The 57671-nt window shown below is 68.7% G+C and carries 49 protein-coding genes and 1 pseudogene (1 of these 50 running past the window's edge); 22 read left to right on the top strand and 28 right to left on the bottom strand.

Going from position 1 to position 57671, the window contains the following annotated elements:
* Positions 1-143: 143 nt before the first annotated feature.
* A complete protein-coding gene (locus HWX55_RS24315) occupies positions 144-611 on the bottom strand; it encodes a DUF1841 family protein (protein ID WP_244140636.1) in 468 nt (155 codons plus the stop codon).
* 210 nt (positions 612-821) lie between these two features.
* Between HWX55_RS24315 and HWX55_RS24320 the strand changes: the two genes are divergently transcribed.
* Entirely contained in the window at positions 822-1751 is a 930-nt protein-coding gene (locus tag HWX55_RS24320; RefSeq protein ID WP_175977599.1) for a DMT family transporter, read from the top strand.
* Between the two features lie 106 nt (positions 1752-1857).
* On the opposite strand, the gene nth is transcribed toward HWX55_RS24320, so the two are convergent.
* A complete protein-coding gene (nth, locus tag HWX55_RS24325) occupies positions 1858-2502 on the bottom strand; it encodes an endonuclease III (protein ID WP_006478196.1) in 645 nt (214 codons plus the stop codon).
* Positions 2499-3517: pseudogene (gene rsxB / locus HWX55_RS24330) on the bottom strand (electron transport complex subunit RsxB). Before rsxB ends, nth begins: the two are co-directional and overlap by 4 nt.
* 155 nt (positions 3518-3672) lie before the next feature.
* On the opposite strand from rsxB, the gene HWX55_RS24335 reads away from it, so the two are divergent.
* Positions 3673-4305, top strand: coding sequence for a TetR family transcriptional regulator (locus tag HWX55_RS24335; protein ID WP_006478198.1), 633 nt, complete (start codon positions 3673-3675; stop codon positions 4303-4305).
* Positions 4306-4414: 109 nt separating this feature from the next.
* Here HWX55_RS24335 and phaZ read toward each other — a convergent pair whose 3' ends face one another.
* Together phaZ and HWX55_RS24345 are read right to left on the bottom strand one after the other, a co-directional pair.
* Positions 4415-5905, bottom strand: a complete 1491-nt coding sequence (gene phaZ / locus HWX55_RS24340; protein WP_175977601.1) for a polyhydroxyalkanoate depolymerase — start codon at positions 5903-5905, stop codon at positions 4415-4417.
* A 212-nt stretch (positions 5906-6117) separates the two neighbouring features.
* Positions 6118-7947, bottom strand: a complete 1830-nt coding sequence (locus HWX55_RS24345) for a glycoside hydrolase family 15 protein (RefSeq protein ID WP_050016342.1) — start codon at positions 7945-7947, stop codon at positions 6118-6120.
* 166 nt (positions 7948-8113) lie between these two features.
* Here HWX55_RS24345 and HWX55_RS24350 point away from each other — a divergent pair, with 166 nt between their 5' ends.
* On the top strand, positions 8114-9361 hold the full coding sequence (locus HWX55_RS24350) for a lactonase family protein (protein ID WP_175977602.1): 1248 nt from the start codon (positions 8114-8116) through the stop codon (positions 9359-9361).
* Positions 9362-9482: 121 nt separating this feature from the next.
* Here the strand turns inward: HWX55_RS24350 and HWX55_RS24355 are convergent, their stop codons facing one another.
* Together HWX55_RS24355 and HWX55_RS24360 are read right to left on the bottom strand one after the other, a co-directional pair.
* Positions 9483-14018, bottom strand: a complete 4536-nt coding sequence (locus HWX55_RS24355) for a DNA translocase FtsK (protein ID WP_175977603.1) — start codon at positions 14016-14018, stop codon at positions 9483-9485.
* Positions 14019-14195: 177 nt separating this feature from the next.
* Positions 14196-14741 carry an META domain-containing protein gene (locus tag HWX55_RS24360; protein ID WP_175930602.1) on the bottom strand — a complete coding sequence of 182 codons (546 nt, stop codon included), beginning with the start codon at positions 14739-14741 and terminating at the stop codon, positions 14196-14198.
* A 216-nt stretch (positions 14742-14957) separates the two neighbouring features.
* Here HWX55_RS24360 and purT point away from each other — a divergent pair, with 216 nt between their 5' ends.
* From purT to HWX55_RS24380, 4 genes are all read left to right on the top strand, one after another.
* Positions 14958-16172, top strand: a complete 1215-nt coding sequence (gene purT / locus HWX55_RS24365; protein WP_175977604.1) for a formate-dependent phosphoribosylglycinamide formyltransferase — start codon at positions 14958-14960, stop codon at positions 16170-16172.
* 18 nt (positions 16173-16190) lie between these two features.
* Complete coding sequence (locus HWX55_RS24370) at positions 16191-16376, top strand: DUF6726 family protein (protein WP_006497052.1); 186 nt, start codon at positions 16191-16193, stop codon at positions 16374-16376.
* 94 nt (positions 16377-16470) lie between these two features.
* Complete coding sequence (locus HWX55_RS24375; RefSeq protein WP_175977605.1) at positions 16471-16851, top strand: MliC family protein; 381 nt, start codon at positions 16471-16473, stop codon at positions 16849-16851.
* A gap of 384 nt (positions 16852-17235) precedes the next feature.
* Positions 17236-18807, top strand: coding sequence for a DEAD/DEAH box helicase (locus HWX55_RS24380; protein WP_175977606.1), 1572 nt, complete (start codon positions 17236-17238; stop codon positions 18805-18807).
* Positions 18808-19072: 265 nt separating this feature from the next.
* Here HWX55_RS24380 and gluQRS read toward each other — a convergent pair whose 3' ends face one another.
* Both gluQRS and HWX55_RS24390 read right to left on the bottom strand, forming a co-directional pair.
* The gene (gluQRS, locus tag HWX55_RS24385) at positions 19073-19969 is read right to left on the bottom strand and encodes a tRNA glutamyl-Q(34) synthetase GluQRS (RefSeq protein WP_175977607.1); all 897 of its coding nucleotides are present in this window, start codon (positions 19967-19969) and stop codon (positions 19073-19075) included.
* Between the two features lie 25 nt (positions 19970-19994).
* On the bottom strand, positions 19995-20849 hold the full coding sequence (locus HWX55_RS24390; RefSeq protein ID WP_050016357.1) for a sulfurtransferase: 855 nt from the start codon (positions 20847-20849) through the stop codon (positions 19995-19997).
* 216 nt (positions 20850-21065) lie between these two features.
* Here HWX55_RS24390 and dnaE point away from each other — a divergent pair, with 216 nt between their 5' ends.
* The 3 genes from dnaE (at position 21066) to HWX55_RS24405 (ending at position 27326) form a co-directional block, all read left to right on the top strand.
* Positions 21066-24599, top strand: a complete 3534-nt coding sequence (gene dnaE, locus HWX55_RS24395) for a DNA polymerase III subunit alpha (RefSeq protein ID WP_175977608.1) — start codon at positions 21066-21068, stop codon at positions 24597-24599.
* Between the two features lie 310 nt (positions 24600-24909).
* A complete protein-coding gene (locus HWX55_RS24400) occupies positions 24910-25998 on the top strand; it encodes a glycosyltransferase family 9 protein (protein WP_175977609.1) in 1089 nt (362 codons plus the stop codon).
* 149 nt (positions 25999-26147) lie between these two features.
* A complete protein-coding gene (locus HWX55_RS24405) occupies positions 26148-27326 on the top strand; it encodes a glycosyltransferase family 9 protein (protein ID WP_175977610.1) in 1179 nt (392 codons plus the stop codon).
* A 145-nt stretch (positions 27327-27471) separates the two neighbouring features.
* Here the strand turns inward: HWX55_RS24405 and HWX55_RS24410 are convergent, their stop codons facing one another.
* The 3 genes from HWX55_RS24410 to HWX55_RS24420 form a co-directional block, all read right to left on the bottom strand.
* A complete protein-coding gene (locus HWX55_RS24410) occupies positions 27472-28752 on the bottom strand; it encodes an O-antigen ligase family protein (RefSeq protein WP_175977611.1) in 1281 nt (426 codons plus the stop codon).
* A gap of 132 nt (positions 28753-28884) precedes the next feature.
* A complete protein-coding gene (locus HWX55_RS24415; RefSeq protein WP_175977612.1) occupies positions 28885-29727 on the bottom strand; it encodes a glycosyltransferase in 843 nt (280 codons plus the stop codon).
* A 119-nt stretch (positions 29728-29846) separates the two neighbouring features.
* Entirely contained in the window at positions 29847-30599 is a 753-nt protein-coding gene (locus tag HWX55_RS24420; RefSeq protein ID WP_175977613.1) for a glycosyltransferase family 2 protein, read from the bottom strand.
* Between the two features lie 224 nt (positions 30600-30823).
* Here HWX55_RS24420 and msbA point away from each other — a divergent pair, with 224 nt between their 5' ends.
* A complete protein-coding gene (gene msbA, locus HWX55_RS24425; protein ID WP_244140639.1) occupies positions 30824-32575 on the top strand; it encodes a lipid A export permease/ATP-binding protein MsbA in 1752 nt (583 codons plus the stop codon).
* Positions 32576-32670: 95 nt separating this feature from the next.
* Positions 32671-33060: an RcnB family protein gene (locus tag HWX55_RS24430; protein WP_175977615.1), complete on the top strand. Its 390-nt coding sequence runs from the start codon at positions 32671-32673 to the stop codon at positions 33058-33060.
* A gap of 95 nt (positions 33061-33155) precedes the next feature.
* Here HWX55_RS24430 and HWX55_RS24435 read toward each other — a convergent pair whose 3' ends face one another.
* The 5 genes from HWX55_RS24435 to HWX55_RS24455 all read right to left on the bottom strand — a co-directional run bounded on the left by HWX55_RS24435 (position 33156) and on the right by HWX55_RS24455 (position 36729).
* A complete protein-coding gene (locus tag HWX55_RS24435; protein ID WP_050016377.1) occupies positions 33156-33722 on the bottom strand; it encodes an FUSC family protein in 567 nt (188 codons plus the stop codon).
* A 41-nt stretch (positions 33723-33763) separates the two neighbouring features.
* Entirely contained in the window at positions 33764-35023 is a 1260-nt protein-coding gene (locus tag HWX55_RS24440; RefSeq protein WP_050016379.1) for an MFS transporter, read from the bottom strand.
* Complete coding sequence (locus tag HWX55_RS24445) at positions 35020-35991, bottom strand: PRC-barrel domain-containing protein (protein WP_089488694.1); 972 nt, start codon at positions 35989-35991, stop codon at positions 35020-35022. The genes HWX55_RS24440 and HWX55_RS24445 overlap by 4 nt, the downstream gene beginning before the upstream one ends.
* A 91-nt stretch (positions 35992-36082) precedes the next feature.
* Positions 36083-36304, bottom strand: a complete 222-nt coding sequence (locus tag HWX55_RS24450; protein ID WP_175977616.1) for a hypothetical protein — start codon at positions 36302-36304, stop codon at positions 36083-36085.
* Between the two features lie 89 nt (positions 36305-36393).
* On the bottom strand, positions 36394-36729 hold the full coding sequence (locus HWX55_RS24455; RefSeq protein WP_069618124.1) for a 50S ribosome-binding protein YggL: 336 nt from the start codon (positions 36727-36729) through the stop codon (positions 36394-36396).
* Between the two features lie 270 nt (positions 36730-36999).
* On the opposite strand from HWX55_RS24455, the gene HWX55_RS24460 reads away from it, so the two are divergent.
* Both HWX55_RS24460 and HWX55_RS24465 read left to right on the top strand, forming a co-directional pair.
* Entirely contained in the window at positions 37000-37431 is a 432-nt protein-coding gene (locus HWX55_RS24460) for an STM2901 family protein (protein WP_175977653.1), read from the top strand.
* Between the two features lies 1 nt (position 37432).
* A complete protein-coding gene (locus HWX55_RS24465) occupies positions 37433-37813 on the top strand; it encodes a DUF1493 family protein (protein WP_175977617.1) in 381 nt (126 codons plus the stop codon).
* Positions 37814-37891: 78 nt separating this feature from the next.
* Here HWX55_RS24465 and rng read toward each other — a convergent pair whose 3' ends face one another.
* The 9 genes from rng to upp form a co-directional block, all read right to left on the bottom strand.
* Positions 37892-39361, bottom strand: a complete 1470-nt coding sequence (rng, locus tag HWX55_RS24470; protein WP_050016390.1) for a ribonuclease G — start codon at positions 39359-39361, stop codon at positions 37892-37894.
* An 8-nt stretch (positions 39362-39369) separates the two neighbouring features.
* Positions 39370-40002, bottom strand: coding sequence for a Maf family protein (locus tag HWX55_RS24475; RefSeq protein WP_175977618.1), 633 nt, complete (start codon positions 40000-40002; stop codon positions 39370-39372).
* A gap of 51 nt (positions 40003-40053) precedes the next feature.
* Entirely contained in the window at positions 40054-40524 is a 471-nt protein-coding gene (rlmH, locus tag HWX55_RS24480; RefSeq protein ID WP_006478222.1) for a 23S rRNA (pseudouridine(1915)-N(3))-methyltransferase RlmH, read from the bottom strand.
* 19 nt (positions 40525-40543) lie between these two features.
* Positions 40544-40990 carry a ribosome silencing factor gene (rsfS, locus tag HWX55_RS24485; RefSeq protein WP_050016394.1) on the bottom strand — a complete coding sequence of 149 codons (447 nt, stop codon included), beginning with the start codon at positions 40988-40990 and terminating at the stop codon, positions 40544-40546.
* Positions 40991-40994: 4 nt separating this feature from the next.
* Positions 40995-41720, bottom strand: coding sequence for a nicotinate-nucleotide adenylyltransferase (locus HWX55_RS24490; protein WP_347879639.1), 726 nt, complete (start codon positions 41718-41720; stop codon positions 40995-40997).
* A 14-nt stretch (positions 41721-41734) separates the two neighbouring features.
* Positions 41735-42658, bottom strand: coding sequence for an oxygen-dependent coproporphyrinogen oxidase (gene hemF, locus HWX55_RS24495; RefSeq protein WP_175977620.1), 924 nt, complete (start codon positions 42656-42658; stop codon positions 41735-41737).
* 118 nt (positions 42659-42776) lie between these two features.
* Positions 42777-44057 carry a phosphoribosylamine--glycine ligase gene (gene purD, locus HWX55_RS24500; RefSeq protein WP_175977621.1) on the bottom strand — a complete coding sequence of 427 codons (1281 nt, stop codon included), beginning with the start codon at positions 44055-44057 and terminating at the stop codon, positions 42777-42779.
* 105 nt (positions 44058-44162) lie between these two features.
* Positions 44163-44891 carry a YebC/PmpR family DNA-binding transcriptional regulator gene (locus HWX55_RS24505; RefSeq protein WP_006478227.1) on the bottom strand — a complete coding sequence of 243 codons (729 nt, stop codon included), beginning with the start codon at positions 44889-44891 and terminating at the stop codon, positions 44163-44165.
* Positions 44892-45119: 228 nt separating this feature from the next.
* The gene (gene upp / locus HWX55_RS24510; RefSeq protein ID WP_006478229.1) at positions 45120-45770 is read right to left on the bottom strand and encodes a uracil phosphoribosyltransferase; all 651 of its coding nucleotides are present in this window, start codon (positions 45768-45770) and stop codon (positions 45120-45122) included.
* A gap of 210 nt (positions 45771-45980) precedes the next feature.
* On the opposite strand from upp, the gene HWX55_RS24515 reads away from it, so the two are divergent.
* Positions 45981-46760, top strand: coding sequence for an SDR family oxidoreductase (locus HWX55_RS24515; protein ID WP_050016403.1), 780 nt, complete (start codon positions 45981-45983; stop codon positions 46758-46760).
* 53 nt (positions 46761-46813) lie between these two features.
* Positions 46814-47206 (top strand): methylglyoxal synthase, encoded by a 393-nt coding sequence (locus HWX55_RS24520; RefSeq protein WP_006478230.1) that lies wholly within the window; start codon positions 46814-46816, stop codon positions 47204-47206.
* 196 nt (positions 47207-47402) lie between these two features.
* On the opposite strand, the gene HWX55_RS24525 is transcribed toward HWX55_RS24520, so the two are convergent.
* Positions 47403-47834, bottom strand: coding sequence for a hypothetical protein (locus tag HWX55_RS24525; RefSeq protein ID WP_175977622.1), 432 nt, complete (start codon positions 47832-47834; stop codon positions 47403-47405).
* A gap of 151 nt (positions 47835-47985) precedes the next feature.
* A complete protein-coding gene (locus HWX55_RS24530) occupies positions 47986-48339 on the bottom strand; it encodes a Rap1a/Tai family immunity protein (RefSeq protein WP_175977623.1) in 354 nt (117 codons plus the stop codon).
* Between the two features lie 525 nt (positions 48340-48864).
* Here HWX55_RS24530 and HWX55_RS24535 point away from each other — a divergent pair.
* From HWX55_RS24535 to HWX55_RS24560, 6 genes are all read left to right on the top strand, one after another.
* A complete protein-coding gene (locus HWX55_RS24535; protein ID WP_175977624.1) occupies positions 48865-49839 on the top strand; it encodes a quinone oxidoreductase in 975 nt (324 codons plus the stop codon).
* 304 nt (positions 49840-50143) lie between these two features.
* Positions 50144-50236, top strand: a complete 93-nt coding sequence (gene kdpF, locus HWX55_RS24540) for a K(+)-transporting ATPase subunit F (protein ID WP_006752209.1) — start codon at positions 50144-50146, stop codon at positions 50234-50236.
* Complete coding sequence (gene kdpA / locus HWX55_RS24545) at positions 50233-52038, top strand: potassium-transporting ATPase subunit KdpA (protein ID WP_124554850.1); 1806 nt, start codon at positions 50233-50235, stop codon at positions 52036-52038. Before kdpF ends, kdpA begins: the two co-directional genes overlap by 4 nt.
* A gap of 54 nt (positions 52039-52092) precedes the next feature.
* Positions 52093-54177 carry a potassium-transporting ATPase subunit KdpB gene (gene kdpB / locus HWX55_RS24550; RefSeq protein WP_050016412.1) on the top strand — a complete coding sequence of 695 codons (2085 nt, stop codon included), beginning with the start codon at positions 52093-52095 and terminating at the stop codon, positions 54175-54177.
* A 25-nt stretch (positions 54178-54202) separates the two neighbouring features.
* Positions 54203-54784, top strand: coding sequence for a potassium-transporting ATPase subunit KdpC (gene kdpC, locus HWX55_RS24555; protein ID WP_175977625.1), 582 nt, complete (start codon positions 54203-54205; stop codon positions 54782-54784).
* A gap of 152 nt (positions 54785-54936) precedes the next feature.
* Positions 54937-57671, top strand: the 5' portion of a protein-coding gene (locus HWX55_RS24560) for a DUF4118 domain-containing protein (RefSeq protein ID WP_175977626.1). It continues 109 nt past the right edge of the window; the window shows 2735 of its 2844 coding nt (coding positions 1-2735); it begins with the start codon at positions 54937-54939; its stop codon lies beyond the right edge, outside the window.

A 57671-nucleotide genomic window follows, 5' to 3' on the forward strand; every position in this document is an offset into this window, starting at 1 on the left:
CGGGATCTTTCCCATCCGCGACCCCGGATAGATTCGAGCAAGTCCACTTTAGGTCAACACCACCTCGCTTGCAAAAATCGGGCTGACCATAGATTTTTTGTCCGCGGCCCGGCGCAGGTCGATGTGCCGGCCGCGGGCTCGGCTCAGTCGCGCGATGCGCGGCGCAGGATGCGCTGCAGGTAAGCGTCGGTATCGGGCGGCGTGTTCGTGCGCTGCGCTTCCCAGATCGTCTCGCCGAGGCATTCCATGATCGCGTGCTGCGCGTCGTGGGTCGAGTCGAGCTTCGCGGCCAGCTTGTCGTGTGCGGCGCGGATGCCGGGCGGCTGGTCGATCGACAGCTGCTCGCTGATCGCGAGGTGCATCGACAGGTGCAGGAACGGGTTGGTCCGGCCTTCCTCGGGCGTGTAGTTGCGCGCGGCCGCGCCGTCGGCGTCGGCCAGTTCGTCGTGGTATTCGGGATGCTCGACGATCCAGTCGGCCGCGATCGCTTCCAGCGGCGTCAGGATCTCGCCCGCGCGCTGCTTGCGCCAGGTCTCGGTGAAAAAGCGACGCACGTCGTCGCGACTTGGATTGAACATGATGGGGAAACGTCGTGATTCGGGCGGCGTCATGCCGCGTCGCGCATTGTACGCCGGAGCGGCTGACGGCGCTGGCGGCGGCCCCGGGCATGGCGGGCCCCGGGCGCGGCAGCGGCACGGCGCGGGTCGTTGCGGCCGCTCGTCGCGCAACGGGTAAGCGCGGGCTAGGCTCGCCGCCGCCGCGCCGCTACACTCCGACGATTCCCGTCACGGCGCGTTGCTCGCCCGCTTTCATCTTTCATCATGACCGCCACCGTCCGCTCCTCGTCCGCCGCCGTGCAGGGCGCGCTCTACGTCGCGTTGTCCGCCGCCGCGTTCGGCGCGATGGCGATTTTCGGCCGCTACGCGTATGCGGCCGGCGTCGACGTGCTCGGGCTGCTGATCGTGCGCTTCGCGATCGGCGGCGCGGTGCTCGCCGCGATCGCGCGGCGCCGCCGCGTCGCCTGGCCGCGCGGGCGCTCGCTCGCGCCGCTGGTGGCGATGGGCGCGCTCGGCTACGTCGGGCAGTCGTTCTGCTATTTCAGCGCGCTGCAGCACGCGCAGGCGAGCCTCGTCGCGCTGTTGCTGTACCTGTATCCGGCGTTCGTCACGCTGCTGGCCGCGTGGTGGCTCGGCGAGCGCCTCACGCGGGCCAAGGCCGTCGCGCTGGTGCTGTGCGTCGCGGGCTCGGCGCTGATGGTCGGCGGCGGGCACGGCGAGCCGCTCGGGATCGCGCTCGCGCTGGCCGCCGCGGTGATCTACTCGCTGTACATCGTCGGCGGCACGAAGGCGACGCGCGGCGTCGATCCGCTCGCGACCACCGCGATCATCTGCCTGTCGGCCACCGCGACGCTCGTCGCGATCGCCGTCGTGCGAACGGCGGCGTTCGGCGCGCCGCCGCGCTGGCCCGCGACGGCCGGCGGCTGGGCGTCGATGCTCGCGATCGCGCTCGTGTCGACGGTCGCGGCCATGCTCGCGTTCTTCTCCGGGCTGGAGCGGCTCGGGGCCGCGCGCACGTCGATGCTGTCGACGCTCGAACCGGTCGTGACGGTCGCGCTCGCGGCGCTGCTGTTCGGGGAAGCGTTGTCGCCGCTGCAGTGGGCGGGCGGCGTCGCGATCCTGGCGGCCGTGCTGGCGCTCGTGCGCGCGGGCGGCGCGGCCGCCGACGATGCGACGGCGACGTCGAATGCGTAGTCGGGTGGCGGCGAGCCGCCGGCGCCGCAGCGGGGCCGGCCGGTCGTTGCGCGCGGCCCGAGCAGCCGGCGCGGGGCGGGGATACGTCAGTCGCGACTGACGCGCGTCACTCGTTGGGCGGCGGCGTCTTCGGCCGGAACTCGCACAGCGGCTCGATCGCGCAGTGCCAGCATTCGGGCCGGCGGGCCTTGCATACGTAGCGTCCGTGCAGGATCAGCCAGTGATGCGCGTCCTGCAGGAATTCCTTCGGCGTGAACTTCTCGAGCGCCGCCTCGACGGCCCGCACGTCCTTGCCCGGCGCGAGCCCGGTGCGATTCGCGACGCGGAAGATATGCGTGTCGACCGCGATCGTCGGCTGGCCGAACGCGGTGTTCAGCACGACGTTCGCGGTTTTGCGGCCGACGCCCGGCAAGCCTTCGAGCGCTTCGCGATCGGCCGGCACCTCGCCGTCGTAGCGCTCGAGCAGAATTCGGCACGTCGCGACCACGTTCTTCGCCTTGGTGCGATAGAGCCCGATCGTCTTGATGTACTCGGTGACGCCTTCCTCGCCGAGCGCGACGATTTGTCGCGGGGTATTCGCGACCGGGAACATTTTCCGCATCGCCTTGTTGACCGACACGTCGGTCGCCTGCGCGGACAGCATCACGGCGATCAGCAGCTCGAACGGCGTCGAGTATTCGAGCTCGGTGGTCGGATGCGGATTGAGGCTCTGCAGCGTTTCGTAGATCGCGCGTCGTTTGCTGGCGTTCATGGAGCGTTCTGGTCGGGCGGCGCGGACGGGCCGTCCGGATCGTCGTTGCCTGCGTCGTTGTCGGGGGCGTTGCTGCCCGAGGCCGCGTCGGCGTCGCGCTGCGCCTGCTGTTCGGCGAGCCGCTTGCGGCGGGCCTCGGCCGCGTCGATCTGCGCCTGCACGGCCGCACTCACGCCTTCGGTATTCTTCGGCCCGGCGCCTTGCCCGGACAGCTCTTCCTTCTTCTTGCGCGCGCGTTCGAGCGCGGCGGCGATGATCGCGCGTTTCTTCGCTTCGGCGTCGTCGGCCGGTGCGGCGGCCGGCGTGCCCGGCGAGCCGGACTGCGCGGCCGATGGCTCCGCGGCCGGCTTCGCGGCGCTGGCCGCACGGCGGGCGGCGGCGCGCGCTTCGGCGGCCTCGCGCTCGCGGCGCTGGCGCGCGAGCCGCAGGTCGTGGCGTTCGCGCGCGGCGTCGGCCTGTTCCTGCGACCACGCGTCCCAGCCGGTGCGATCGCCGGTGACCGGCAGCATCGCGATGCAGTCGACCGGGCACGGCGGCACGCACAGGTCGCAGCCCGTGCACAGCGACGCGACGATCGTGTGCATCTGCTTCGGCGCGCCGACGATCGCGTCGACCGGGCACGCCTGCATGCACAGCGTGCAGCCGATGCACAGGTTTTCGTCGATGAACGCGAGCGCACGCGGATGCTCGGTGCCGTTGACGGGGTTCAGCGGAATCACCGGCTTGCCGAGCAGGCTCGCGAGGCGCGCGATGCCTTCGGCGCCGCCGGGCGGGCATTGGTTGTAGTTCGCGTTGCCGGCGGCGATTGCCTCGGCGTACGGACGGCAGCCGTTATAGCCGCACTTCGTGCATTGCGTCTGGGGAAGCAGATCTTCGATGCGATCCGCGAGTGTTTTGGAATCGGTCACGGTGACGACAGGCTGACAACAGGCGCAGCGGCGCCGAATGGCTCTCGACCGCGTCGGGCGCGGCCGGAAAGGTTTGCCAAAGCTCGATTATCGCCGATTTCCCGCATTGCGCCGGACGCCGTCTATGCGCATAATCGAACCGCTTTTTTGCAGGGGCTCAGCAGGAGGGCGGCCGCCCGCGGCGCGCCCGTTCCAGGGCGGCCGGCGCCGAGGCGGTGGGGTGTCGGTCCGAATCAAGCGGCTCACATAGCAAAGCGCCACCATGAATCAGCCAAAAATCAAAAGAGATCCTGAAGGCACGCGCCGCCGCATCCTGATGGCGGCAGCCGAAGAGTTCGCGAATGGCGGGCTGTTCGGCGCGCGCGTCGATCAGATCGCGCGCCGGGCCGAAACGAACGAGCGCATGCTCTATTACTACTTCGGCAGCAAGGAGCAGCTCTTCACGGCGGTGCTCGAACACGCGTTCTCCGCGCTGACGGAGGCCGAGCGCGTGCTGGATCTCGACGGCGTCGCGCCGGTCGAAGCCGTCACGCGGCTCGCGCATTTCGTGTGGGACTACTACCGCGACCATCCGGAGCTGCTCCGGCTCATCAATAACGAGAACCTGCACGAAGCGCGCTATCTGCACAAGTCGACGCGGATTCGCGAGATGATGTCGCCGATCGTCGCGAAGCTCGGCAACGTGCTGATGCGCGGCCAGAAGGCCGGGCTGTTCCGCGGCGACGTCGATCCGCTGCGCTTCTACGTGACGCTGTCGGGGCTCGGCTACTACATCGTGTCGAACCGCTTCACGCTCGCCGCGACGCTCGGCCGCGACTTCACCGACACCGACGAGCGCGCGGAGATGGTCCGGATGAACACCGAGGTGCTGCTCGCGTATCTGCTGCGGCGCTGACGCGACGAACGCAGGAGCCGACGAGCCGCCCCATCGCGGCCGCGGCCGAATAAAAAACGCCGCCGTTGCGCGAAGCAACGGCGGCGTTTTTGCGTCGGGATGCGGCGCGTCAGGCGGCCTTGCGGGCCCGCACGGTTTTGGCGCGCGGGCTGCCCGCCGCGCGTTTCGCCGCGGGCGCGGCCTTCGCGGCGGGCGTCCTGGCGGGCGCGACCGTCACGGCCGGCGCCTTCACGCGCGTGCGTTTCGCGGCGGTGGCGCGCACTGCCGTTTCCGGTTCCGGCTTGGCGGCCGGCACGAGGCCGATCGCGGTCGCATCCTGCGCATCGACGGGCAACTTCGCCGCGCCGTTCTTCGGCTCCGGCGCATGCTCGCGGATGAAGTCGCGCAGTTGCGGATAGATGATCGTGCGCCAGCGGCGGCCCGAGAAGATCCCGTAGTGGCCGCACTTCTCGGCGGTCAGGCTGCGGCGATCGTCCTGCGGGATGCCCGTGCACAGCTCGTGCGCGACGTGCGTCTGGCCGCTGCCCGAGATGTCGTCGAGTTCGCCCTCGATCGTCATCAGTGCGGTGTGCTTGATGTCCTGCGGCCGCACGCGCTCGCCCTCGACGTCCCACGTGCCTTCCGCGAGCCGGAATTCCTGGAACACGACGCGGATCGTCTCGAGGTAATACTCGGCGGCCATGTCGAGCACCGCGTTGTATTCGTCGTAGAAGCGGCGGTGCGCTTCGGCGTCGTCCTCGTCGCCGCGCAGCAGGCTCTGGTAGAAGTCCCAGTGCGATTGCGCGTGGCGCTCCGGGTTCATCGCGACGAAGCCCGTGTGCTGCAGGAAGCCCGGATACACCTGGCGGCCTTCGCCCGGATAGTTCGCGGGCACCGTGTGGATCACGTTGTTCTCGAACCACGCGGTCGAGTGTTGCGTGGCCAACGAGTTCACCGACGTCGGGCTGCGGCGCGCGTCGATCGGGCCGCCCATCATCGTCATCGTGAGCGGCGTGTCCTCGCCGCGGCTCGCCATCAGCGAAATCGCCGCGAGCACCGGCACCGTCGGCTGACATACCGAGATCACGTGCAGGTTGCGCGCGCCGATGTGACGGATGAATTCCTGGATGTACGCGATGTAGTCGTGCAGGTGGAACGGGCCGACTTCGACCGGCACCATCCGCGCATCGATCCAGTCGGTGATGTAGACCTTGTGATCCTGCAGCAGCGTGCGCACCGTGTCGCGCAGCAGCGTCGAGTGGTGGCCCGACAGCGGCGCGCAGACCAGCACGACCGGTTCGTCCTTCAGTTGCGTGACGGCGTCGGCATCGTCCGAATAGCGCTTGAAGCGCAGCAGCCGGCAGAACGGCTTCTCGATGATCGTCTGCTCGACGATCGGGATGTTGTGGCCGTCCTTGACGATCTGATGAAGGTTGAATTCCGGCTTTTCGTAATCCTTGCCGAGCCGATACATCAGCTCATAGGCGGCCGCCATCCGCGGCGCGCCGGGCATCAGCGAGAACGGGCTGGACGGATTCGCGAACGACTTCGACGCGGCCTGGGCCCAGGCCGTGAGCGGGCTCAGCATCGCCCGCTGGAATTCGTGCAGTTGGTAAAGCATGCAGGCTACTCCCGCGTGGGGGGACGGTGCGCAAGGGCGGCGTGAGGCGTCGCGGCGTGCCGTGTGGGTCAGCGGCCGGCCATGTTGCATCGCAGCCGGACAATCTCGTCGATCATATCGGACAACGATCGTTTGTGCAATGCAACATTTCCCGGTTTTTTCATCAAGTTTTTGCGATTTGACGATCTATGAACAAGGGCCCGCGCCGCCGCTCAGCGGCCGGTGGCCACGGCCGGCGCGGGCTGGCCGGCGGCGCGCGCCATCGCGTCTTCATGGTGCATCAGGTTCATCGCGGTATGCACGAGCGCCACGTGCGAGAACGCCTGCGGGAAATTGCCGACGAGCCGCCCGGCCACCGGGTCGTATTCCTCCGCGAGCAAGCCCAGGTCGTTGGACAGCGCGAGCAGCCGGCTGAAGAGCCGATGCGCGTCGTCGATCCGGCCGAGCAGCGCGTAGCTGTCGACCAGCCAGAAGCTGCACGCGAGAAACGTGCCTTCGCCCGGCGGCAGGCCGTCGTCGTATTCGGTCGTGCGGTAGCGCATCACGAGCCCGTCGTGCAGCAATTCCCGTTCGATCGCGTCGACCGTGCCGACAATGCGCGGGTCTTCCGGCGGCAGGAAGCCGAGCTGCGGCAGCAGCAGCACGCTCGCATCGAGCTCGTCGCTGCCGTAGCTCTGTGCGAACGCCTGCTTGCCTTCGTGCCACGCGTTCGCGCAGACGTCCGCATGAATCCGCTCGCGCAGCGCGCGCCAGCGGTCGAGCGAGCCGGGCAGCCGGAACATTTCCGCCGACTTGATCGCGCGGTCGAACGCGACCCACGCCATCACCTTCGAGAACGTGAAATGCCGACGGCCGCCGCGGGTTTCCCAGATCCCTTCGTCGGGTTCCTGCCAGATCTTCTCGAGGTGGTCGAGCAGCGCGCACTGCACCGACCAGACCGTGTCGTCGGCCTGCAGGCCGCCCACGCGCGCGAGGTGCAGCGCGGCCATCACCTCGCCGAACACGTCGAGCTGGAGCTGGTTCGCGGCGCCGTTGCCGACGCGCACCGGCAGCGAATCCTGGTAGCCGGGCAGCCAGTCGAGTTCCATTTCCGGCAGCCGGCGCTCGCCGGCGATCCCGTACATGATCTGGATCTGCTCGGGCGAGCCGGCCATCACGCGGCCGAGCCACGTGCGCCACGCGCGCGCCTCGTCGTAGTAGCCGCCGCGCATCAGCGCGAGCAGCGTGATCGTCGCGTCGCGCAGCCAGCAGTAGCGGTAGTCCCAGTTGCGGTTGCCGCCGATCTTCTCGGGCAGCGAGGTGGTCGGCGCGGCGACGATGCCGCCGGTCGGCTCGTACGCGAGCGCCTTCAGCGTGATCAGCGAGCGGCGCACGGCGGCCGCGTAGCGGCCCTGCACCTGGCAGCGGCCCGACCATTCGAGCCAGTAGTTCTCGGTGCGCGCGAGCATCGACAGCGGGTCGCGCGCCGGCGGCAGCCGCATGTGCGACGCCGCGTAGCCGAGCGAGAACGGCACGCGCTCGTCGGCGCTCACCGTGAATTCCGCGAGCGTATGGAGGTTCTTGCCGGTGAGCGGCACCGGCGTGCGCAGCACGACGGTATCGGGGCCCGCGATGGCCTTCATGCCGTCCTCGCGGGTCAGTTGCGTGACCCACGGAATCGAGAAGCCGTAGTCGAAGCGCAACACGAGCTCCATGCGCATCTTCATCGTGCCGTGGCGGCCGACGACGATCCGCACCAGTTCGGACCAGCCGTTGCCGGGCGGCATGAAGTCGATCACGGTGACGGCGCCGTCGGCGCTTTCGTAATCGGTTTCGAGAATCAGCGTGTCGCCGCGATAGCGGCGTGTCGTGTGCGTGATCGCGGCGTCGGCGGCCGGAGCAAGCAGCCAGCGGCCGTGCTCGGGCGTGCCGAGCAGCGCCGCGAAGCAGGCGCCCGAATCGAAGCGGGGCCAGCACAGCCAGTCGACGGAGCCGTCTTTTGCGATCAGCGCGGCCGTGTGGCCGTCGCCGACGAGGGCGTAGTCTTCGATCAGGGCGGGCATGGGCAGGCGATCCTTGGGTATTCGAGTTCACAATGCGGACGTCGGCGGCCCGGACTTCACGCCCGGGCGCCGCGCCCCGTATACTCGGCCGGGCGGCGGAGCGCATGAACGGCCGGCGTTTCGTCCTATCTCAACACTTGAAGCGACTCGATGCAAGGAGGATTCAATGCCCAACCGTTTACGGGAGCGTGACGCACGCGCTTCGACACGAGGGTTGCCGCTTAGGTTCGCTCACTGGATGAAAGGTTTCGCGATCGTGCTTTCCCTGTCCGCGACCCACGCATTCGCGCAGCAATCGTCCGCCCCGGCCGACGGCGTCTACAACCTGCTCGTCGGCACCTATACGGGTGGCGGCAGCGACGGCATTTACGTTTATCGCTTCGATACTAAAACCGGCAGCGTCGCGCCGGTGTCGTCGGCGAAGACGGAAAATCCGTCGTATCTGTTGCCGAGCCGCGACGGTCGCACCGTCTACGCGGTCAACGAACTCCCCGGCGACAATGGGCCCGCGACGCAGCGCGGCGGCGTCAGCGCGTTCCGCTTCGACGCGAAGACGGGCGCGCTGAGCTTCATCGAGCGCGTATCGTCGGAAGGGAACGACCCTTGCTATCTCGCGCTGTCGCCGGACGGCAAGTACCTGGTGACCGCCAACTACTCGGTCGCGGCCGACCCGGGCGGCAGCTTCGCGGTGTTCCCGCTGCGCGACGACGGCGCGGCCGGCCAGGCCGTGCTGACGGTCCACCACGAAGGCACCGGGCCCGTGAAGGGGCGCCAGGACGGCGCGCACGTGCATTCGACGGTGTTTTCGCCGGACGGCCGCTACCTGTTCGTGCAGGATCTCGGCGCGGACAAGATCTACGGCTACCGCTACACGGTGGACGGCAGCCGCGGGCTGATCGGCCCGACCGACACGCGCTACACGCCGGTGAAGGCCGGCTCGGGCCCGCGTCACATGGTGTTCGGCGCCGACGGTCGCTTCGCGTACGTGACGAGCGAGCTCAACGCGTCGGTCGAGGTGTTCGGCTATCGCGACGGCAAGCTGACGCCGGTCGAGACGGTGCCGATGACGGCGCCCGGCTTCAAGGGCAAGGTCGGCGGCGGCGCGATCCACCTGTCGCCGGACGGCCGCTTCCTGTACGCGAGCAACCGCGGCGACGCGAACGACCTGGTGATCTACGCGGTGAACCAGGCCGACGGCCGGTTGAAGCGCGTCGGCCGCCAGTCGAGCCTCGGCAAGACGCCGCGCGAATTCCTGATCGATCCGACCGGCAAGTGGCTGATCGTCGGCAACCAGGACAGCGACACGTTCTACGTGTTCAGCCGCGATGTCGAAACGGGCCAGCTCGGCGCGAATCCGCAGAAGGTCGCGGTCGGCAAGCCGGTCGACTTCAAGCTGGTGCCGGTCGCGCAGTAAATCGCGGTCGATTCCCGGTCGATGCAAGAAGGGCGCTGCCGATGCAGCGCCCTTCGTATTTGGGGCAGCCGCTTGCGCGGCGCGCCCGTATTGATGAATCGCGGCCAGCGGGCCGCCGGCCTCAGTCGGCCGCGGCCGGCACGAGCACCTCGCGGCTGCCGTTGATGCCCATCGCCGACACGAGGCCCGCGGCTTCCATCTGCTCGACGAGCCGCGCCGCGCGGTTGTAGCCGATGCGCAACTGCCGCTGCACCGACGAGATCGACGCGCGCCGCGTGCGCACGACGAACGCGACGGCTTCGTCGTACAGCGGATCGGCTTCCGCATCCGGCGCATCGCCGAACAGGTCCTGCGTCGCGCCGTCGGCGGCCGGGCCGTCGAGAATCCCTTCCTCGTACTGCGGTTCGCCGAACTGCTTCAGGTACTCGACGATCCGGTGCACTTCCTCGTCGGCGACGAACGCGCCGTGCACGCGCTGCGGATAACCGGTGCCCGGCGGCAGGAACAGCATGTCGCCCATCCCGAGCAGCGACTCGGCGCCCATCTGGTCGAGGATCGTGCGCGAGTCGATCTTCGACGACACCTGGAACGCGACACGCGTCGGGATGTTCGCCTTGATGAGGCCCGTGATCACGTCGACGGACGGCCGCTGCGTCGCGAGGATCAGGTGGATGCCGGCCGCGCGCGCCTTCTGCGCGAGGCGGGCGATCAGCTCCTCGATCTTCTTGCCGGCGACCATCATCAGGTCGGCCAGCTCGTCGATCACGACGACGATCAGCGGCAGCGTCGACAGCGGCTCCGGATCCTCGGGCGTCAGCGAGAACGGGTTGCCGATCTTCTTTTCCTTCGCTTCCGCATCGCGGATCTTCTGGTTGAAGCCCGCGAGGTTGCGCACGCCGACGGCCGACATCAGCCGGTAGCGCTTTTCCATTTCGCCGACGCACCAGTTCAGCGCGTTCGCCGCGAGCTTCATGTCGGTGACGACCGGCGCGAGCAGGTGCGGGATGCCTTCGTAGACCGACAGCTCCAGCATCTTCGGGTCGATCATGATGAGCCGCACGTCTTCCGGCGTCGCCTTGTACAGCAGCGACAGGATCATCGCGTTGATCGCGACCGACTTGCCCGACCCCGTCGTGCCGGCCACGAGCATGTGCGGCGCCTTCGCGAGATCGGTGACGACCGGGTGGCCGGTGATGTCCTTGCCCATCGCGATCGTCAGTTGCGACGGCGAATGCTGGTACTGCCGCGATTCGAGGATTTCCGACAGGCGGATCATCTGGCGCTTCGCGTTCGGCAGTTCGAGGCCCATGCAGGTCTTGCCGGGGATCGTCTCGACGACGCGGATCGACGTGAGGCCGAGGCCGCGCGACAGGTCCTTCATCAGCCCGACGATCTGGCTGCCGCGCACGCCGAGCGCGGGCTCGATCTCGAAGCGCGTGATCACGGGGCCGGCCGATGCGCCGACCACCGTCACCGGCACCTTGAATTCCTGCAGCCGCTGTTCGATCACTTGCGCGGTTTGCGCGAGGTGTTCCTCGGTGATCGTTTCGACGTCGTCGGACGCGGGCTCGAGCAGGTCGAGCGTCGGCAGTTCGACGTTGAACGACGCGGGCGCGTGGAATTCGAACGCGTTCGGGCGCGGCGGGCGGGCGGGGGGCGCGGCCGGGGCCGGTTCGGGCGCCTCGATTGCGTCGGTGGCCGGTGCGCCGATGGGCGGGATCGCGACGGGCGGCGGCGCGGAAATGGCGGTTGCCGGCGTGGGCGGGAGGTTCGCGCCGGGGACGGTTGCCGCGGGCGGTATTGCGGTCGGTGTTGCGGTCACGTCATGCGACACGGGCCAGCTCGCCGACGAGGCGGCAGGCGCGGGCTGTGTCGTGAAGGTCTGGGTTGCGACTGCGGCAGGGACAGTCGCGATCGACGGCGCCTGCGTCGCGGTGGCCGCACCGATGGACGTCGGCGATCCGCCTGCAGCGGCAGCGGCGCCTGCGACTTGGTAAGCCGGCGTCGCGGCGGCCGTGGTCGTCGGCGCGATCGCGCTGAAGGACGGTGACGCCGGTGCGGACGCGGCTGGCGACACGGGCAGGCCGATTGCCGGCTGCGGCGCGACTGCGCTCGATGAGCCGGATGGAGCGAAGGTCGTCGTACCGGTCAACGTGGTCGATGTGGTTGCCGTGTCGGTGGGAAGCGTCGATGCCGGCGCGGAAGACGGCGCAGCGATGGGTGCGGACGTGAAAATCGCCAGTGTCGCGGTGGCGGGCGCCGGCGTTGCGGGCGTCGGCGCAGTCGAACCGAACGTCGAATCCGACGCGCCGGTCGTCGACGGCGTCACGGCGGGCGCATCGGTCGATTCGGGCGTCGAAGCGGGGGGAAGCGAACCGTAAGTCATGCCCGTGACACCGGCAGGCGATGCCGACGCGGCGGAAGTAACGGGCGGTGCCGATGCGGCCGGTTGCGACGGCGAAGCGGACGCCGTGCCGGCCACGCCGACCGGCGAAACGGCGGCGGCGACGGGCGCGAGGCTCGATGCGGAGGCAGTCGAGTCAGGCGCCGTGCTGACCTGCGGCGATGCGGCGACAGCCGCAGCCGTCGATGCTGCGGCAAACGGCTGGACCGCCGGCGCTTTCGGCAATTCTGCCGCGACGGTTGTCTGCGTCGCGGCCGGCTGCATCGTCGGCGCAGTCCAATATGTAGCGGACGTCGCGCGTTGAGCGACGGCCGACAACGGTGCCGCGGGTTCCGCCTCGACCGGCTTGGCAGCTTCCGGTGCGGGCTGCGATAGGTCTGGTGCGGATGTTGCCGCAATCGACGTGGATTCCGAAAGTGCGCGCGCCGACGTTGCCGCGATCGACGAAGAGGGGAGGGCGGCGAACGGAACGATGCTGTCGGCCGGTTTCACGTCAGCATGCGCATCGGCAGCCCCTTGACGCAAGTAGGCCGGTGCAGCGCGATCGATTGCAGGCGCCGGTTGCGCGTCGTCGTAGTCGTCGATATCGACGGACCCGGTCGGCTTGCTGGTGCCGAGATCGCGAACGGCTGCATCGCCTGCTGGCGCGGAGACTGAATGGGTGGACTCCGATCCGGCGCTGTGCGCCAGCGACTCGGCGATCGGGCTTTCGGTCGACACGGCGAGAGCAGAAACCGGCGGGCTGACGACGTCTTCCCACGGCGCGAGGTCGATGGGCGCGTCGATCGACGGCGCGGTGGCCGCTTCGTCGACGTGACGGATCTCGTCGTCGGCACGATGCGAGAACGCGGCATCGTCGATGCCGGGATTCGGCCGTGCGTGCGGTTCGGCGTCGTCGAATGCACGGGTGGACAAATCGCCGTCCGGAGCCTGCGCGATGCCGGATTCCGCCGGCATGAAGGCGTCGAGCACGATCGGTGCGCCGTCGTCGTAAGCGGGTGAGGTAGCGGATTCGGCCGGAACATGGGCGTCCTGGGCTGCGACGCCGTGCGCCGCGGAGACGAACGCGTTCGACGCGGCTGCCGATGCCGGCGCGGCCATGCTGTCGGCTGCCGGGGCTACGCCGGCGACGGTGGCGGCTGCGGTCGCCGCGTGCGTCGCATCGCCCGACTGCGCGCCGCCCAGCGTCGCCCATTGCGCGGTGCTGGCCTCGATCGAGCGCAGCGTATCGTGAACGCTCGGCGCCGGCGTAATCGGCGCGGCCGGCTTCTCGTTCCACGCATAGAGCGGCGCGCGCGCCGGCGCGGGAGGCGCCGGGCGGCGTCGGGCCGCGTCCGGCGACAGGCCGGCTGCCGTCGTGCCCGCGACCGGGCGCGCCGGCGGACGCTGCGGCTGCGTAGCAGCCGGTCGTGGCGTGACCGCGGCGCGCGGCGCCGTCTGCGTCAGCGCGGCGGTGGCCGGCCGCGCGGCTGTCGGACGCGGCCGGACGGGTTCGAATCCGGCCGGCAGCGGCGCCGGCGCGGGGCGCGGCATTTGCGCGTTCGCCGCGGCGCGCGCGAGGCTGGCGGTGCTGCCGGTGGTCGGCGGCGGCATCGCGCTGGCCGGGATCGGCGCGGCCGGCGCAGGCGTGCGCTGCGGCGCGGTCGGCTTCAGCCAGCCCGACGGCGCGACGGGCTCCGCAAGCGGACGCGGCGGCGTCTTGCCGCGCGGCTTCGGTCGCGCCTGCGGATCGGGTTTCCACACCGTCGGGCGCGAATACCGGCCGTTCTGGCGCGGCGCCATCGAGTTGACGGTGTGGGCGGTGGTCGGCTGTACGACGTCGTCGTCGCGATGCAGCGCGCTGCGCGGCAGGTCGGCGATCCCGCGCGCGTCGTCGTCGCCGCCGTCGCGCGACAGCTTGACGCCGAACGACGTGTCGACCCACGCGGCGAACTGCCGCCAGCCGATGCCGGTCAGCCAGGGCAAGCCGGCGAAGAACAGCACGACCATCGCGACCGGCGTGCCGATCGGGCCGAGCACGTGGGCGAAGCCGGCCGAGCACGCATGGCCGAGCGCGTTCGTGTCGGGGCCCGACAGCGGGCTCGTCAGCGTGACGCTTGCGACGAATACCGCGGCGAAGCCGAGCCACAGGCGGATCGAGCCGCGGCCGGCGAGCCCGGCGCCGCCGGGCAGCATCGCCTGCACGAGACGCCAGAAGAGAAGGAGGAACCAGACGGCGGAGATGCCGAACCAGCCGAAGACAACCGTGTGCATGCTTTGAAACAGGAGTGGGGAGGGGCGCGCGGGGCGCGACCCGCCGAGTTTAACCGGCCGGCGAACAAGACTCTAACGCGGCGTGATTCCGATTCACGCCGCGCGACGCACGTGGATCGCACATGCGCGTCGCGCGCCACGCGAAGGCGGTCGGTCGGCCTTCGCGCGCGCCGTGCATCAGGGGCTCCGGTGCGTGAACGTCAGCGTTGCGCCGGCCTGCGTCACGATCTGCAATTGCTGGGGCGCGCGCATCTGTACGCCGGTCTTCTCGATGTGGGCGAGCGCGTCGAGGTACGCGGATTCGAGCTGGCCGCCGAGCGTGTTCGGGCAGGCCATCCGCGTGCCGGCGAGCGGGCCGAAGCTCAGCAGGCCGTTCTTGATCGCGTAGGTGCCCATGTAGCGGTTGCAGCCCGAGAACCCGCTCGCGCGCCGGATGCCCGAGTCGGTCGACAGCGCGAGCTTGATCGGCTCGCCGTTGTCGCCGTGCGGGATCGCGCGTGGCGTGCCGTCGGCGTTCACCCAGCTGGTGAGTTCCCAGCTCGTGTCGTCGAGCAGCTGGACGGCGGCCGGGTTGTACGGGTCGGGTGCGGGGGCGGCGGAATCGGGATGGGTCGGCATCGCGCAGGCGGCGAGAAGCGTGGCAAGCGTCAACGCGCAGAGCGGCGCGCGCAACGGGCGAAGCAGGCCGGTGCGTGCGCGTGCGGCGGCAGACAGGTGGGACATGAGCCTCGTTCCTCTTCGGATTCTGATCAAGGCGTAAGAGTAACGCACCCGCCCCGCGGCAGGCGAGCCGACACTTCGCGTGCGAAAACGTTCGCGGGGCGCCCACGGGCCTCGCGCGATCGCGCGCGGGTGCGGCCCAACCGCCCAAACCGGCTCCGATGCCCGTGTTAACATCGAAGCCGTTTTCGTCCTCCAACAGAACCAGCGGGAAATCACATGCAGATCGGTCAGCGGCTCGGTACGCCGCTTTCACCCTCGGCCACGCGCGTCATGCTGCTCGGCGCGGGCGAGCTCGGCAAGGAAGTCATCATCGCGTTGCAGCGTCTCGGCGTCGAAGTCATCGCGGTCGATCGCTATCCGGACGCACCGGGCCACCAGGTCGCGCATCGCGCGCACGTGATCGACATGACGGACGCGGCCGCGCTGCGGTCCATCGTCGAAGCCGAGCGTCCGCACCTGATCGTCCCCGAAATCGAGGCGATCGCCACCGACGCGCTCGCGGCGATCGAGGCGGCCGGTCTCGCCGAGGTGATCCCGACCGCGCGCGCGACGCAGCTCACGATGAATCGCGAAGGGATCCGCCGGCTCGCGGCCGAGGAACTCGGCCTGCCGACTTCCCCGTATGCGTTCGCGGATTCGTTCGAGGCCTTCAGCGGGGCCGTCGCGAAGATCGGCATGCCGTGCGTCGTGAAGCCCGTGATGTCGTCGTCGGGCAAGGGGCAGTCGGTCGTGAAGACCGACGCCGACGTGCAAGCCGCGTGGGACTACGCGATGGCGGGCGGCCGCGTGAACCACGGCCGCGTGATCGTCGAGGGCTTCGTCGATTTCGACTACGAGATCACGCAACTGACCGTGCGCGCGATCGACCCGGCGACGCTCGACACGCGCACCTATTTCTGCGAGCCGGTCGGCCACGTGCAAGTGGCGGGCGACTACGTCGAATCGTGGCAGCCGCAGCCGATGAGCGCGACGGCGCTCGAGAAGTCGCGCGAGATCGCGCACAAGGTGACCGAGGCGCTCGGCGGGCGCGGGCTGTTCGGCGTCGAGCTGTTCGTGCGCGGCGATGACGTCTGGTTCTCCGAGGTGAGCCCGCGGCCGCACGATACGGGCCTCGTCACACTCGCGTCGCAGCGCCAGTCGGAATTCGAGCTGCACGCGCGGGCGATTCTCGGGCTGCCGGTCGATCCGGCGCTCGGCACGCCGGCCGCGTCGGCGGTGATCTACGGCGGGCTGGACGAGCGCGGGATCGCGTTCGAAGGCGTGCGCGACGCGCTCGCGGTGCCGGGCGCGGACCTGCGCCTGTTCGGCAAGCCGGAGAGTTTTGCGAAGCGGCGCATGGGCGTCGCGCTGGCGACCGGCGCGACCGTCGACGAAGCCCGCGAACGCGCGAAGCGCGCGGCCGCGGCCGTGCGGCCCGTGTCGGCGCGTTGACGGAACGAGGAGACGACGATGGCGTCGAGGTGGTTGCGTATTGGAAAGCTGGGCGCCGCGCTGGCGCTCGTCGCGAGTCTCGCGGGCTGCGGCCTCGCGGCCGCGCCGTGCCGGGTGGCGTCGGCCGGGCTCAAGATCGTGCCGCTCGTCGGCCATGTCGCCGCGGCGCCGACCGATGCGTGCGCGGACGTGATCGATCCGTGATTCCGGCGGCCGGCGCAATTTCCCGCCAGCCTGATAAACAATAACCGCGCGCCCGCCGATGGCGCGCTTCCACCCGTCTCGTGAGAGGACCTGCATGATTCGCCCAACCCTCGCCGCGCTTGCGCTCGCCGGCAGTGCCGTTTCCGTCGCGCATGCCGCGCAACTGACCGTCGAAGAGATCGACGCCGACGCGCGCCAGCCCACCGTCTATCAGTGCGCGAACCACAAGACGCCGGTGCGCGTGTCGTACTGGCTCGCGGGCAACGGCCAGAGCTTCGCGCTCGTGCCGGTCGACGGCAAGCAGATGCTGTTCGTCGACACGGTGTCCGGGTCGGGCGCGCGCTACCAGGCCGGCCGCTATACGTGGTGGACGAAGGGCAAGGAAGCGACGCTGCGCGACGAAATCGCCGACCCGAAGTCGCCGCCGCTGCTGGGCGATTGCGTGCAGGTCGAGAAGAAAAAGAAGAAGGGTTGAGCAGCGGGCGCGGAGCCTGTTCGCCCGGGTTGACCGGTTGCGCCGGGCTGAAGGCCCCGTACGCGCGGCCGACGGCGGGCATCCCGATGCGAGATTGCGCGATTGAACCCCTGATATTGTTCATCCGCCGATACGGCTACGCCGATCGGCCAGCCGCTCGCCTCCGCAGGCTGGGGCAGACCCGCCGCGCGAACCGCCGTCGCGGCCGTTCGCGGCGTTGTCACGGACAGATTCCCGCACGGTGCTACAATACGGCCCTTTCCGCCGGCATTCGCGCCGAACGGAGTCCGCACGGCCTGGCGTCCAGCGTTCGCATTGAACCGGGCCCAAGCGCCAGAGCGGCGCCGCGCGGCGCGCCGCGGCTCCGTCTATTTCCGAATTGTGATGAGCGCAGGCCCGGCCGGCCTGACGCACGATGTCCCCGCCGCGCCTTTTGAGCGAAACGCCACCATGTCCGATTCTGTCGCCAAGCCCGTCGACGCAACCTTCGATCAATTCGGCCTTGCCCCCGATATCCTGAAAGCCATTGTCGAGCAGGGCTATACGACGCCGACGCCGATCCAGGCGCAGGCCATTCCGGTCGTGCTCGCCGGCCGCGACGTCATGGGCGCCGCGCAAACGGGCACCGGCAAGACTGCGAGCTTCTCGCTGCCGATCATCCAGCGCCTGCTGCCGCAAGCGAACACGAGCGCGTCCCCGGCGCGCCACCCGGTGCGGGCGCTGATCCTCACGCCGACCCGCGAACTCGCCGACCAGGTCGCCGCGAACGTGCACGCGTATGCGAAGCACACGCCGCTGCGCAGCGCGGTGGTGTTCGGCGGCGTCGACATGAACCCGCAATCGGCCGAACTGCGCCGCGGCGTCGAGATCCTGATCGCGACGCCGGGCCGCCTGCTCGACCACGTGCAGCAGAAGACGGCGAACCTCGGCCAGGTGCAGATCCTCGTGCTCGACGAAGCCGACCGGATGCTCGACATGGGCTTCCTGCCCGATCTGCAGCGCATCCTGAACCTGCTGCCGAAGGAGCGCCAGACGCTGTTGTTCTCGGCCACGTTCTCGGGCGAAATCAAGAAGCTGGCATCGACCTACCTGCGCAACCCGCAGACGATCGAGGTCGCGCGCAGCAACTCGACGAACGCGAACGTCACGCAGATCGTCTACGACGTCGCCGAAGGCGACAAGCAGGCGGCCGTCGTGCAGTTGCTGCGCGATCGCGGCCTCAAGCAGGTGATCGTGTTCTGCAACAGCAAGATCGGCGCGAGCCGGCTCGCGCGCAATCTCGAGCGCGACGGCGTGGTCGCGTCGGCGATTCACGGCGACAAGACGCAGATCGAGCGGATGCAGGCGCTCGACGCGTTCAAGCGCGGCGAGATCGAGGCGCTGGTCGCGACCGACGTGGCCGCGCGCGGCCTCGACATCGCCGAACTGCCGGCCGTGATCAACTTCGACCTGCCGTTCAGTGCGGAAGACTACGTGCACCGGATCGGCCGTACCGGCCGCGCGGGTGCGACGGGCGACGCGCTGTCGCTGTGCAGCCCGAACGAGCGCAAGCAGCTCGCCGATATCGAGAAGCTGATCAAGCGTCCGCTCGACGTGCAGACGCTCACGCTCGACAAGCCGGCGCGCCAGCGTCACGACGAACGTGGCGGCGAGCGCGGTGGCGACCGTAGCGGCGATCGCCACGGCGAACGCGGTGGCGAACGAGGCGGCCGTCGCGAGCGCGACGAGCATCGCGGTGCGTCGGGACACCGGTCGGCCGGTGCCGAGCGTGGCGGTCGTCCCCGTCGCCACGAAGCGCCGGTCGACGATTTCTTCCTGAAGCCGTACGAGCCGTCGGCATCGGCGAAGCAGCCCGACGACGCACAGCCCGCGCAGCAGCCCGAGAAGAAGGGGCCGAAGCGCCAGGTCGCCGCGCTGCTCGGCGGCTTCGGGATGCCGCGCAAGCCGTCGGCGTAAGCCGGGCGGAGCGCAGCGGCGGCGCGTCGGCGCTGCCGGACAAGCGGGTGCATGCGACGAGCATGTGCCCGTTTTTCATTGGGCGACGCGATCGGGGCGGGGCGTGCGCGCGGCCGCGAAAGCTTGCCGCGTGCGGGATTGGATATTTTGATGCGGTGTCGCAGCGGACGAGGTGCTCCGGCTTCCGTCACGCTTTCATGCGGCCGGATGCGCCGCCGACGGATGCCGGAACGCAGTCGCTACGGGCCGGTGTCGCGCACGCGGTTCAACCGGCGCGCGGCCCGAAGCGACGTGCCCACGCGTCGATCGCGGCCGCGTAGAACGCGTCGATCGTATGGCCCGGTAGATCGCCACCTTCCGCCAGACCGAGATGCGCGGCCGCCGCCCGTAGCGCCGGCAGCGGATCGTTGCGCTCGAGCGCCGTCGCGCCCGTCTGCTTGCTGAGCTTTTCGCCGTTCGCATCGACGACGACCGGCACGTGCAGGTATGCGGGCGTCGGCACGCCGACGCAGCGCTGCAGATAGATCTGGCGCGCGGTCGAATCGAGCAGGTCGGCGCCGCGCACGACGTGCGTGATACCGGCGTCGGCATCGTCGACGACGACCGCGAGCTGATACGCCCATTGGCCGTCCGCGCGTTTCAGCACGAAATCGCCGACTTCGGTCGCGAGGTTCTGCGATTGCGTGTGCTGCCAGCGATCGTCGAACGTGACGACCGCGTCGCTGCCGTCCGGCACGCGCAGCCGCCATGCGCGTGCAGGCTTGCCGTGCAGGCCGGTGCGGCAGGTGCCCGGATACGCGAGCGTCGTGTGGCGTTCATGCGCGGCGCGCAGCGAATCGGCGATTTCCTTGCGCGTGCAGCCGCACGGATACACGCGCCCGGCCGCGACGAGCCGCTCGAGCGCGGCCGCGTAGGCCGCGTCGCGCGTACTCTGCCAGACGGGCGGCTCGTCGGGCATCATCCTGAAATGCGCGAGCGTCGCGAGGATGTCGTCGGCCGCGCCGGGCACCGTGCGCGGGCCGTCGAGATCCTCGATGCGCACGAGCCAGGTGCCGTCGTGCGCGCGTGCGTCGAGCCAGCTCGCGAGCGCGCCGACCAGCGAGCCGAAGTGCAGCGGCCCGGTGGGCGAGGGCGCGAAGCGGCCGCGATAGCCGTGCTTCATCGGCGGGGCGCGGTGCGACGCGCGGTTACGCGGCGCTGGCTGCCTGCGCGCAGGCCGGGCACGACTGGCCGGGCACGTAGCTCGGCGATCGTTGCGCTTCCGGCGTGACGACCGCGCGGCACGCGAAGCACGTGACGTTCTCGGTGGGCTGGAGTTGCGGATTCAGCGCGGTGCGGTAATCGAACACGAAGCAGTCGCCGTGATAGTGGGCGCCGCCGACTTCCTCGAAGTACTTCAGGATCCCGCCTTCGAGCTGGTACACGTTGTCGATGCCGATTTCCTTCATGTGGATCGCGGCCTTCTCGCAGCGGATGCCGCCGGTGCAGAACGACACGACCGTCTTGCCTTCGAGATCGGCGCGGTTCGCGTCGATCACTTCCGGGAATTCGCTGAACTTGTCGATCCGGTAGTCGAGCGCGTTGTCGAACGTGCCGACGTCGACTTCGAACGCGTTGCGCGTGTCGAGCATCACGACCGGGCGGCCCGTGTCGTCGTGGCCGCGGTCGAGCCACGTCTTCAGCGTGCGCGCATCGACGAACGGCGCGCGGCCGAGTTCCGGCTTGATCGCGGGCTTCTTCATCGTGATGATCTCGCGCTTCAGGCGCACGAGCATGCGGCGGAACGGCTGCGAGTCGGACAGGCTTTCCTTGAACTGCAGCGTCGCGAACTTGCCTTCGAACAGCGGATCGTGGCGGATGTACGCGATGAACGCGTCGGTGGCTTCGCGCGTGCCGGCGATGAACAGGTTGATGCCTTCCGGCGCGAGCAGGATCGTGCCGCGCAGGCCGAGTTCGTTGCAGCGGGCGGTGACGAGCGGGCGCCATTGCTCGTTCGCGTCGAGCGACACGAAGTGGTAGGCGGCGAGGTTGACGATGGTCATGATGGTCCGACGGGAAAACGGCCGCACGGCGGCCCGCAAAAAAGGGTGCGAAGCCGGGGCGTTGATTCGAAAAACCGTATTATCCCGCAAACGGCGCGGGCATCGGTATCTGGCCGATCGGCCAGCCGCGCGACGCGTCGCCGCGTGCATCGGCCGAACGGCCAAAACGGGCATTTTTTGGGCAGCCTGCGCGGCGAGGCGGCTACAATAGCGCCCATGTCAGATCCTCGCTTCGTCCATCTTCGCGTTCACTCCGAGTTCTCGATCGCCGACGGCATCGTGCGCATTGACGACATCGTCAAGGCGGCCGCCGCGGACGGTCAGGGCGCGCTCGCGCTCACCGATCTCGGCAACGCATTCGGTCTCGTCCGTTTCTACCAGGAAGCCCGCGGCAAGGGCATCAAGCCGATCGCCGGCTGCGACGTCTGGATAGCCAATCCGGACGACCGCGACAAGCCGTCGCGGCTGCTGCTGCTGGTCAAGGACAAGGTCGGTTACCTGAATCTCTGCGAGCTGCTGTCGAAGGCGTGGCTCACGAACCAGTACCGCGGCCGCGCGGAACTCGACGCGAGCTGGCTCGACGGCGAGCTCGCGCAGGGGCTGCTCGCGCTGTCGGGCGCGCAGCAGGGCGATATCGGGCTCGCGCTGGCCGCGGGCAACGAAGAAGCCGCGCGCCGTCACGCCGAGCGCTGGGCGCGGGTGTTTCCGGGCGGCTTCTACATCGAGCTGCAGCGTTACGGCCAGCCGGGCGCCGAGGCATACATCCAGCAGGCCGCGACGCTCGCCGCGTCGCTGAAGCTGCCGGTCGTCGCGACGCACCCGACGCAGTTCATGACCGACGACGATTTCACAGCGCACGAGGCGCGCGTGTGCATCTCGGAAGGCGACATCCTCGCGAACCCGCGGCGCCAGAAGCGTTTCACGACCGACCAGTATTTCCGCACGCAGGCCGACATGGCCGCGCTGTTCGCCGACCTGCCGTCGGCGATCGCGAACACGGTCGAGATCGCGAAGCGCTGCAACCTGAAGCTCGAGCTCGGCAAGCCGAAACTGCCGCTGTTCCCGACGCCGGACGGCATGTCGCTCGACGACTACCTGGTCCAGCTGTCGAAGGAAGGGCTCGAGACCCGCCTCGCGCAGTTGTATCCGGTCGAAGCGGAGCGCGACGCGCAGCGCGACACGTACTACAAGCGCCTCGAATTCGAGTGCGGGACCATCACGAAGATGGGCTTTCCCGGCTACTTCCTGATCGTCGCGGACTTCATCAACTGGGCGAAGAACAACGGCGTGCCGGTCGGCCCGGGCCGCGGCTCGGGCGCCGGCTCGCTGGTCGCGTACGCGCTCGGCATCACCGACCTCGATCCGCTGCGCTACAACCTGCTGTTCGAGCGCTTCCTGAACCCGGAACGCGTGTCGATGCCCGACTTCGACATCGACTTCTGCCAGCACGGCCGCGATCGCGTGATCCAGTACGTGAAGGAGAAATACGGCGCGGACGCCGTGTCGCAGATCGCCACGTTCGGCACGATGGCCGCGAAGGCGGCCGTGCGCGACATCGGCCGCGTGCTCGATCTCGGCTACATGTTCACCGACGGCGTCGCGAAGCTGATTCCGTTCAAGCCCGGCAAGCACGTGACGATTGCCGACGCGATGAAGGAAGAGCCGCAGTTGCAGGAGCGCTACGACCACGAGGACGAAGTCCACCAGTTGCTCGATCTCGCGCAGCGCGTCGAGGGCTTGACGCGTAACGTCGGGATGCACGCGGGCGGCGTGCTGATCGCGCCCGGCAAGCTGACCGATTTCTGCCCGCTGTACACGCAGGGCGACGACGGCGGCGTGGTCAGCCAGTACGACAAGGACGACGTCGAAGCCGTCGGCCTCGTGAAGTTCGACTTTCTGGGTCTCACGACGCTGACGATCCTCGACTGGGCCGAGCGCTACATCCGCCGCCTCGATCCGTCGAAGGCCGACTGGTCGCTCGCGCAGGTGCCGCTCGACGATCCGGCGTCGTTCCAGATCCTGAAGAAGGCCAACACGGTCGCGGTGTTCCAGCTGGAAAGCCGCGGGATGCAGGGCATGCTGAAGGATGCGCAGCCCGACCGCTTCGAGGACATCATCGCGCTCGTGTCGTTGTACCGTCCGGGCCCGATGGACCTGATCCCGAGCTTCTGCGCACGCAAGCACGGGCGCGAGAAGGTCGACTATCCGGATCCGCGCGTCGAACCCGTCCTGAAAGAGACCTACGGCATCATGGTCTATCAGGAGCAGGTGATGCAGATGGCGCAGATCATCGGCGGCTATTCGCTCGGCGGTGCGGACTTGCTGCGTCGCGCGATGGGCAAGAAGAAGCCCGAGGAGATGGCCAAGCATCGCGAGATCTTCGCCGAGGGTGCGGCGAAGAACGGCCTCACGCGCGAGAAGTCCGACGAGATCTTCGACTTGATGGAGAAGTTCGCGGGCTACGGCTTCAACAAGTCGCACGCGGCCGCGTATGCGCTGCTCGCGTATTACACCGCGTGGCTGAAGGCGCACCATCCGGCCGAATTCATGGCGGCCAACATGACGCTCGCGATGGACGACACCGACAAGGTGAAGATCCTGTTCGACGACTGCGTCGTGAACAACCTCGCCGTGCTGCCGCCGGACATCAACCAGTCGCATTACCGGTTCGAGCCGGTCGCGGAAGTCGACGGCAAGCGCTCGCGCACGATCCGCTACGGGCTCGGCGCGGTGAAGGGCAGCGGCCAGAACGCGATCGAGGAAATCCTGCGTGCGCGCGAGGAAAAGGCGTTCACCGATCTGTTCGACTTCTGCGAACGGATCGACCGGCGCGTCGTCAACCGCCGCACGGTCGAGGCGCTGATCCGCGCCGGCGCGTTCGACTCGCTGAACCCGAACCGTGCGCAGTTGATCGCGTCGGTGCCGCTCGCGATGGAAGCGGCCGACCAGGCCGAAGCGAACGCGATGCAGGCCGGGCTGTTCGACATGGGCGCCGAGTCGCCGCATGCGCACGCGCTCGTCGACGAACCCGCGTGGGACGACAAGCGCCGCCTGCAGGAAGAAAAGGCCGCGCTCGGTTTCTACCTGTCCGGCCATCTGTTCGACGCGTATCGCGAAGAAGTGCGCCGCTTCGTGCGACAGAAGGTCGGCGACCTGAAGGAAGGGCGCGACAAGCTCGTCGCCGGCATCATCGCGTCGCTGCGCACGCAGATGACCCAGCGCGGCAAGATGCTGATCGCGCTGCTCGACGACGGCTCCGGCCAGTGCGAGATCACGATCTTCAACGAACAGTTCGAGGCCAACAAGGCGCTGTTCAAGGAGGACGAACTGCTGATCGTGCAGGGGCAGGCGCGCAACGACGCGTTTACCGGCGGCATTCGCTTTACCGCCGATACCGTGATGGATCTCGAACGCGCCCGTAGCCGCTATGCGCAGGCCGTGCGGCTGACGATGAACGGCAACGCCGACGCGCTCGCGCTGCGCCGCGTGCTCGAGCCGCACGTGTCGAAGGACGATCCGGCCGCGGCGAACGTGGTCGAAGCGCCCGCGCCGCGCGGCGGCGGCCGCGATGGCGGTCGGCGCCCGCCGGCGCCGCTGCCGAACGGGCTTGCCGTCCAGATCCACTACAGCAACGCGCGCGCGCAAGGCGAAATGCGCCTGGGCGACGCGTGGCGCGTGAAGCCGAGCGACGTGCTGCTGGCGGATCTGCGCGCGGCGTTCGACGGCAGCGTCGTCGAAATCACGTACTGACCGCGCCCCGCTTCGGCGGCGGTCGCGTAGAGGCGGCCCGCCGCATCGCCATCGTGCGGTGCGGCGGGCCGTTTTTACGTGTGGCGGCAGCCGGGGTCTTGGGCTAGCCATCCGGACGCTATACAATCCCGCGCTAACCGTCCGAACGCGACGCGTGCCGCGGGATCGCATGGCGAGCAGCGCCGGTAGCGCGCGTAAACAGGGGCGGATCCGTGCGGCGTGCGGCAGCGCGCGGCACGGTAAGCCCTCGGACCAGGATGCCGTGGAACGGCCCGCCGCGACGATAAAAACTGATTGTCCCCACATGACCATGGCCAATGGAAACCCGCCGCAGCGGATCCTCGTGATCCGGATTGATTTTCTGGGCGACATGCTGTGCACGACGGCGTTTCTCGGCGCGCTGAAGGCGCGTTGGCCGGGCGCGGAGCTGCATGTGGTCGCGAACCGCTACAACGCGGCCGCGCTGGCCGGAAACCCGGACGTGCATACGATCCACACCTACGTGTACAGCCGCCAGTGCGAGCGCAACGATCGTCCCGGCCGGATGCGCGCATTCCTCGACCGGCTGCGACTCGTGCGCCGTCTGCGCCGTTTGCGGTTCGATCTCGTGATCGTGCCGAACGGCGGCATGCATCGCAGCAGCATGCAGTTCGCGCGCCAGCTTCGCGCGAAGGATTGCCGCTGGCACGATGCCGAGACCGAATTCGACGATCGCAAGCCCGAGCATGTCGCGCGGCGGCCGATGTGCCACGAAGCGCTGTCGGGCTTCCGGCTCGTGCCCGAACTCGGTTGCGCCGATCTCGATCGCCTCGCGCTGTCGGTGCATCCCGATCGCACGCTGCAGGAAACGTGGCATCGGCTGCTCGGCGCGCGCATGAAGCCGCGCGTCGGGCTGTTCGTGTCGAACAAGGCGGTCGAGCGCCGCTGGCCCGCCGAGCGCTGGCGCGACCTCGGCGAGCGCCTCGCACCGGTCGCCGACGTGATCGTGTTTCGCGATCCGGCCATCGGCCACGCTGCCGAAGGCGAGTTGTGGCGCGACGTGAATGCACGGCATGTCGCGCCTTCGTCGGTCGCCGAGCTGGTGGCGGCCGCGAGCCTGCTCGATGCGATCGTCTCGGCCGACAGCGCGCCCGTGCATCTTGCGTCGGCGCTCGGCGTACCGGTGGCCGCCCTGTTCGAGGATCGTCCCGAGAAATACCTGCGCTGGCATCCGCTCGGCGTGCCGCACGTGATCCTGCGCGCGGGCCCGACCGTCGACGCGATCGGTATCGATGCGGTCGAGCGCGCGGTGCGCCACCTGCTGCCGCAGGCCGGCCATCGCGACGAAGCCGCGGCCGGTACCGCGCTCGCGCAACCGGCCGCCGCCACGTCACCTGCGATCGCGCCGATCGCATCGTAGCGCCGGGCGCGTCGTGCGGCCGCGTCCCGCACGACGCTGCGCCGGCGGGGCCGCATCGCGGCAGCCTGCGCGGCCGGTGCGCGATGCCGCGCCGGCTGCTGCAAAATCCTGTACATTGCCAGCCTTGTTCAGCCAGCCAGACGATCACCGTGGCCCTGTTTTCCTCCGCCCGTCCACCCAGAACCATCCTCGTTGCCGCGCCGCGCCGTATCGGCGACGTGCTGCTGACGACACCGCTTGTCCGGTCGCTGAAGGCCCGCTGGCCGGACGCGCAGATCGACATGCTGGTGTTTCGCGGCACCGAGGGCGTGCTCGAGCACAATCCGGACGTGCGGCGCGTGATCGTGGTCGCGCAGCGCGCGGGGTTCGGCGAGCGGCTGCGCGACGCGCTGTCGATGTGGCGCCGCTACGATCTCGCGTGCGCGGCGCTGAGTTCCGACCGGCCGCGTTTCTACAGCTGGTTCGCCGGCCGCAAGCGGGTCGGCCTCGTCGACCCGAACCGCGTCACGTGGCTCACGCGGATGATGCTGAACGGGATCGCGATCAATCACCATGAATCCGCACATACGGTCGTCAGTACGCTCGCGCTTGCGCCGGTGATCGGCATCGAGCCGGTGTCCGAGGTCGTCGCGCCCGGCATCGGCGACGATCCCGCGCGGCGCGCACGTTTCGACGCGTGGCTCGCCGAGTCGCCCGCGATCCGCGCCGGCAAGCCGCTGGTCGTGCTGCATCCGTATCCGATGTTCCGCTACAAGCAATGGCGGCTCGACGGCTGGGTCGAGATGATCGGCTGGTTGCGCGAGCAGGGCTTCGCGGTCGCGCTGTCGGGCGGCCCGGCCGATCGCGAGCGCGAGTATGCGGAGCAGGTCGCGAGCGAGGCGGGTGGCGACGTGCTGAACCTGGTCGGCCGCCTGACGTTCGGCGAGAGCGCGGAGCTCGTGCGGCGCGCGCGGCTCTTCATCGGGCCCGACACCGGCGCGACGCACGTCGCGGCCGCGACCGGCACCGACACGATCGCGCTGTTCGGGCCGTCCGACCCCGTGCGCTGGGGGCCGTGGCCGCAGCGCTGGCCCGCGACCGAGAATCCGTGGTCGCTGCGCGGCTCGGGCCGGCACGGGAACGTGTGGCTGCTGCAAGGGGAAGGCGACTGCGTGCCGTGCCGGCACGAAGGCTGCGAGCGTCATGTCGACAGCCGCAGCGACTGCCTCGTCCATCTCGGGGCGCAGCGCGTGAAAGCCGCGGCGGCCGAGATGCTCGGGCTGAATCCGCCGGGCCCGGCCGACATCGTCGTCGACACGTCGCGGCTGCACCGCACCGGATCCGACTGACGCGCGGCAAGCGCGCGTTTTTCTTCGTTCGCAGGGGGCGCGTGTTTCGCGGCGAGCCATGCGGCTCGCCCGCATCGGCGGTGGATGTCCGCTGCCCCGAACCCGGCCGGGCCGGCCCGGGCAGCGGAACGTATGCCGGCGTGCGTTACACGCTGCGCCGGATCGCCGACGTTTCGCGCGGCAGCGCTTCGCCGCGTTCGCCGCAACCGAGCAGGATGCCGGCCAGCAGCACGATCAGGTGTCCTTCGGCGAAATCCAGCAGCAGCGAATTCGCGAGGCTGCCGATCGCGAAGATCGCGAGCCACCCGAGCAGCAAGTGCTGCGAGCGCGGATCGAGCGTACGGCTGCCGCGCGCGATCTGCACGATCAGGTTGACGAACAGCAGCAGGCCGATCGAACCGAGCTGCACGGCCATCAGCAGGTATTCGTTGTGCGGGTTCGACGTGAGCTGCCCTTCGGCGGCCGTCTTGCCGGCGGTGAGCTTCTCGAATTCGGATTCGAGGCCGCCCGCACCGTAGCCGATCACCGGGCGCTGCCGATACAGCTCCAGCCCCTTCTTGTACCACTCGAGGCGCAGCCCGGTCGACGTGGCCGCATCGCTCTGTCGGTATTGCTGCACTTCCGTCACGACCTTCGTCAGCCGGCCGTTGTGGACCGTGCATGCGGCAACCACGAGCGCGACGCCCGCCAGGACGAGCACGCCGGCGGCAAGCCCCGCGCGCAGCGCGGACTGCCGGCGCAGCAACAGCACGAAACGCACCGCGACGACGAGGATCAGCAGCAGCGCGATGACCTGTCCCGTGCGTCCCTGCAGCATCACGAACACGTTGACGAGCGACCACGCGGCGACGCCCGCATAGGCGGCGCGGGACAGCGCCGTGCGGGCCGCGAGCGCGAGATCGGCCGCCTGGTAGAACAGCAGCGCGCCGAACATGCCGGCCGCGATGTGGTTCTTGAACACCCACGCGCGCGACAGCGGCAGTTGGGTCGCATACGCCGGCCCGATCGCGGTGAGCCCGAGATAGTTGGTCGTCGACAGCAGCAGGATCACGCACAGCGTGCCGAACCAGCAGCGCCGCACGATCGGCGCCCAGTTCGAATGACGGAACGCGAGCACGGCGAACGGCAGCAGCAGCAGCTTGTCGTACTTCGCGACCCAGTTCCACGCCTTGTGATGCGGTGCGACCGTATAGGTGACGCTCAGGGCCAGCGCGGCCAGGATCAGCAGCGCGGCGAGCGAAGCCGGGTCGGCGACGAACGAGCGCAGGTCGCGCCAGAACTCGGGGGAGATCACGAGCGCGGCGGCGAACAGCCCGCAGAACACGTTGGTCAGCGCGGTCGAAACGGGCACCATGCAGAGCGCGGCGACGGCGAATGCGCGGGCGGCGGTCAGGCGCCGCGTGGCGGGAGCGGAAAACGAAAGCATCGGAACCTGTCGTATGGACGAATGCGGCTTGCGGGCATCTGCGCCGCGTCGCTTATCCCGGCGAGAGACCCGGGACGAACGGCGCAGTATACGCGAAGCAGGGCAGGTTTCCGTGCGGTTTTCGGGGCGGGATCAGCTGAACGCGCGCTTGATCCGCGAGCGCAGCAGCGCGCGCTTGAGGCGGCCTTCCACCACCGGTGTATCGAGCGCGATCTGCGTGCCGAGCGGCTCGCCGCGATGCAGGTAGTAGCGGTCGAACGTCGCCTGCGTCATGCCCCATTTGTTCAGGAACTGGCGGCGGCCGTCGTTCTTGACGATCTTGCCGGTGCTCTTCTGCTGGAAGTGGTACACGAGGCTGTCGCCGACGCCGACGAAGATCCGGCAGCCGGCGTCCCAGAATTTCATCGAGAAGTCGTTGTCGCTGCTCATGCCCGGCGACAGCTCGCTGCTGTAGCCGCCGATGCGGTTCCACCAGTCGCGGTGCACGAGCGTCGGCGGCCAGGTCGAGCCGAGCCAGTCGGCACGCACCAGCTTCGGAGTCGCGGCGACGAGGCCCGCCGCGTCGAACTGCTCGGCGTCGCGGCCGAAATTGCTGACGACCACGCACGGGTTGCGCGTGTCGACCGGCTCGACCATCGTGCCCGACAGCATGAACAGGTCGGTCGGCATCCGTTCGATGCGGCGCACGAGCGCCGTGTCCCAGCCCGGGCAGCAGAACATGTCGTCGTTCATGTAGACGACGTAGTCGCGCGTGGCGCGCGCGGCGGCCAGGTTGACCGCATGGCAGATGCCGATGTTGGCCGGCGACGCGGTGTGTTCGATTCCTTCGTTGCGCACCCAGTCGAGCGTGCCGTCCGAGCCGTCGTTCACGTGCACGATGATCTGGTGGTCATACGCGGAATGCCGGCGCAGGCTGTCGACGACGAGCTTGAGGTACGGCAGGTTGTTCCAGGTCGGAATGATGATGGAGAACATGGCGGTCGGATTCGGTGGTCGTCGTGACGGGCGGCGCGCAGCGCGGCCGCTCGGGCGGGCACGCACGGTGCGCGCAACCCGGCATTGTAACGCCGGGCCGGCCGCGCGCCGGCGCTCGCCTAGCGAGCCGGTTCGTGACCGAGCTTCAGGAAGCGGTAGTACACGGTTTCCGCGTTGAACACCGCGATCATGAAGCCCGCGCGGCCGTCGAGGAACCCGCGCCGCAGCACGTAGGTGCGCACGAACGCCCACGCGCCGCGGCCGAGCGCCTTGCCGAAGCCGCCACGCTGGCCGGCCGCGCGGCGCTGGCGCGCGCCGGCCGTCGAATACGCGTCGAGCTTGCGCACGACCGTTTCGAAATCCTCGTACGAGTAGTGCATCAGCTTGCCGGTCAGGCGCTGCGCGGCGGTATCGAACACGAGGCGCTCGTGCACGAGGTCGTCCGAGAACCGCGCGGCGCCGCGCCGGAACAGCCGCGGCACCCAGTCCGGATACCAGCCGCTGTGATGAATCCATTGGCCGCAGAAGCTCGACAGTCGGTCGAGCGCATAGACCTGCGCGCCCGGCGCGCGGATCGCGTCGCGGATCGACCGCGCGAGTTCCGGCGTGACGACTTCGTCGGTATCGAGCGACAGGATCCAGTCGGTGCCGAGCGCGTCGAGCGCGCGGTTCTTCTGCGGGCCGAAGCCCGGCCAGTCGCGCTCGACGATCACGCGCGCGCCGTGCGCCTGCGCGATCGCGACGGTATCGTCGGTGCTGCCGCCGTCGATCACGACGACGTCGTCGGCGAACGACAGCGCATCGAGACACTGCGCGAGCCGCGCGGATGCGTTGAGGGCGATGAGGGCGACGCCGAGGGAGGGTTCAGCCATGAAATCGTCGGAAAGGCGGAGAAAACGGTGAGCGGGAGTATACCTTCGGCCCGGCCGCGGCCCGCATCGGCGATGGGCGTGCCCGCGGGGGCGGTGCAGCTATAATGTTGAGCCCTTTCCGGCACCCGCCCGACGGGGCGCACACCCGGGCGGCCACGCGCCGGGCGCCGCATCGCGGCTCAAGAAGGATTGCCTTGGAAACCCAGAACACTCTTCGCAAACCGATGGACGGCACCGGCACCTCGCCGCTCACGGTCCTCAAGCGCCTGTGGCCGTACATCCGGCCGCTCGTCGGCATCGTGGTGCTCGCCGTGATGACGATGGGCGTCGTCGCGGCCACCGAAGCCGGCATTCCGGCGCTGCTCAAGCCGCTGCTCGACCACGGCTTCGGCTCGCACGGCAGCGACAGCGCGAAATGGTACGTGCCGATCGCGGTGATCGGCCTCGCGCTGGTGCGCGGCGTCTCGCAGTACACGTCGAATTACCTGCTCAACTACGTATCGAACCGCATCCTGCTGCAGCTGCGGCTCGAGATGTTCCAGCGGATGCTCCACACGGGCGCGTCGTTCTTCCAGCGCGAAACCGCGAGCACGGTGATCAACGCGATCGTGTTCGAGGTCAACCAGATCCTGTCGGTGCTGACGGGCGTGATGGTCACGCTCGTGCGCGACTCGCTGACGGTGATCTTCCTGCTCGGCTACCTGTTCTACCTGAACTGGCGGCTCACGCTGATCGTCGCGGTGATCCTGCCGGGCATCGGCTGGCTCGTCAGCAAGATCAACCGCCGGCTGCGCCGCCTGAACCGCGAGCACCAGACGCTGACCAACGAGCTGTCGTACATCGTCGAGGAGACGGTCGGCGGCTACAAGGTCGTCAAGGTGCACAACGGCGAAGCGTACGAGATGGACCGCTTCACGACGATGAGCAAGCGCCTGCGCGGCTATGCGATGCGCATGACGATCTCGGGCGGCCTCGCGCAGCCGCTCACGCAGTTCCTCGCGTCGATCGCGCTCGCGGTCGTGATCACGATCGCGGTCGTGCAGTCGTCGAACGACCAGACGACGGTCGGCGGCTTCGTCGCGTTCGTCACGTCGATGCTGCTGGTGATCTCGCCGCTCAAGCACCTGATCGACGTCAACCAGCCGCTGCAGCGCGGGATGACGGCCGCCGAGCTGATCTTCGGGCTGATCGACGAGCCGGCCGAGCCGCAGGGCGGCGGGCGGCCGCTGTCGCACGCGCGCGGCGAGATCGAGTTCCGCGCGGTGTCGTTCGATTACGGCGCGGCCGAACGGCCGACGCTCGACCGCATCTCGTTCAAGGTCGCGCCGGGTGAAATGATCGCGCTGGCCGGCCCGTCCGGGAGCGGCAAGACGACGCTCGTGAACCTGCTGCCGCGCTTCTTCGACCCGACGGACGGCACGATCCTGGTCGACGGCGTGCCGGTTGCCGACTACGACCTCCACGCGCTGCGCAGCCAGATGGCGATGGTGAGCCAGGACGTCGTGCTGTTCAACGACACGATCGCCGCGAACGTCGCCTACGGGCAGACGCCCGACCGCGCGCGCGTGCAGGCCGCGCTCGAGGCCGCGAACCTCGCCGATGCGGTCGCCGCGATGCCCGACGGGCTCGATACGCTGGTCGGCGGCAATGGGATGCGGTTGTCCGGCGGCCAGCGCCAGCGGCTCGCGATTGCGCGCGCGATCTACAAGGACGCGCCGATCCTGATCCTCGACGAAGCGACGTCGGCGCTCGATTCGGAGTCGGAGCGCCACGTGCAGGCCGCGCTCGAGCGGCTGATGGAAGGCCGGACGACGCTGGTGATCGCGCACCGGCTGTCGACGATCGAGCGCGCGGACCGCATCCTCGTGCTCGAGTCCGGCAAGATCGTCGAGGAGGGGAGCCACGACGAACTGCTGCGCCACGGCGGCCTCTACGCGCACCTGCACCGGATCCAGTACCAGCAGCAGGCGGCGTGAAGCGCGGTCACGCGGCCACGCGATGCCGTGTGCTAGTCTTCATCGGGCAGTCCCGGTCGTTTCTCGTTCGACGTGACACCACGGAGGGAAGGACAATGAAGAGGATGCACGGCATGATGCTGGCCGCCCTGATCGCGGCCGGCTGCGCCGCCACCGCGGCGATGGCGCAGGATCACGGCAACCACGGCAATCGCGATGAGCGCGGCGGCCACGGGATGCAGCACGGCCATGGCCCGAAACACGTGCCGCCCGGCCATGCGATGCATCGCGACGACGTGCCGCCGCGCTGGGCCGACGGGCCGCGCCGCGACTGGCACAAGGGCGACCGGCTGCCGGACGAGTTCCGCGATCGCCAGTACGTGGTCGACGACTGGCGCGGCTACCACCTGAGCGCGCCGCCGCGCGGCTATCACTGGGTCGGCGTCGGCGGCGACTACCTGCTCGTGCAGATCGGCTCGGGCATCGTGCTGCGGGTCGGTCCGTAATCCGGCCGGTAACCCCGGTCTGTAACCTGGTCCGTAACCGTTACGCAGCGTTCCGATCGTTCATCCGGCTGCCGGGCGCGTTGCCCGGCGCCGCGTCACTTTGCCGCCGCGCGGCGGAACCAGCGCCGCTCGATTCTCGACATCGCCCAGCACACGCCCAGCGCGCACACGGTGCCGAGCGTCACTTCGCCGAACCGGATCAGCGGAACGTCCCATAGCGGGCCGTTGCCCGGGAACAGCAGCACGATCGTCGCGGTCACGCCGCCGAGCCGTGCCGCGCTGCCGATGTTCAGGCACCAGCAGCAGACGATCACGACCGCGACGGTGATCGCATACGCGACGAGGCGATCGCCGCCCAACGCCGCACCGGCGAAGCCCAGGACGCCGCCGACCATCGCGCCGATGAACTGGTCGCGCGACAGCGACATCGTGTCCGAGTAGTTGTGCTGCGTGACGGCGATCGCGGTGATCGCCGCCCACACCGCCTGCTCGCTATGCACCGCGCGGCCGATCGCATACGCGAGGCACGCGCCGCACACGGCCTGCACCGCCATCAGCCCGCCTTGCGCGAGCCGCTCGCTGAATGACAGCCCCTTGAACAGATCGAAGATCGACTGCTGGATCTGCTGGCGGGCTTCGTTGAGTGTCCTGATCGTATCCATCGTGCGTGGGCCAAGAAGCGGGTAGCGGCGGCGCGCCGCCGTCAATGCGCCTGTTCGGGCGAGGCGGGCGCCGGTTCGTCGGCCGTCGCGTCGCCGTTGTCGACGCGCGTTTCGGGCATCACGAGCCAGACCAGCAGCACCGCGAGCGCGCCTGCCGCGGCGAGCCCGAAGAAACTGACCGCGTTGCCGAAGTGATCGGCGACGTAGCCGGCCACGGCCGTGCTGAGCGTCGCGCCGATCCCGGCCGCGAGCCCGAACAGCCCGATACACAGGTTGTAGCGGCCCTTGCCGCCCGCGACGTCGGCCGCGATCAGCGGCAGCATCACGCCGAACACGGCCGCGCTGATGCCGTCGAGCATCTGCACCGGCACGAGCAGGTACGGGCTGCTGACGCCGGCGAACAGCAACGCGCGCACCGGCAGCGCGGAGAAGCCGAGCAGCAGGATCGGCCGGCGCCCCCAGCGCTGCGCGGAACGGCCGACCCACGGCGACAGCATCGCGACGATCGCCTGCGGCACGATGATGCACGCGGCGATCACGAGCTGCACGTTCTCGCCCATCCCGGCCGTGACTTCGCCGGCCGCGAGGTTCAGCATCGCGGCGTTCGACAGGTGGAACAGCACGACGCAGGCCGCGAAGATCAGCATCCGGCGGTCGCGCAGCAGTTCGAGCAGCGTTTCGCGCTCGCCGGCTTCGTCGACGTCGTCAGGCTTCGACGACTGCGGAATCACCTGATGCGTCGGTTGGATCATCGCGAGCGCGAACAGTGCGGGCAGCGCCAGCACGGCGGTCAGCCAGAACACCGCGCGCGCGGAGAAGTATTCGCCGGTGAGCCCCATCAGGCCCGCCGCGACCGCGCTGCCGATCGACGCCCAGCGCGCGTTGCGGCCGAGCCGGTCGCCGAGGTCGGCGCGGCCGACGAGCGAGAACGAGATCGCGGCCATCGCCGGCACCAGCATGCAGCTCGCAAAACCGTGGAATACCTCGGCGGCGATTACCGGCACGATCGTCGGGCTCGACGCGAGCAGCACCGCGGACAGGATGATGGCCGCGATCGCCCACGCGGCCGCGCCTTTCTTGTTCTTCAGCGCATCGACGGCCGCGCCGCCCGGCACCTGGCTGACCATCGCGCTGATCGTGCCGATCGACAGCACCATGCCGATCTCGCCCTGCGTCCACTTGTGCGACGCGAGGTAGGACGCGATGAACGGACCGAACCCGGTTTGAACGTTTGCAACGAAAAAGTTGAGCCAGTCGAGGGCCCGGAGACTGCGAACGCTGACGGAATGCTTGATCGTCATCGGGTGGCACTCGCAGACGAAGCCGGCACCGCTGCCGCCGGGGCAACGGGCGGGAAAACCGCGACGATCGGCTTGTCGGCCGCGTACGGCGGCGCTGCCTTGATCTGCGCGTCGTTCAGGTCGAGCTGCGGGTGCAGCGCCTTGTCGCGCGTGACGAAGCGCAGCGCGCCCCAGCTCGCGGCGATCGAACGGCGGTCGGTATTGACGAGCCCGCCGAGGTCGAGCACGACGGCCTGCGGCTGCGCGCCGCGGTCGATCAGCACGTCGACGATCCGGCCGATCTTCGTGCCGTTCGGGCGTTCGACATCGCTGTCGAGCATCGGCAGCCGCGTCGCCGGCGACGCCGCGGCCGAGCCCGACAGCGGCACGGCCTTCGGCCGCGCGGCCGGCGGCAGGTCGCCCGACGGCACGTCGAGCACGATCGGCTCCTGTTTGCCGCCCGGCGTGAAGCGGAACACGTTCCACGGGAAGATGACCTTGCGGTCGCCGATGCCCATGAAGCCCTGCAGGTTGACGATCATCTCGCGCGGCTTGCCACCCGCGTCGACTACCATGTCGACCGCGCGGCCGACCACCTTGCCGTTGCGGCGCGCGACTTCGCTGTCGAGCAGCGCATGGATCTGGGTGCGGTCGAGCGCGCGCGTCGCGACGAGCGGCGGGGGCGGAGGCGGAGGCGGGGTCGGCGATTCGGGGCGCTGCACGGGCTTCGGCCGTGCCACTTCGCGGTGCGGCTTCTTCGGCGCTTCCGGTTCCTCCGGTTGCGTCGGCGCGGGCACGGGCGGCATCGTCAGCGGCTCGCCGGCGGTTTCCTCGACAGGCTCGACGAGCGCCTCGCTGATCGGCGCGGGCGGGTTCTGGACCGGCAGCAGCCCGCAGCCGGACAGCAGCGCGGCGACGGCGACGATCAGGAATACCGTCGAGGACGGCAACGACTTGCGGGATGCGGGAAACGGGAGTCCGCCGCTCATTGACACTCACTCCATGGGTCGGGGCGGCCCGAGGGCACGCGGCTGGCGATGGATGGCGGGTGCGGGCGGCGCACCACGCGAGGGTGAGAGTTTAACGTGTCTTGCTTTCAGGACCGATTTCGATGGCGGGTTGCAGGCGGACCGTCGGGAAAAGGAAGGGATCGGAGGCCGGTCGGCGGGCCGGCTGCGGCGCCTGATCGATGACGATGCGGGCGCCGGCGCTGCTACCGTCGCTGCCCTGGCTCGGCGAGCCCGAGCCCGAGCCGCCGTACGCGGGCAGCGACATCGGCGCCGCAACGCCCGCAGCCATCATGATCACTCGGAAGCAGCGGCGCCGGCCTGGCCCGGCCGTCATGACGGCCGGGCCGCGGGCGCTGTCCGAAGCAGCGTGAACCCGGGAAATCAGGCGTCCGGATACCACGCGTCGGCGAATTCGCTGACCTGGACGTCCTTCAGTTCCGGACGGGCGGCCAGCCATCCGCGCACGAGCTCGCGATCGGCGTCGGTCGTCGTGCCGCGCGGCGCGCCGGAGATCACGTACGCGCCGATGCCTTCGTCCGCGGACGCGACGGTCAGCAGCCCGTTCGCTTCGACGAAGTCGATGAATGCGTCGATCAACTGGCCGCGCTCGAGGTCGGTCATGTCGTTGCGGTAATGCGCGGTGGCGTTGAACGAGAGTTCCTGGAATTCGCCGATGTGGAGTTTCTTGCGCTGGCGGCGGTTGTGGCCTTGGCTCATGGTGTGTGCTGAATGAATGAGAGGTGAGAAAGGATAGCGCGGCGGATGGCGCGGGCACCCTGTCGACGTGCGGCATGGGCGAGGCTGGAGGCGAAAGCGGGCGTATCGCGGGACCGTTCCCGAAACGGTTGTTAAACCATTGCGCGATGCGCTCTTCGCCGTGCGGCCTGGGCAAGCGGCCTATTACACGCCTGACCGAATGATACAGGGATGGCGAGCGTGTTCGGCTTTGCTAACGTCTGCGGCTATTCGAACGACAACGAGGGCCGTATGTCGAACAATCGCTATTCGTACGAGGGGCGTGAGGATCTCACGCCGGGGGATTTGTTTTTCTGGGTTGCCGTGAATCAGGTTTGCAAACGGTTTGGCTTTCACGACCTTGGTGCTGCGGCTGCCATTCTATTGGGGCAGAACGATGTACCGGTTCCCGGCAAGCCGCGCGGCGCAGTGGCCGGCACCTCCGTTGCGTCGCTTGCGGCGCGCAAAGCGCTGCCGTTCAACGTCAGAATTCGGATGCCGACCATCACGAAAGCTGGTGCCGGTGGTATGCGGATCGCCACGACTCGTAACCTCGGTGCATTCGTCGGGCGTGCAGTGCCCGTTGTCGGCACTATCATGCTCGCCACGGATGCGGCGGTCGTCATGTGGAATACGGTGCAGGTCTACAACAGCATTGCAAAACCGGAAGACAGGGTGCTCTGATATGACTGACACGGCATGGGATCGGCTCGAGGCATTTGCTCGGGAGGAGTTAGGGCGTCCGCTTTTTGGCGGTCCGCTGAAGCTGTCACGTTCAAGCCGGATGGAAGAGGACCTCCGCATCACGGGAATCGACGCGATCGAATTTATCGACAAGTGGGGCGAGACCTTCGGGATCGATGTAGAGCATTTTCCGTATCAGCGATACATCGGCCCGGAAACGCTCGATATGGTCAGAACGTTCCTTGGGCTGTTTTCGTCGAAATATCGTGACCCGGAACTTGTGCCCCTGACACTCGGCATGCTGGAAGAAGCGATGCGTGTCGGCCGATGGGATACCGAAGCGATCGAGCGCTTCGCACGGGAAGCAACTCGCGACGAATAGCCGTTCGGCGATGCATGCGGGTTGCGCGAAAGCCGTGCCGTACCGGGCAGGAATCGCGCAACCGCCAAGAACGCATCGTCACATCAGCACGATGTCGTACTGCTCCTGGCTCAGGTTCGACTCGACCTGCAGCGACACCGGTTTGCCGATGAAGTCGATCAGCATCGCCAGATGCTGCGATTCTTCGTCGAGGAACAGGTCGATCACCTGCTGCGCGGCGATCACGCGAAACTCGCGCGGATTGAACTGGCGCGACTCGCGCAGGATCTCGCGCAGGATGTCGTAGCATACGGTGCGCGACGTCTTCACCTGGCCCTTGCCCTGGCAGGTCGGACACGGTTCGCACAGCACGTGCGCGAGCGATTCGCGCGTGCGCTTGCGCGTCATCTCGACGAGTCCGAGCTGCGAGAAGCTGTTGACCGTCACGCGCGTGCGGTCGCGCGACAGCGCCTTCTTCAGCTCGGACAGCACCGCGTCGCGATGCTCGGCATTCTCCATGTCGATGAAGTCGATGATGATGATCCCGCCGAGGTTGCGCAGCCGCAGCTGCCGCGCGATCGTGTGCGCGGCCTCGAGGTTGGTCTTGAAGATCGTGTCGTCGAAGTTGCGCGCGCCGACATAGCCGCCCGTGTTCACGTCGATCGTCGTCATCGCCTCGGTCTGGTCGATCATCAGGTAACCGCCCGACTTCAGGTCGACGCGGCGCGACAGCGCGCGCTGGATCTCCGTCTCGATGTTGTACAGGTCGAACAGCGGCCGCTCGCCCGTGTAGTGATGCAGCTTCGGACTCACCGCCGGCGTGAACTCGCCCGCGAATTCCGACAGGCGCTGGTAGGTCTCGCGCGAATCGACCTGGATGCGCGTCGTGTCGTCGTTCGCGAAATCGCGCAGCACGCGCTGCGCGAGATCGAGATCCTGGTACAGCAGGCTTGTCGCCGGCAGTCGCTGCGCCTGCGCGACGATCGTCGCCCAGGTCTTGCGCAGGTACGCGACGTCGCCGGCCAGTTCGTCGGAGGTCGCATCCTCGGCGATCGTGCGCACGATGTAGCCGCCTTTCTCGTCCGGCGGGATCACGGCGGTCAGGCGCGCGCGCACGGCCTCGCGCTCGGCCTCGCTCTCGATCTTCTGCGAGATGCCGATATGCGGCTCCTGCGGCAGGTAGACGAGCGTGCGGCCCGCGATGCTGACCTGCGTCGACAGCCGCGCGCCTTTCGTGCCGATCGGATCCTTGATCACCTGCACCATCAGCGTCTGGCCTTCGAACACGATCTTCTCGATCGGCTGGTGCGGCGCGCCCGACTGCGGCTCGCCCGCGAGGCGCGGATGCCAGATGTCGGCGACGTGCAGGAACGCCGCGCGCTCGAGGCCGATGTCGATGAACGCCGACTGCATGCCGGGCAGCACGCGCACGACCTTGCCGAGATAGATGTTGCCGACCCGTCCGCGCGACAGCGTCCGCTCGACGTGAAGCTCCTGCACCGCACCTTGCTGGACGAGTGCGACGCGCGTTTCCTGCGGCGTGAGGTTGATCAGGATTTCTTCGTTCATGGTGCGGTTCAGAAGGCGACGCGTGCGGTACGCAGCAGCGCGGCAGTCTCAAAAAGGGGCAGACCCATGATACCTGAATGGGATCCGTCGATTCGCTCGATGAATTCGGCCGCGCGGCCCTGGATCGCGTACGCGCCGGCCTTGCCGAACGGCTCGCCGGTGTCGACGTAGCGCGCGAACGCGTCGCGCGATGCGTTTGAAAAGCGTACCGACGAGCGCGACAGCGCGGGCGGCAGCAGTTCGCCATCGGCGCCGATCACGGCGACGGCGGTCAGGACTTCGTGTTCGCGGCCCGCGAGGCGGGTGAGCATCGCGAGCGCATCGTCGGCGTCGGCCGGCTTGCCGAGGATCGCGCCGTCGATGGTCACCGTGGTGTCCGCAACGAGCACCGGCGCGGGCGGCTTGCCGCTCGCGACGAGGCGCGCACGCGCGGCCTCGGCCTTCGCGACGGTCACGCGCCGCACGTATGCGTCGGCGGCTTCGCCGGGCAGCTCGGCCTCGAGCGCCTCGGCGTCCTCGTCGGGGCGCGGCAGCAGCAGCTCGAAGCGTACGCCGATCTGCAGCAGCAGCTCCTGGCGGCGCGGGCTTTGCGAAGCGAGGTAAAGGATCGGGAAAAGCGCGGGGGACGTGCTGGACGGCATGGTGTCGTTATCTCGTTAGGCGCGCGCGGCGCGCGTCTCGAGGACGACACGTCATGCGCGGTGGTAGGGGTGATTCTGCGTGATGCTCCACGCCCGGTAAAGCTGTTCGGCGAGCAGCACGCGCACCATGCCGTGCGGCAGCGTCATGCTCGAGATGCGCAGCAGCACGTCGGCGCGCGCTTTCAGGTCCGGATCGAGCCCGTCGGCGCCGCCGATCACGAACGCGACGTCGCGGCCGTCCTGCTGCCAGCCGGGCAGCGCCTGCGCGAGCTGCATCGTGGTCCAGTCGCGGCCGCGCTCGTCGAGCGCGACGAGGCGTGCGCCCTTCGGCAGCGCGGCCTCGATCTTCTGCCGCTCGGCGGCCATCACGCTTTCGGCGCTGCGGCCGCCCGAACGCAGTTCAGGCTTGATTTCGCGCAGCTCGATGCGCAGTTCGGGCGGCATCCGCTTCGTGTATTCGTCGAAGCCGGATGCGATCCAGCCCGGCATCTTGTGGCCGACCGCGAGGATGAAAAGCTTCATCGGGACGACTCGCTGCGACTCAGCGGCGGCGGGCCGCCGTCTTGCGCGCCGGGCGTGCGGGCGCGGCTTCTTCCTCGTCGTCCTCGTCTTCGCTGGCCGTCGCGAAGCCGTTGCCCTTGCCGCCGCCGAGCTTCATCCGCACGGGCTTGTCGCCCCAGATTTCCTCGAGGTTGTAGTACTGGCGCAGCGCCGGTTGCAGGATGTGCACGACCGCGTCGCCGCAGTCGACCAGCACCCATTCGCCGGTGTCCTCGCCTTCGGAGCTGACGACGTCGCCGCCGGCTTCCTTGACCTTGTCGCGCACGTTCGACGCGAGCGCCTTGGTCTGGCGGTTGGAGGTGCCCGACGCGACGACCACGCGGTCGAACAGTTCGGTCAGATGGCTGGTGTTGAACACCTTGATGTCTTGCGCCTTGACGTCTTCGAGGGCGTCGACGATCACGCGCTGCAGTTTGCGAATATCCATGGATTCAGGAATGGTAGAGGCGATGTTGAAGAATATAGGCCCATACGGCGGCCGGCACATGTTCGGCCGACGCGTCGGGCATTTGCGCATGGCGTGCGATGCATTCGCGCAGGTGCGCGCGGATGTCGGTCGCGGCGATGTCGAACGAAAGGGTCGTATCGATCAGCAGACGGCCTGCCGGCGTGGCCTTCAGCACGTCGGCGCCGGCCTGCCGCGCGGCGATTTCCCGCGCAACGTCCGGCGGCGCCGCGCCGAGCTCGAAGCCCGGACGCGTCGACACGCCGATGTGCGCGTAGTCGAACAGCGTGCGCCAGTCGCGCCACGTATCGAGGCGCACGAGCTGGTCGGCGCCGATCAGCAGCGACAGCGACGCATCGGGGCCGATCCGCTCGCGCCAGCGCGCGAGCGTCTCGACCGTGTAGGTCGGGCCGGTGTGCTCGATCTCGTCGGTGGCGACGGTCACGGTCACGCCCGGTAGCACGAGCGAATCCGCGGCCGCGCGCGTCATCGCGAGCCGGTGCTCGGCGGCCGACACGTCGCGCTTCTGGTACGGCTGTCCGGCGGGCAGCAGCACGAGTTCGGTCAGGTCGAGCAGCGCGGCGAACCGGCGCGCGAGCGCGAGATGACCGTCGTGGATCGGGTCGAAGGTGCCGCCCAGCAAGCCGATACGACGCGGCAGCGGGGCGGGGCGGGCGGTGGTGTCCAGAAACGCGTCCTTTCGTTGGGGCAGCGGCACGCGCGGGCTCAGACCCAGTCGCGCGGCACGAGGAAGTCGCTGTAAAGGCGCGCTTCCGGCGAACCCGGCTCGGGTTGCCAGTTGTAGCGCCAGTTCGCGACCGGCGGCATCGACATCAGGATCGACTCGGTCCGGCCGCCGCTTTGCAGGCCGAACAGCGTGCCGCGGTCGAACACGAGGTTGAATTCGACGTAGCGGCCGCGGCGGTAGGCCTGGAAGTCGCGTTCGCGCTCGCCGTACGGCAATTCGGCGCGGCGCTCGACGATCGGCAGGTACGCGTTCAGGAACGCATCGCCGACGCTTTGCATCATGTCAAACGAGCGTTCGAAACCGGGCTCCGAGAAATCGTCGAAGAAGATCCCGCCGATGCCGCGCGTTTCGTTGCGGTGCTTCAGGAAGAAATATTCGTCGCACCATTGCTTGAAGCGCGGGTAGAGCTCGGCGCCGAACGGGTCGAGCGCATCCTTGCAGGTCTGGTGGAAATGCCGCGCGTCGTCCTCGAAGCCGTAAACCGGTGTCAGATCCATGCCGCCGCCGAACCAGAACACGGGGTCTTCGCCCGGTTTCGTCGCGATCAGCATCCGCACGTTCATGTGCACGGTCGGGCAGTACGGATTGCGCGGGTGCAGCACGAGCGACACGCCGAGCGCCTCGAAGCCGCGGCCCGCGAGCTGCGGACGCGCCGCGCTCGCCGACGGCGGCAGCGCGTCGCCCGCGACGTCGGAAAAGCCGATTCCCGCGCGTTCGAACACGCGGCCGCCTTCGAGAATCCGCGTGCAGCCGCCGCCGCGCAGGCGTTCGGCCGGCCCGCGCTGCCACGTGTCGGTCGCGAGCGGCGTGCCGTCGAGCGCGCCGAGCGCGTCGGCGATACGTGTCTGCAGGCCCTGGAGGTACGTGCGCACACGCGCCACGTCGTAGGTCGAATCGGTCATGTCTGGACTGGCTGCCCCCACCCGGAGCGGGGGCCGTAAAAAAAGCATCTGCCGGGCATTCTATCGAACCCCGGCAGACGGGTCGCCGCCGCGCGGGCGCGGGGCGGCGATGGCGACGTCACGCGCTCTTGCGGTTGAGCGCGCGAAAGCCGATGTCGCGGCGGTACTGCATGCCTTCGAAATTGATCTGGTTGATCGTGTCGTACGCATGCTGCTGCGCTTCGCGCACCGAATCGGCGAGGCCGACCACGCACAGCACGCGGCCGCCGGACGTCACGAGCTTGTCGCCGTCGTTGAGCGTCGTGCCCGCATGGAACGTCACGGCCTGTTCGGTTTCGGCCGGGATCCCGTTGATGCGGTCGCCCTTGCGCGGCGCGTCCGGGTAACCGTGCGCGGCCAGCACGACGCCGAGCGCGGTGCGGCGATCCCAGTCGAGCTCGACCGTGTCGAGCGTGCCCGCGATCGCCTGCTCGACGACCTTCGAGAAATCGCTCTTCAGGCGCGCCATGATCGGCTGCGTTTCCGGGTCGCCCATCCGGCAGTTGAACTCGAGCGTGCGCGGATTGCCGTCCTTGTCGATCATCAGGCCCGCATACAGGAAGCCCGTGAAGCGGATGCCGTCCTTCTCCATCCCGCGCACGGTCGGCATGATGATCTCGCGCATCACGCGGGCGTGCATCTGCGGCGTGACGATCGGCGCGGGCGAATACGCGCCCATGCCGCCGGTGTTCGGGCCGCGATCTTCGTCGAGCAGGCGCTTGTGGTCCTGGCTGGACGCCAGCGCCAGCGCGTGCTTGCCGTCGACCATCACGATGAAGCTCGCTTCCTCGCCATCGAGGAATTCCTCGATCACGACGCGCGCGCCGGCATCGCCGAGCTTGTTGCCCGACAGCATCATGTCGACGGCCGCATGGGCCTCTTCGAGCGTCGTCGCGACGACGACGCCCTTGCCGGCCGCGAGGCCGTCGGCCTTCACGACGATCGGCGCACCCTTCGCGTCGATGTACGCGTGGGCGGCGGCCGCGTCGGCGAAGGTTTCGTAGTCGGCCGTCGGAATGTTGTGGCGCTTCATGAACGCCTTCGCGAAATCCTTCGAGCTTTCGAGCTGCGCGGCTTCGCGGGTCGGGCCGAACACCTTCAGGCCGCGGGCGCGGAACAGGTTGACGATGCCGGCCGCGAGCGGTGCTTCCGGCCCGACGAGCGTGAACGCGACGCCTTCGCGTTCCGCGAAATCGGCGAGTTCGTCGAGCGCCGTGATGTCGACGTTCTTCAGACGCTCGTCCTGCGCCGTGCCGCCATTGCCCGGCGCGACGTAGACCATCTGGACGCGCGGCGACTGCGCGAGCTTCCACGCCAGCGCATGTTCGCGGCCGCCGGAACCGACGACGAGTAGTTTCATGGGATTCCCCGCAGACTAGAAAACAGGGCGGCCGGCACGCTCAGGCGCGCCGGCCGCGAAATCGGTCGGGCCGCCGCCGCAACGCTGCGCACGGCGGCCGGCATCTCATTCCTCGACGATGACGGCGTTCGTATACACGTCCTGCACGTCGTCGAGGTTCTCGAGCGCGTCCAGCAGCTTCTGCATCTTCGCCGCGTCGTCGCCGGTGAATTCGACTTCGTTCTGCGGCTTCATCGTCACTTCGGCGAGTTCGGCCTTGAAGCCCGCGGCTTCGAGCGCGTCCTTCACCGCCGAGAATGCCTGCCAGTCGCACAGCACTTCGATCGAGCCGTCGTCGTTCGTGTTCACGTCGTTCGCGCCGGCTTCGAGCGCGGCTTCCATCAGCGCGTCTTCCGACGTGCCGGGCGCGAACAGGAACTGGCCGACGTGATCGAACATGAACGCGACCGAGCCGTCGGTGCCCATGTTGCCGCCGAACTTCGAGAACGCGTGGCGCACTTCCGCGACCGTGCGGGTGCGGTTGTCGGTCAGCGTGTCGACGATGATCGCCGCGCCGCTGATGCCGTAGCCTTCGTAACGGATCTCTTCGTAGTTCGCGCCGTCCGCGCCGCCGACGCCGCGATCGATCGCGCGCTTGACGTTGTCCTTCGGCATGTTCGCGTCGGCTGCCTTGTCGACCGCGAGACGCAGGCGCGGGTTCGAGTTGACGTCGCCGCCGCCGAGGCGCGCCGCCACCTGGATTTCCTTGATCAGGCGGGTCCAGATCTTGCCGCGCTTCGCGTCGGCCGCAGCCTTCTTATGCTTGATGTTGGCCCATTTCGAATGACCAGCCATACCTTTCTCCGTGCCCGGGCGCGCAGCGCGGGCGATTGTTGCAATGTGTCGTTGAATCGGCGGCCGTGTCGGCGGGCATGAAGCCGCGGGGCCGCGCGTGTCGAGTGGATCGTGATTTTATCACGCGGCGACCGCCGGTTCGGGGCCGCCGCGCATGGCCGAACGGCCAGGGCGGCCGTCGCGGCGCGCCGGGCCGCGCGGCACGGCGGCGCCGGCCGCTCGGTTCCGTCAGTTCTTGGTGCCGAACAGGCGGTCGCCGGCGTCGCCCAGGCCCGGCACGATGTACGCGTGCTCGTTCAGGTGCGAGTCGAGCGACGCGACGAACAGCTTCACGTCCGGGTGCGCGTCCTGGAACACCTGCACGCCCTCGGGCGCGGCGACCAGCGCGACGAACATGATGTTCGCGGCCGGCACGTTGCGGCGCTTGAGCACGTCGACCGCATGCACGGCCGAATAGCCGGTCGCGACCATCGGGTCGCACAGGATGAAGATGCGGTCTTCCAGGTCCGGCAGGCGCACCAGGTATTCGACCGGGCGGTGGTCTTCGGCGCGGTACACGCCGATGTGACCGACGCGCGCGGACGGCACCAGGTCGAGCAGGCCGTCCGACATCCCGATGCCCGCGCGCAGCACGGGCACGATCGCGAGCTTCTTGCCGGCGATCACCGGCGCGTCGACCGCGACCAGCGGGGTTTCGACCCGCTTGGTCGTGATCGGCAGGTTGCGGGTGATCTCATAGCCCATCAGCAGCGTGATCTCGCGCAGCAGTTCGCGGAACGTGCGCGTGGACGTGTCCTTGTCGCGCATGTGCGTGAGCTTGTGCTGGATCAGCGGGTGATCGGTGATGAAGAGGTTCGGGAAACGACTGTCCTGTTTCATGACGGGGTGCCTTGGCGGCAAAAGGGGATCGGGGGCGGCGGCGGGCGCGAGGCCGGCCGTCGCTCATGGCCGCAATTTTACCAAGGCGCGCCGCGCGATCCGGATATTATCGACGTCTCACGACAATCCGCGTGCCGCGCACGCCCGTTCGCCCGCCCGCCGGCGGCCGCGCGGGGCCGCGCCGGCACGCGCGCCACCAGGGAAGCGACGATGGATCTCGGCATTGAAGGAAAGACCGCGCTCGTGTGCGCAGCCAGCAAGGGTCTCGGGCGCGGCTGCGCGGAAGCGCTGGCCGCCGAGGGCGTGAACCTCGTGATCGTCGCGCGCACGCGCGACACGCTGGAGGAAACCGCGGAAGAGATCCGCGCCGGCGCGAACGTGTCGGTCACGGCGGTCGCGTGCGACATCACGACGCCGGACGGCCGCGCGGCCGCGCTCGCCGCGTGCCCGCAGCCGGACATTCTCGTGACGAATGCCGGCGGCCCGCCGCCCGGCGACTTCCGCGACTTCTCCCACGACGACTGGATCCGCGCGCTCGAGGCGAACATGCTGACGCCGATCGAGCTGATCCGCGCGACCGTCGACGGGATGATCGGCCGCGGCTTCGGCCGGATCGTCAACATCACGAGTTCGGCCGTGAAGGCGCCGATCGACGTGCTCGCGCTGTCGAACGGCGCGCGCTCGGGGCTGACCGGCTTCGTCGCGGGGCTGTCGCGCAAGGTCGCGGGGCAGGGCGTGACGATCAACAACCTGCTGCCGGGGCTGTTCGACACCGACCGGATCGCGACGACGCTCGCCGCGTCGGCGAAGGCGCAGGGCGTGTCGGTCGACGAGATGCGCGCGCGGCGCACGAAGGACATCCCGGCCGGGCGACTCGGCACGCGCGCCGAATTCGGCGCGGCCTGCGCGTTCCTGTGCAGCGTGCATGCCGGCTACATCACCGGGCAGAACTGGCTGCTCGACGGCGGCGCGTATCCGGGTACGTTCTGACCCGCGCTTTTCGATTCACGACGACAACAAACCGAACGACAAAGGAGACGGAGATGAGCAAACCCCGCATCGCATTGATTGCGCACGACGCGAAGAAGGACGAGATCGTCGCGCTCGCGGGCCAGTATCGCGAGACGCTCGCGCAATGCCGGCTGGTGGCGACGGGCACGACGGGCGGCCGGATCGCCGCCGCGCACGGGCTCGAGGTCGAGCGCAAGCTGTCGGGGCCGCTCGGCGGCGACCTGCAGATCGGCGCGGAACTGGCCGACGGCCGCGTCGACATCGTCGTGTTCCTGCGCGACCCGATGACCGCGCAGCCGCACGACCCCGACATTACCGCGCTGGTGCGCGCGTGCGACGTGCACGACGTGCCGGTCGCGACCAACGTCGCGACCGCGCGGATGCTGCTCGACGATCTGGCGCGGAACATGCAGGACGTTTGCTAGGCAGTTGTTGAAGAGCGCCGCGCTTTAGCGGTCGGGGGCTTCGTTCAAGAAGTTGTCGTATGCGATCGACCGCGGAGTGTCGGACGGATCGTGCCGAATGCTTCGCTGGCGAGCGCGCTTGCGCGTTCGGCGAAGCCGTCGGCTGGCTGACTACGGCGTCGACCAACGCACGTGCCTCCGCGCGCGAGGGCCTCGATTACGGTGAATGGCTCGTTCCGTTGAACGATAGAAGGGATTCGATTCCTTGTAGCAGTTCGGGCAAGAAGGACTGATCCAGCCCGCAATGCCCCGTGACGCATGCTCCATCGGGAAGGGTTGGCTGAAAGCGCCAGTCTCCTACGATTGCCCCTCGGTCGAGCATTCGTAATGTCAGTTCAAACTCCGGCTCGACGCTGGTTAAATCCGCACGTTGTCCGGATTGAAGCTGCGTTTGCATGGATTGAATCTGTTGCCGAAATTGTCGCAACTCGTTGGGCATCACACTCCATTGCCCGTCCGCCTGAATGCCCGGTACCGTCAATTGGATTCGTACATCGATCCATTCAAGATACGGGCCTCCCGGTTCCTCGCGTCGCGCGGCAACGGGCTCCATTTGAAGTCGAAAGCCATCTGTGTCAATGATCAGCATGTGTCAAGCAGCATCGATCATGAATGAAAGTGCGGACAGTGATGCAAATTGCCTCTTCAGCGCCAAACGCCATCTTCGAGACGTTACGATCAGTTCGCCAGCCTACCTGCTAGCTTAAGCGAGAGGCTATGTCGGCGTTTCAGGGGTACTGTTAACCGCAGGGGTGGTTTTGTCTCAAGACATGGGTGACCACGCCTGCCGCACTTGCCTTCAGTGCGTCCGTAGGCAGTTCGCGAAGCGCGGCGAGCACTTCCGAATCGATTTCTCCCGGTTTGACGCGCCCGGTGTCGCACCAGTCCTTGCCCTCGGTCGCATCGGCTACTCCGGCGAGATACCCGGCCATCGCGTGGCGCTCGGCGTCGGCGTACGGACTGCTGTCGGAACGGCTCACGCCGTCGAGCAAACGGGCGCCGTCGACGCGCGGTACCGGATCTGCGATTGCACTGCCGATATTTGCCGACAACGACGCGACAACAAACATGTTCCGGATAAGAGGGCGGCTCATTGCGTGTGCTTGGCGAATTGGGCAACGGGCAAAATAGCACGGTCGTCGTCTCGTCAATGAGTACGGCGAGAGCCGGAGTTGCCGGGCCGATCGGCGTCGATGGTCCTCGACGGCGCCGAGTGTGCCGACGTGGCATGGGAGATTCCTTGCGCAACGGGCGCAACGCGAAAGCTCGCGGGTCGGCCCCGTCCGGTCGTCGCGGACGGAACGGAGCGCCGCACAACCGGAGGGCCAGGATTGGAACGTGAAGAAGTGTGACGAACGTCGTTGATTGCGCGATCGACATGACCACGCGCGGAGCGATTCGCCCGATACCGTGCCGTCCCGCGGCTTGCACGCCCATGCCATCCCTTTCCCGCGAAAACCCTACCAATGTGAAGGGATTGCAACGACGCGCTGCGTGACCGCGCACGACGCGCGAGAATCCTCCGCTACGACCCGTGTTCACACGCATCGCCGCAGCGGCAATGTCGATGCATTCGCCGAACCGGATTTCCAGATTCCAGACAGAAGAGGAGCAAAACGATGCCGAAAGCAATCCGATACGACCAGCCGGGCGGCCCGGACGTGATGAAGTGGGTCGATGTCGACGTCGGCGCGCCGAAGGCGGGCGAAGTCCGCATCCGGCAACACGCGGTCGGGCTCAACTACATCGACGTGTATTTCCGCACGGGCCTGTATCCGCAGTCGCTGCCCGGCGGCCTCGGGATGGAGGCGGCGGGCGAGGTGACGGCCGTCGGCGACGGCGTGACCGCGTTCAAGGCCGGCGACCGCGTCGCGTATGTCGGTCAGCCGCCCGGCGCCTATGCGCAGGAACGCGTGATGCCGGCCGAGCGCGTCGTCAAGCTGCCGGACGGGATCAGCTACGACGCCGCCGCGTCGGTGATGCTGCAGGGCCTGACCGCGCACTACCTGCTGCGCCGCACGTACCCGGTGAAGGCCGGCGACACGATCCTGATCCACGCGGCGGCCGGCGGCGTCGGGCTGCTCGTGTGCCAGTGGGCGAAGGCGCTCGGCGCGACCGTGATCGGCACGGTTGGCTCCGACGAGAAGGCCGAACTCGCGAAGGCGCACGGCTGCGATCACCCGATCGTCTACACGCGCGAGAACTTCACGCAGCGCGTGAAGGCCATCACGAACGGCGCGGGCGTGCCGGTCGTCTACGATTCGATCGGCAAGGATACCTACGTCGGCTCGCTCGACAGCCTCGCGCCGCTCGGCTACTTCGTCAGCTTCGGCAACGCGTCGGGCCCGCTGCCGCCGATCGACTCGAAGGAATTCTCGTCGCGCGGCTCGCTGTTCTTCACGCGCCCGACGCTGTTCTCGTATATCGCGAAGCGCGCCGATCTCGACGCCGCGGCCGCCGAATTGTTCGACGTGATTCTGTCGGGCAAGGTGAAGACGAGCATCAACCAGCGCTATCCGCTCGCCGAAGTCGGCCGCGCGCATGCCGATCTCGAAGCACGCAAGACCACCGGCTCGACGATTCTCGTTCCCTGACCCGTCCCCCGTGCCGGCGCGACGCCGGCACGCGCCTGTTGCGGGCGGCGCTGCGGCGCCGCCCGTCCCGCCTCGATTTGCGCCGGTCCCGCCGCACGCGTTTACGCGTTTTTTATATCCGCCCCGATAGCTTTGACCCGCCCTTTACGCGCGTTCCCATAAGGTTCTAGTCGTCCGATTTCGACGACGGAGAACAAAAAATGGATGGGGTTTTCATCGGCGCACTGGTGCTCTTCACCGCGCTGATCCTCGGTTTGCTTGCCGGTTGCGACAAGCTCGTGCAATACGGTCGCGGGGGGCGCGCATGACCTGGATGCTTTGGCTGGCGGGCGCCTCGACGGCCCTGCTGTTCGCGTATCTCGTCTTTGCGCTGCTGCGCGCGGAGGACATCGAATGAACGCGAACAACCTGTTGCAGACGCTGCTGTTCATCGTCGTGCTGCTCGCGGCGGCCGTGCCGGTCGCGCGCTACCTGAGCGCGGTGATGGATGGCAGTTCGCGCGTCGTGCGCGTGTTCGGCCCGCTCGAACGCGCGCTGTACCGCGTCGCCGGCGTCGACGCCGGCACCGAGATGAACTGGAAGCAGTATGCGATCGCGACGATCGCGTTCAACGCGCTCGGCGTGCTGTTCCTCTACGGGCTGTTACGCCTGCAGGGCTTCCTGCCCGGCAACCCGCAGCAGTTCGGCGCGATGACGCCCGACGGCGCGTTCAACACGGCCGTCAGCTTCGTCGCGAACACGAACTGGCAGGACTACACGCCCGAGCAGACCGTCAGCTATCTGTCGCAGATGCTCGGCCTGACGGTGCAGAACTTCCTGTCGGCGGCGACCGGCATCGTCGTCGTGATCGCGCTGATCCGCGGCTTCGCACGCCACACCGCGCAGACGATCGGGAACTTCTGGGTCGACCTCACGCGCGTGACGCTGTACGTGCTCGTGCCGATGGCGGCGCTCGTCGCCGCGCTGCTGATGAGCCAGGGCGTGCTGCAGAACATGAAGGCGTACCAGGACGTGCCGGTGCTGCAGGCGAGCACCTACGCGGCGCCGAAGCTCGACGCGCAGGGCAGCCCGGTGAAGGACGACAAGGGCAACGCGGTCACGGTGCCGACTCCGCTGACGAAGCAGACGCTCGCGATGGGCCCGGTCGCCTCCCAGGAAGCGATCAAGATGCTCGGCACCAACGGCGGCGGCTTCTTCAACGCGAACTCCGCGCACCCGTTCGAAAATCCCACGCCGTTCGCGAACTTTCTGCAGATCTTCTCGATCCTGATCATCCCGGCCGCGCTGTGTCTCGTGTTCGGCCGGATGATCGGCGACCGTCGACAGGGCATCGCAGTGCTCGCGGCGATGACGGTCGCGTTCGCGGTCGCGACCGGCGTCGAGGTGAGCGCCGAGCAGGCCGGCAACCCGACGCTCGCGGCGCTGCACGTCGACCAGTCGGCCGGCGCGCTGCAGCCGGGCGGCAACATGGAAGGCAAGGAAACCCGCTTCGGGATCGCACAGACCGGCATCTTCACGGTCGCGACGACGGCCGCGTCGTGCGGCGCGGTGGACGCGATGCACGATTCGCTGACGCCGGTCGGCGGCCTCGTGCCGATGCTGCTGATGCAGCTCGGCGAGGTGGTCTTCGGCGGCGTCGGCTCCGGCCTCTACGGGATGCTCGTGTTCGCGCTGCTCGCGGTGTTCGTCGCCGGCCTGATGATCGGCCGCACGCCGGAATACGTCGGCAAGAAGATCGAGTCGTACGAGATGAAGATGGTGTCGATCGTCGTGCTGCTCACGCCGCTGCTCGTGCTGGTCGGCACGTCGATCGCGGTGTTGGCGGACGCGGGCAAGGCCGGCATCTCGAACCCGGGCCCGCACGGCTTCTCGGAAATCCTCTATGCGTTCAGTTCGGCCGCGAACAACAACGGCAGCGCGTTCGCGGGCCTGACGGTCGGCACGCCGTTCTACAACTGGATGACCGCGATCGCGATGTGGTTCGGCCGCTTCGGCACGATCGTGCCGGTGCTGGCGATCGCCGGTTCCCTCGCCGCGAAGAAGCGCATCGCGGTGACGAGCGGCACGCTGCCGACGCACGGCCCGCTGTTCGTCGTGCTGCTGCTCGGCACCGTGCTGCTGGTGGGCGCGCTGACCTACGTGCCGGCGCTCGCGCTCGGCCCGGGCGTCGAGCACCTGATGATGTGGCTGGGCGCGTGACGCGCGCCCGCATCGCGACACACTGAAAAGACTGAAGAGCTTGAAGAGATCGCAATGACTCAACATTCCGCAACACGGTCCATGTTCGATCCGGCGCTGCTGCGCCCGGCGATCGTGGATTCGTTCAAGAAACTCACGCCGCGCACGCAGTTCCGCAACCCGGTGATGTTCTGCGTGTACGTCGGCAGCATCCTGACCACGATCCTGTGGATCGCGGCGCTCTCGGGCCAGGCCGAGGCGCCCGCGGGCTTCATTCTCGCGATCGCGCTGTGGCTGTGGTTCACGGTGCTGTTCGCGAACTTCGCCGAAGCGCTCGCCGAAGGGCGCTCGAAGGCGCAGGCCGCGTCGCTGCGCAGCGCGAAGAAGGACGTGATGGCGAAGAAGCTCAACGAGCCGCATCCGAAGTCGCCGATCCGCATCACGACCGCGTCCGACCTGCGCAAAGGCGACGTCGTGCTGGTCGAGACCGGCGACGTGATCCCGGCCGACGGTGAAGTCGTCGACGGCGTCGCATCGGTCGACGAATCGGCGATCACCGGCGAATCCGCGCCGGTGATCCGCGAATCGGGCGGCGACTTCTCGTCGGTGACGGGCGGCACGCGCGTGCTGTCCGACTGGATCGTCGTCAAGGTCACGGCGAACCCCGGCGAGGCGTTCCTCGACCGGATGATCGCGATGGTCGAAGGCGCGAAGCGCAAGAAGACGCCGAACGAGGTCGCGCTGACGATCCTGCTCGTCGCGCTGACGATCGTGATGCTGCTCGCGACCGCGACGCTGCTGCCGTTCTCGATGTTCTCGGTCGAAGCGATGAAGGCCGGCCACGTGGTGACGATCACCGCGCTCGTCGCGCTGCTCGTATGCCTGATTCCGACGACGATCGGCGGGCTGCTGTCCGCGATCGGCGTGGCCGGGATGAGCCGGATGATGCAGGCGAACGTGATCGCGACGTCGGGTCGCGCGGTCGAAGCGGCCGGCGACGTCGACGTGCTGCTGCTCGACAAGACCGGCACGATCACGCTCGGCAACCGTCAGGCGTCGACGTTCGTGCCGGCGCCGGGCGTGACCGAGGAAGCGCTGGCCGATGCCGCGCAACTGTCGTCGCTCGCCGACGAAACGCCGGAAGGCCGCAGCATCGTCGTGCTCGCGAAGGAGCGCTTCAACATTCGCCAGCGCGACATGGCGCAACTGCATGCGACGTTCCTCGGCTTTTCCGCGCAGACGCGGATGAGCGGCGTCGATCTGCCCGGCCGCGAGATCCGCAAGGGCGCGGCCGACGCGATCCGCCGCTACGTCGAAACCCACGGCAGCCGCTTCCCCGAAGAAGTGCGCCGCGCGGTCGACGACGTCGCACGCCGCGGCAGCACGCCGCTCGTCGTGGCCGACCTGCAGGACGGCGCGGCGCGCGTGCTCGGCGTGATCGAGCTGAAGGACATCGTGAAGGGCGGCATCAAGGAGCGCTTCGCGGAGCTGCGCAAGATGGGCATCAAGACCGTGATGGTGACGGGCGACAACCGGCTGACGGCCGCGGCGATCGCGGCGGAAGCGGGCGTCGACGATTTCCTCGCGGAAGCGACGCCGGAAACCAAGCTCGCGACGATCCGCGAGCACCAGGCGGCCGGGCGTCTCGTTGCGATGACGGGCGACGGCACCAACGACGCACCGGCGCTCGCGCAGGCCGACGTGGCGGTCGCGATGAACACCGGCACGCAGGCGGCGAAGGAAGCCGGCAACATGGTCGACCTCGACTCGAACCCGACGAAGCTGATCGAGATCGTCGAGATCGGCAAGCAGATGCTGATGACGCGCGGTTCGCTCACGACGTTCTCGATCGCGAACGACATCGCGAAATACTTCGCGATCATCCCGGCCGCATTCGTGACGACCTATCCGCAACTGCGCGTGCTCGACATCATGCATCTGACGTCGCCGGCGTCGGCCATTCTGTCCGCGGTGATCTTCAACGCGCTGATCATCGTCGCGCTGATTCCGCTCGCGCTGAAGGGCGTGACCTATCGGCCGCTCGGCGCCGCGTCGCTGCTGCGCCGCAACCTGCTGGTCTACGGCCTCGGCGGCGTGCTGCTGCCGTTCCCGTTCATCAAGCTGATCGACATGACGCTCGCCGCGCTCGGCTGGGCCTGAGCCGGCCGTCCTTGAAGGAACCATCATGAAATCGTTGATTCGCCCGCTCGTCGTGCTGTTCGTCATCCTGACCGCCGTGACGGGGCTCGCTTACCCGGCCGTGATGACCGTGTTCGGTCAGGCCGTGTTCCCGTCGCAGGCCAACGGCAGCCTGATCGAGCAGAACGGCAAGGTCGTCGGCTCCGCGCTGATCGGCCAGTCGTTCGACGCGCCGAAGTATTTCTGGGGCCGGCTGTCGGCCACCGCGCCGATGCCGTACAACGCGGCCGGCTCCGGCGGCTCGAACTTCGGCCCGCTGAACCCGTCGCTCGCCGACCAGGTGAAGGCGCGCATCGCCGCGCTGCGCGAGGCGGGCACCGACCTGTCGAAGCCGGTGCCGGTCGACCTCGTGACGGCGTCGGCGAGCGGCCTCGATCCGGAGATCACGCCGGCCGCGGCCGCGTACCAGGTCGAGCGCGTCGCGAAGGCGCGCAACCTGGCGCCGGACGCGGTCGCGCAACTCGTCGCCGCGAACACGGCGGGCCGCCAGTTCGGCGTGCTCGGCGAGCCGCGCGTGAACGTGCTGAAGCTGAACCTCGCGCTCGACGCGGCGCAGGCCGCGCACTGAGCGTGCGGGCGTGCGGGCTCCCCGGCGCGGCTGGCTGCGCGCCGGGCCCGACTTCGTTTCGACGGCGCGCGCGCCGTCTTTGCCTTTTGCGGCGATTTGGAACCACAATGGCTGTATCTCGCGCGCCATCCGGCGCGTCGCCCTTCTGACGCATGAACCGCCCCGATCCCGACCAACTCCTCGACAAGCTGCAGCGCGATGAAGAAAAGCAGCGGCGCGGCCAGCTCAAGATCTTCTTCGGCGCGTCCGCCGGCGTCGGCAAGACCTACGCGATGCTGCAGGCCGCGCGTCAGCGCCGGCAGGAAGGCGTCGACGTCGTCGTCGGCATCGTCGAGACCCACGGCCGCAGTGAAACCGCCGCGCTGCTCGACGGCCTCGACGTGCTGCCGCCGGCTCGCATCGACTATCGCGGCCGCACGCTCGCCGAATTCGATCTCGACGGCGCGCTCGCGCGTGCGCCGCAACTGATCCTCGTCGACGAGCTCGCGCATTCGAACGTGCAGGGCGCTCGGCACCTGAAGCGCTGGCAGGACGTCTACGAGCTGCTCGACGCGGGCATCGACGTGTATACGACCGTCAACGTCCAGCACCTCGAAAGCCTGAACGACGTGGTCGGCGCGATCACCGGCATCCGCGTGTGGGAGACCGTGCCCGACCGCGTGTTCGACGCGGCCGACGAAGTCACGCTCGTCGACCTGCCGGCCGAGGAATTGCTCGAGCGGATGCGCGACGGCAAGGTGTATCTCGCGCAGCAGGCCGAGCGCGCGGTGCGCAACTTCTTCCGCAAGGGCAACCTGATCGCGCTGCGCGAGCTCGCGCTGCGGCGCACGGCCGATCGCGTCGACGCGCAGATGCGCGAGTACCGCGCAGACCGTTCGATCCAGCGCATCTGGCAGGCGCGCGAGCGGCTGCTCGTGTGCGTCGGCCCGGGCGCCGAAGCGCCGACGCTCGTGCGCGCGGCGGCGCGGCTCGCCGCGAGCCTGAAGGCCGACTGGATCGCCGTCTACGTCGAGACGCCGCGCCTGCAGCGGCTGCCCGACGCGCGGCGGCAGCGCACGCTCGACGCGCTGAAGCTCGCGGCCGAGCTCGGCGCGGAGACGGTCACGCTCGCCGGGCCCGACGCGGTCGCCGCGCTGATCGGCTATGCGAAGGTGCGCAACGTATCGAAGCTCGTCGCGGGCGGCTCGCCGAAGGTCGGGCTCGCGCGCCGCTTCGCGCGGCCGTTCGGCGAGCAGTTGGCGGAGCGCGCGGGCGACGTCGACCTGATGCTGATCCGTGCGTCCGCGAGCGACGAGACGCGCGCCGCGCCGCTCGACGCGCGGGCGCGCGACTGGCGCGACGCGTTCGCGCAGTTCGGCACGCACCGTTCGCCGCCGCGCCACTACGCGTATGCGGCCGCGATCTGCGCGGCGATCACCGTCGTCGCGAGCGTCGTGTCCGGGCGGCTCGACCTCACGAACCTCGTGATGCTGTACCTGCTCGGCGTGGTGTTCTCGGCGGTGCGGCTCGGCCGCGGCCCGGGCGTGCTGCAGTCGTTCCTGTCGGTGGCCGCGTTCGATTTCTTCTTCGTGCCGCCGCGCATGTCGTTCTCGGTCAGCGACACGCAATACCTGCTGACCTTCTTCGGGATGCTGCTGACGTCGCTCGTGATCAGCCACCTGACGTCGACGCTCACGCGCCAGGCGAGCGTCGCGCAGCGCCGCGAGCGCCGCACCGGCGCGATCTACGCGATGGCGCGCGAGCTCGGCGCGGCGCTGACGACCGAGCAGATCGTCGAGATCGGCAGCCGTCACGTGGGCGAGGTGTTCCGCGCGCGCGTCGCGTTCCTGCTGCCCGACAGCGCGGACCAGGTGCGGCAGAAGATCGAGGAGCCCGACGCGGCCGTCACGCTGACGGGCGCGGAGCTCGACAGCGACGTCGGCCAGTGGGTGTACGACCAGCAGAAGCCGGCCGGGCGCGGCACCGATACGTTGCCGGCGACGGCCGCGCTGTACCTGCCGCTGAAGGCGCCGATGCGCACGCGCGGCGTGCTCGCGGTCGCGTCGCGCGAGCCGCGCGAGCTCGAGGTTCCCGAGCAGCAGCGAATGCTCGACGCATTCGCCGCGCAGATCGCGCTCGCGCTCGAACGCGTGCACTACGTCGAGATCGCGCGCGACGCGCTCGTCAACATGGAATCCGAGCGGCTGCGCAACTCGCTGCTGTCGGCGATCTCGCACGACCTGCGCACGCCGCTCACGACGATCGTCGGCTTCTCGTCGATGCTCGCGAACGGGCGCGCGGCCGCGCAGGCCGGCGACGCCGCGGCGGCCGGGCGGCTCGCGCAGCGCGAGGGCGAACTCGTCGACGCGATTCACGACGAGGCGCTGCGCATGACGGGCATCGTCACGAACCTGCTCGACATGGCGCGGCTGCAGGCCGGCAGCCTGCAGCTCAAGCGCCAGTGGTCGCTGCTCGAGGAAACCGTCGGCGCCGCGCTCGCCGCGTGCCGGCGCGTGCTCGCGCGCCATCCCGCGCACGTCGCGCTGCCGGCCGACCTGCCGCTGCTGCAGATGGACGCGGTACTGATGGAGCGGCTGTTCACCAACCTGTTCGAGAACGCGGCGAAGTACACGCCGCCCGATACGTCGCTCGACATCGGCGCGGAGCGCGTGACCGACGACGGCCATCCTTTCGTGCGCGTGCACGTCGACGATCACGGCCCGGGCCTGCCGGCCGGGATGGAAGTGCGCATCTTCGACAAGTTCACGCGCGGCGAGAAGGAATCGGCGACGCCGGGCATCGGGCTCGGCCTCGCGATCTGCCGCGCGATCGTCGAGGCGCACGGCGGTAAAATCGGCGCGCTCAACCGCACCGCGCCCGACGGCCGCGTGACGGGCGCGCGTTTCTG

Source organism: Burkholderia sp. BCC1047 (assembly GCF_902833155.1).
In the GTDB taxonomy this organism is placed as follows: Bacteria; Pseudomonadota; Gammaproteobacteria; order Burkholderiales; family Burkholderiaceae; genus Burkholderia; species Burkholderia sola.

Bases quoted from the DNA above. Each gene is read 5' to 3' on its own strand.
- rsfS (WP_050016394.1), bottom strand. From the start codon at position 40,990: ATGGATATTCGCAAACTGCAGCGCGTGATCGTCGACGCCCTCGAAGAC.
- HWX55_RS24430 (WP_175977615.1), top strand. From the start codon at position 32,671: ATGAAGAGGATGCACGGCATGATGCTGGCCGCCCTGATCGCGGCCGGC.
- HWX55_RS24410 (WP_175977611.1), bottom strand. From the start codon at position 28,752: ATGCTTTCGTTTTCCGCTCCCGCCACGCGGCGCCTGACCGCCGCCCGC.
- HWX55_RS24375 (WP_175977605.1), top strand. From the start codon at position 16,471: ATGATTCGCCCAACCCTCGCCGCGCTTGCGCTCGCCGGCAGTGCCGTT.
- HWX55_RS24380 (WP_175977606.1), top strand. From the start codon at position 17,236: ATGAGCGCAGGCCCGGCCGGCCTGACGCACGATGTCCCCGCCGCGCCT.
- HWX55_RS24390 (WP_050016357.1), bottom strand. From the start codon at position 20,849: ATGACCATCGTCAACCTCGCCGCCTACCACTTCGTGTCGCTCGACGCG.
- msbA (WP_244140639.1), top strand. From the start codon at position 30,824: ATGGACGGCACCGGCACCTCGCCGCTCACGGTCCTCAAGCGCCTGTGG.
- HWX55_RS24515 (WP_050016403.1), top strand. From the start codon at position 45,981: ATGGATCTCGGCATTGAAGGAAAGACCGCGCTCGTGTGCGCAGCCAGC.
- HWX55_RS24415 (WP_175977612.1), bottom strand. From the start codon at position 29,727: ATGTTCTCCATCATCATTCCGACCTGGAACAACCTGCCGTACCTCAAG.
- HWX55_RS24450 (WP_175977616.1), bottom strand. From the start codon at position 36,304: ATGATGGCTGCGGGCGTTGCGGCGCCGATGTCGCTGCCCGCGTACGGC.
- HWX55_RS24350 (WP_175977602.1), top strand. From the start codon at position 8,114: ATGCCCAACCGTTTACGGGAGCGTGACGCACGCGCTTCGACACGAGGG.
- HWX55_RS24520 (WP_006478230.1), top strand. From the start codon at position 46,814: ATGAGCAAACCCCGCATCGCATTGATTGCGCACGACGCGAAGAAGGAC.
- nth (WP_006478196.1), bottom strand. From the start codon at position 2,502: ATGAACGCCAGCAAACGACGCGCGATCTACGAAACGCTGCAGAGCCTC.
- HWX55_RS24460 (WP_175977653.1), top strand. From the start codon at position 37,000: ATGTCGAACAATCGCTATTCGTACGAGGGGCGTGAGGATCTCACGCCG.
- HWX55_RS24530 (WP_175977623.1), bottom strand. From the start codon at position 48,339: ATGAGCCGCCCTCTTATCCGGAACATGTTTGTTGTCGCGTCGTTGTCG.
- kdpA (WP_124554850.1), top strand. From the start codon at position 50,233: ATGAACGCGAACAACCTGTTGCAGACGCTGCTGTTCATCGTCGTGCTG.
- dnaE (WP_175977608.1), top strand. From the start codon at position 21,066: ATGTCAGATCCTCGCTTCGTCCATCTTCGCGTTCACTCCGAGTTCTCG.
- HWX55_RS24335 (WP_006478198.1), top strand. From the start codon at position 3,673: ATGAATCAGCCAAAAATCAAAAGAGATCCTGAAGGCACGCGCCGCCGC.
- HWX55_RS24445 (WP_089488694.1), bottom strand. From the start codon at position 35,991: ATGAGCGGCGGACTCCCGTTTCCCGCATCCCGCAAGTCGTTGCCGTCC.
- kdpB (WP_050016412.1), top strand. From the start codon at position 52,093: ATGACTCAACATTCCGCAACACGGTCCATGTTCGATCCGGCGCTGCTG.
- HWX55_RS24370 (WP_006497052.1), top strand. From the start codon at position 16,191: ATGGCGTCGAGGTGGTTGCGTATTGGAAAGCTGGGCGCCGCGCTGGCG.
- HWX55_RS24320 (WP_175977599.1), top strand. From the start codon at position 822: ATGACCGCCACCGTCCGCTCCTCGTCCGCCGCCGTGCAGGGCGCGCTC.
- HWX55_RS24475 (WP_175977618.1), bottom strand. From the start codon at position 40,002: ATGCCGTCCAGCACGTCCCCCGCGCTTTTCCCGATCCTTTACCTCGCT.
- upp (WP_006478229.1), bottom strand. From the start codon at position 45,770: ATGAAACAGGACAGTCGTTTCCCGAACCTCTTCATCACCGATCACCCG.
- gluQRS (WP_175977607.1), bottom strand. From the start codon at position 19,969: ATGAAGCACGGCTATCGCGGCCGCTTCGCGCCCTCGCCCACCGGGCCG.
- HWX55_RS24505 (WP_006478227.1), bottom strand. From the start codon at position 44,891: ATGGCTGGTCATTCGAAATGGGCCAACATCAAGCATAAGAAGGCTGCG.
- purT (WP_175977604.1), top strand. From the start codon at position 14,958: ATGCAGATCGGTCAGCGGCTCGGTACGCCGCTTTCACCCTCGGCCACG.
- HWX55_RS24400 (WP_175977609.1), top strand. From the start codon at position 24,910: ATGGCCAATGGAAACCCGCCGCAGCGGATCCTCGTGATCCGGATTGAT.
- purD (WP_175977621.1), bottom strand. From the start codon at position 44,057: ATGAAACTACTCGTCGTCGGTTCCGGCGGCCGCGAACATGCGCTGGCG.
- rng (WP_050016390.1), bottom strand. From the start codon at position 39,361: ATGAACGAAGAAATCCTGATCAACCTCACGCCGCAGGAAACGCGCGTC.
- HWX55_RS24535 (WP_175977624.1), top strand. From the start codon at position 48,865: ATGCCGAAAGCAATCCGATACGACCAGCCGGGCGGCCCGGACGTGATG.
- phaZ (WP_175977601.1), bottom strand. From the start codon at position 5,905: ATGCTTTACCAACTGCACGAATTCCAGCGGGCGATGCTGAGCCCGCTC.
- kdpC (WP_175977625.1), top strand. From the start codon at position 54,203: ATGAAATCGTTGATTCGCCCGCTCGTCGTGCTGTTCGTCATCCTGACC.
- HWX55_RS24420 (WP_175977613.1), bottom strand. From the start codon at position 30,599: ATGGCTGAACCCTCCCTCGGCGTCGCCCTCATCGCCCTCAACGCATCC.
- HWX55_RS24435 (WP_050016377.1), bottom strand. From the start codon at position 33,722: ATGGATACGATCAGGACACTCAACGAAGCCCGCCAGCAGATCCAGCAG.
- HWX55_RS24315 (WP_244140636.1), bottom strand. From the start codon at position 611: ATGACGCCGCCCGAATCACGACGTTTCCCCATCATGTTCAATCCAAGT.
- HWX55_RS24465 (WP_175977617.1), top strand. From the start codon at position 37,433: ATGACTGACACGGCATGGGATCGGCTCGAGGCATTTGCTCGGGAGGAG.
- HWX55_RS24345 (WP_050016342.1), bottom strand. From the start codon at position 7,947: ATGCCCGCCCTGATCGAAGACTACGCCCTCGTCGGCGACGGCCACACG.
- hemF (WP_175977620.1), bottom strand. From the start codon at position 42,658: ATGACCGATTCGACCTACGACGTGGCGCGTGTGCGCACGTACCTCCAG.
- HWX55_RS24455 (WP_069618124.1), bottom strand. From the start codon at position 36,729: ATGAGCCAAGGCCACAACCGCCGCCAGCGCAAGAAACTCCACATCGGC.
- HWX55_RS24440 (WP_050016379.1), bottom strand. From the start codon at position 35,023: ATGACGATCAAGCATTCCGTCAGCGTTCGCAGTCTCCGGGCCCTCGAC.
- HWX55_RS24525 (WP_175977622.1), bottom strand. From the start codon at position 47,834: ATGCTGATCATTGACACAGATGGCTTTCGACTTCAAATGGAGCCCGTT.
- rlmH (WP_006478222.1), bottom strand. From the start codon at position 40,524: ATGAAGCTTTTCATCCTCGCGGTCGGCCACAAGATGCCGGGCTGGATC.
- HWX55_RS24355 (WP_175977603.1), bottom strand. From the start codon at position 14,018: ATGCACACGGTTGTCTTCGGCTGGTTCGGCATCTCCGCCGTCTGGTTC.
- kdpF (WP_006752209.1), top strand. From the start codon at position 50,144: ATGACCTGGATGCTTTGGCTGGCGGGCGCCTCGACGGCCCTGCTGTTC.
- HWX55_RS24360 (WP_175930602.1), bottom strand. From the start codon at position 14,741: ATGTCCCACCTGTCTGCCGCCGCACGCGCACGCACCGGCCTGCTTCGC.